The organism is Roseateles asaccharophilus (genome assembly GCF_031458115.1).
Classification (GTDB): Bacteria; Pseudomonadota; Gammaproteobacteria; order Burkholderiales; family Burkholderiaceae_C; genus Pelomonas; species Pelomonas asaccharophilus_A.
On record NZ_JAVDXV010000001.1, the window covers coordinates 734,071 to 789,568 of the forward strand.

The window sequence follows — 55,498 nt, forward strand, 5'->3', positions numbered from 1 at the left end:
ACCTGGCCGTTGCGCAGGTCCACCTGCGGCTGGTAGTGCAGCAGCAGTTCATCGCTGTCCAGCGCGCGCTGCAGCCGCGCCACGGCGATGAGGCCCACCTCGTCGCGCTGGTCCACGGTCGGATCGTGGAAGTGCACGGAGCCGCGCCCGGAGCGTTTGGCGCGGAACAGCGCGTGGCCCGCATGGCGCAGCAGCGTCTCGGGCGCGGCGTCGTCCTTGGGGTAGAGCGTGGCGCCCACGCTGGCGCCGATCTCCAGCGCCAGGCCGTCGCCGATACGGCTTTCGCGGATGGCCACCGGTGTGGACAGCACGGCCAGCAGGCGGTCGATGGCGCGCTGGGCCTCCTCGGGGGTCTGCACGCGCAGCAGCACGGCGAACTCGTCGCCATGCAGGCGGGCCAGGTGGTCGGACGTGTCGGGCCACGCACCGCGCGCGCCGCGCAGCGTGGCCTGCAGGCGTTCGCTGAGCTGGCGGATGATGGCGTCGGCCACCAGCTGGCCGTGCTCGGCGTTCACGCGGGCGAAGTCGTCCAGGTCGATGACGGCGACCACGAGCTTGAAATCGTCGCGGTTGGCGGCGGACATGGCCTGGGGCAGCAGGCGCATGAACTCGTCGCGGTTGGGCAGGCCGGTGGCCATGTCGTAGCGCTGGCTGCGGCGCAGCATCTCCTGCTGGCGCAGGCTCTCGCCCAGGTCGGTCAGGCTCAGCAAACGCCAGCGCGGTGCGATGCCGTCGGGCTCGGGTACAGCGCTGAGCCGCACCTGGAACACATGCCGGCCGCCGTCGTCCAGCTCCACCTGCAGGCGCCCGTTCCACGGCTCGCCACCGTTCAGATGGGTCTGCAGTTCGCCAGCCTCCAGGCCGCTGCGCTTCAGGTTGGCGCTGGCCAGCGGTGCGGCGATGCGGCCCACCAGCGTCTCGCGCGACGCGTGCATGATCTCGCAGTAGGCCGGGTTCACCTCCAGGATGCGCCAGTGGGCGTCAATGACGGCCAGGCCCTCGCCGGACTGCTGGAACAGCGTCGCCGACATGCGCTCGCGCTCCTCGGCCGTGTGGCGCCAGCTGACATCCGCCAGCGTCAGGATCAGGTTGCGCGCGTGGCCGCGCCGGTCGCGCTGCGGCACATGAGCCTGCAGTTCATGCCAGCGCCAGTCGCCGCCGTCGGCGGCGAGTCGCAGCGACAGGCTCAGCTGGTCGCGCGCCCTGCTGCCCAGCAGGTCTCGCAACGCGGCGCGCGCTGCTTCGCGATCGCGCGGGTGCGCGATGCGCACCCAGTCCAGCGGGCCGCTGCCTGCGGCCGCCGTCGGCTCCAGCGGCGTCGTCAGCGACAGCCAGCGTGCGGAGGCCTGGCGCCGGCCCTCAGGCAAACGCCATTCGGCCAGTGCCAATCCCTGCGCGTCCAGCGCGGCCCGCCAGGCGTCGCGTTCGCGCAGGTGGTGACGGCTGACGCCGATGATGGCCAGCGGCAGCATGGCCAGCAGCGCGCCGCAGCCGAAGTCCAGCGGCGTGCCTGCGGCCATCAGGGCCCACAGCACGAGCAGGCCCACGCCCAGCCGGGCGTTGTCACGCGGAGAGGCCTGCAGCGCGTGCAGGCACAGCAGCAGGTGTGGCAGCAGCAGCAAACCGCTGGCGGCGGGCCAGATCAGTGCCAGCTGCGCAAGAACGGCCGCGGTGGCCAGGCCGGGCGCTGTCCAGCGACTGCTGCGCCTGGGCCGCTGGGAACTGGCCTGCAAGGCCGTACCCACACTCACCAGGCCCAGCGCCCACGCGACGGCCAACGGCAGCGCGCCGCGCCAGCCCAGCCCCAGGCTCTGCAGCAGCACCGCCGCCGGCAGCGCGGTCAACAGCGGCGCGGCGACTCCGGCCAGCAGCCCGAAGCTGACGATCTCGCGGCGGCGTGCCAACTGGCCGCTCAGCCCCAGCCGCCGCAGCAGCCCGCGGCGCAACAGCAAGGCCAGCACCGGGAGCGCCAGCACGCTGAGCAGCGGCATGGCGGCCAGCAGCGCCGCCGGCCGGCCGGCCCATTGCGGCAGCAACGGCAGGCCGCAGCCCAGCAGTAGCCCGGCCATCGTCAAGGGCAGCACCCAGGCGCTGAGGCGCCACAGCGCGGCCAGGCCCAGGCCGCTGATCAGCAGCGGCAGCAGCAATTGGGCGGCCGGCAGCGCCTGGGCGGGTTGAGGCAGACGCAGCCAGATGGGCAGGGCAGGGCCGGCAAGGACCCAGGCAATCACCAGACCGCCGGCCAGCCCGGCCAGGCCGGCCAGGCCGACCCGACGCAGGCGCCGCCAGCCGCGTCGGTCATGGATGCGGGGCGGGCCGCCGGGTAGCGTGGAGGGGGGCGGGGTGTGGGTGGTCAGGCCGTGGGCGGCGGCGCGGGCATCCGGGCCGTCGCCGGCCCCCGAAAGCAAGTCCATGGCTCAACCGCGCCCGGCATTCTTTGTCAGGCGCGCGTGAGCCCACCCGCTGGTCGCGGAAGGGTGGCTGCTGGGCGTGACGAATGACATGCGCCCGAGTTTAGGCATGGAGATGCCACAAAAGAAAAGGGCCATCCCTCGGATGGCCCTGATTCGCGGGGCTGTGCGGCGAAGCCTCGCCAGCCGGTGCAAGGTATCAGACGGCGAAATCGGTCAGCTTGGCGCCGCCGCTGATGGCGGCCTTCAACCATTTGGGTTGCAGGCCGCGGCCGCTCCAGGTTTCGCCGGTGGCCTGGTTGCGATACTTGGCTGCTACCTTGGACACCTTGACTGGTTTGGGGGCGCGCACGCTGAGGTCGGCCACCGAAAGGCCATATTCGCTCATCAAGGTCTTGACCTTGGAAATGGCCTCGCTGCGCTCCCGCTCCTTGGTTTGATTGATCTGTTCATCCAGCGCGGCTCGCTGGGCCAGGAGTTCCTTCAGATTGGACATGCTGCTATTCCTCTTGCGATATGAGCGGGGAGACCTGGCGGCCTCGGAGTCGCTGCGAGGCCGGTTGGCCAAGAGTATCTCCGTGGTGCGAATTAAATCCTGGCGCCTGGAGTAATGCAAGAGTTTTCGTTGGCCGGCCGCTACGGGTTTCCATTCGGTTTGCCGGCAATTGGAATTGCCGAAGGATCCGGGTCCAGCGGCGCAGGTTGCCGCGCCGCCGTTGCCATGGGCGCGCAGGGTATTCGTGGTGAATTGCGCGCTGGCCCTATTTAATTGCTGGGCGGCACGTAGCCGGCCACCTGCTCGGCGCCGCCACCGAAGAAGAATTGGTCTGCCTGGCGCATCAGGTATTGGCGGGCGCGCAGGTCGGCGAGGTTCAGGCGGTTTTCATTGACCAGCATGGTCTGGTGCTTCATCCAGGCCGCCCAGGCCTCCTTGCTGACGCTTTCCCAAACCTTCTTGCCGAGTTCGGTGTGAACGGGATAGGGCGGGAAGTCCAGCCCTTCGGCTTCCTTCTTCAGATAGGCACATTGGACGGTGCGGGGCATGGCGGACTCCTGAAACACGAGAAAGGGAAAACGGCCGGCACTTTAGCTTGCCGGCCTTTGTGCAAGCCTGATGGGGGCTTAGTTGAACCTTTTGACCAGCACCTGCGAACGGCGGTCCCAGTTGTATTTGCGCTTGCGTTCCTCGGGCAGCCATTCGGGGTCGACCTGGCTGAAACCGCGCTTGATGAACCAGTGCATGGTGCGGGTGGTCAGCACGAAGATGCTGTCCAGCCCCATGGCCTTGGCGCGCTGCTCGATGCGCTTCAGCAGCCGGTCGCCGTCGCCCTGGCCCTGCACCTCGGCGGAGACCGTCAGCGCGGCCATCTCGGCGGTGCGGGCCTCCACATAGGGGTAGAGCGCCGCGCAGCCGAAGATGACGCCATCGTGTTCGATGACCGTGTACAGCTCGGCATCGCGCTCGATCTCCGTGCGGCTGCGCTTGACCAGCGTGCCGTCGGTCTCGAAGGGTTCGATGAGCTTGATGATGCCGGCCACATCGTCGGAGCTGGCCTCGCGCAGGCTTTCCAGCTTCTCGTCGACGACCATGGTGCCGATGCCGTCGTGGGTGTAGACCTCCTGCAGCAACGCGCCATCCACGGCAAACGGGATGATGTGCGAGCGCTCCACGCCGGCGCGGCAGGCCTCGGCGCAGCGGCGCAGGTAGAAGGCCACGTCGGTGGGTTCCGGCGCCGGGCCGGCCTGCGCGACCATGCGCTCGGCATCGGCCAGCGCCAGTTCGGTGTCGATGGCGCTGTCGGGGTCCTTGGGGTCCTCGGGCACGCCCGGCACCTCGCAGACGAACAGCAGCTTGTCGGCTTGCAGCGCGATGGCGGTGGATGTGGCGACGTCCTCCATCGACAGGTTGAAGGCTTCGCCGGTGGGCGAGAACCCGAACGGCGACAGGAGCACGATGGCACCGATGTCGATGGCGCGCTGGATGGCGGCGCCGTCGACCTTGCGCACCAGGCCGGAATGCTGGAAGTCCACGCCGTCGACGATGCCGACCGGCCGGGCGGTCAGGAAATTGCCGGACACCACGCGCACGGTGGCATTGGCCATGGGCGTGTTGGGCAGGCCCTGGCTGAACGCGGCCTCGATCTCGAAGCGCAGCTGACCGGCGGCTTCCTGGGCGCAGTCCAGCGCGATGGCGTCGGTGACGCGCATGCCGTGGCTGAAGCGCGGCGTCTGGCCCTTGGCGGCCAGCTGTTCATTGACCTGGGGCCGGAAACCGTGCACCAGCACGATCTTGATGCCCATCGCGTGCAGGATGGCCAGGTCCTGCACGAAGGCGTTCAGCTTGCCGGCCGCAATCAGCTCACCCGGCATGCCCACGACAAAGGTCTCGCCGCGGTAGGCGTGGATGTAGGGCGCCACGGAGCGGAACCACGGCACGAAGGTGTGAGGGAAGACAAGACCGGTCATGGGTCGGAATTGTGCGGCCTGACGAGAGTCACTTGACGTTGCCGGATGCGCTGCCGACGATCCCTGCTCCTCAACCGGAGACCGCGATGAAGGAATACCAAGACGTCTACATGACCCCCGGCGCCTTCAGCTGGAACGAACTGTCCAGCCCCGACCCCAAGAAGTCGTGTGAGTTCTACGGCACGCTGTTCGGCTGGAGCTTCGACACGATGAACTTGGGTCAGGGCGATTACCACGTCGTCAAGGTCGGCGAGGTGGCGGTGGGCGGCGTCATGAGCCAGCAGCAGCCCGGGCCGGCGACGTGGGGCGCCTATGTGACTGTCGAGAACTGCGACGCCACCGTCGACAAGGCCAAGGGCTTGGGCGCGGTCGTCTGCGCCGGGCCGTTCGACATTCCGAGCATTGGCCGCATGGCCGTGCTGCAGGACCCGCAAGGGGCCGTGATCCAGGTCATCAGCTACTTCCCCAGAACCGAATAGGCGCTTGCGGGACAATCCCGCCCCAATGAGTTCCGAACGTACAGAGAGCCGGTTGCCTCAACCGGCTCTTTCCATTTCCTTCCCTGAAAGCCTGCCGGTCTCGTCGCGCCGCGACGAAATCATGCAGGCGCTGGCCGCGCACCAGGTCGTCATCGTCTGCGGCGAGACCGGCTCGGGCAAGACGACGCAGCTGCCCAAGATCGCGCTCGCGATGGGCCGTGGGCGGCTGAACGGCGGCGGCCTGATCGGCCACACGCAGCCGCGCCGCATCGCCGCCAGCAGCGTGGCCAAGCGCATCGCCGAGGAGCTGAAGACGCCGCTGGGCGAGGTGGTGGGCTACAAGGTGCGCTTCCAGGACCGGCTGTCCAAGGGGGCGTCGGTCAAGCTGATGACGGACGGCATCCTGCTGGCCGAAACTCAGAGCGACCCGCTGCTGAAGGCCTACGACACGCTGATCATCGACGAGGCCCACGAGCGCAGCCTCAACATCGACTTCCTGCTGGGCTATCTGCGCGAGCTGCTGCCGCGTCGGCCGGACCTGAAGATCATCGTCACGTCGGCCACCATCGACGCGGACCGCTTCGCCAAGCACTTTGAATCGGCCAAGGGTCCGGCGCCGGTGCTGATGGTGTCGGGGCGTCTGTTCCCGGTCGAGCAGCGCTACCGCCCGTTCGAGGAAAGCCGCGAGTACGACCTCAACAACGCGATCTGCGACGCCGTGGACGAGCTGTGGCGCGAGGGCGGCGGCGATGTGCTCGTCTTCCTGCCCGGCGAGCGCGAGATCCGCGAGGCGGCCGAGGCGCTGCGCAAGCACCACCCGCCGGGCGTGGACATCCTGCCGCTGTTCTCGCGCCTGTCCGAGGCGGAGCAGAACAAGGTGTTCGAGCCGCACGGCGCGCGGCGCATCGTGCTTGCCACCAACGTGGCCGAGACGTCGCTGACGGTGCCGGGCATCCGCTACGTCATCGACCCGGGCCTGGCGCGCGTGAAGCGCTACAGCTACCGCAACAAGGTCGAGCAGCTGCTGATCGAGAACATCAGCCAGGCCGCGGCCAACCAGCGCGCCGGGCGCTGTGGCCGGGTGTCCAACGGCATCTGCGTGCGGCTGTACTCCGAGAAGGAATTCAACGAGCGGCCGAAGTTCACTGACCCGGAAATCCTGCGGTCCAGCCTGGCCGGCGTCATCCTGCGCATGAAGTCGCTGCACCTGGGCGACGTGGAGCGCTTCCCCTTCCTGGAGGCGCCGCGGCCCAAGGCGATTGCCGACGGCTACCAGCTGCTCAACGAACTGGGCGCGACCGATGACGCCAACGAGCTGACGCCGCTGGGCAAGGAGCTGTCGCGCCTGCCGCTGGACCCGCGCGTGGGCCGCATGATCCTGGAGGCCCGCACGCGCGACGCGCTGACGGAGGTGCTGGTCATCGCGTCGGCGCTGTCGGGCCAGGACGTGCGCGACCGTCCGCAGGAAGCCGCCCAGGCCGCCGACGAAAAGCACAAGAAGTTCGACGACGAGAAGTCGGAGTTCATGGGCTACCTGAAGCTGTGGAAATGGCTGGGCGAGTCCAAAGGCGGCGAAGGCCAGCACAAGCTGTCGCACCGCAAGCAGGAGCAGCTGCTGCGCGAGAACTTCGTCAGCCCGCGCCGCGTGCGGGAATGGCGCGACGTGCATTCGCAGCTGCAGACGGTCGTCACCGAGCACGGCTGGCGGCTGAACCAGAGTGACGCGACCTACGAGCAGATCCACCTGTCCATGCTCGCCGGCCTGCTGGGCAACATCGGCCAGAAGAGCGACGACGAGGACTGGTACCTCGGCGCGCGCGGCATCAAGTTCTACCGCCATCCGGGCGCGCACCTCAGCAAGAAGCCGGGCCGCTGGATCGTCGCGGCCGAGCTGGTGGACACCTCGCGGCTGTACGGCCGGGGCCTGGCCAACATCGAGCCGCAGTGGCTGCCGCCCATCGCTGGCCATTTGATCAAGACGCAGCTGCTGGAGCCGCACTGGGAGAAGAAGGCGGCGGAAGTCGTCGCGCTGGAGCGGGCGACGCTGTACGGCATCGTGCTCTACAGCAACAAGCGCGTGAACTTCGGCCGCGTGGACGCCAAGGCCGCGCGCGAGATCTTCATCCGCGAGGGGCTGGTCAACGACGAGCTGCCGGAGGACCTCGTCCGCCAGCTGCCGTTCATCGGCCACAACCGCCGGCAGATCAGCAAGGTGGAGGCGCTGGAGCACAAGTCGCGCCGCCAGGACGTGCTGGTGGACGACGAGCTGATTTACGCCTTCTACGACGACAAGCTGCCGCCCCACGTGTTCAGCGGCGCGACGCTGCTGAAGTGGTGGCGCGAGGCCAGCAAGGGCAACGACAAGCTGCTGCAGCTGAGCCAGGACGAGCTGATGCGTCACGAGGCATCGGGCGTCACCAGCGAGGCGTTTCCGAAGGTCATCCGCCTGGGCGGCGTGGACTGCGCGGCGACCTATCTGCACCAGCCCGGCGACCCGCGTGACGGGCTGACGGTGACCGTGCCCATCTTTGCGCTGAACCAGGTCAGCGAGGAACGTGCCGAATGGCTGGTGCCCGGCATGCTGGCCGCCAAGGTCACGGCGCTGCTGAAGAGCCTGCACCAGAAGCCACGCGCGCGGCTGACGCCGCTGCCCGACTTCGTCGCCGAGTTCATCGAGCTGCAGCCGTTCTGCCAGGGTGGCCTGGTGGACACGCTGCTGCGCGCCGTGAAGGACCGCAGCCAGATCGCCGTGCAGCGCAACGACTTCAAGCTGGAGCAACTGGCGCCGCACCTGTTCATGAACTTCCGCGTCGTGGACGAGCATGGTCGCCAGTTGGGCCAGGGCCGCCAGCTCGCCGCGCTGAAGGCGGAGCTGGGGGGGCAGGCGCGTTCGGCCTTCCAGGCGCTGGCGGCGTTGAAGCTGCCGACGCAGGAAGAAGCGCCCAAGCCCGCGCCGGCCCCGGTGGCGGGGAAGGGCATCCGCGCCGAAGTCGTCGCGAAGAAGCCGGAGCCTGCGCGCGACGCCAGCCAGGCCTACACGGACTGGACCTTCGGCGAGCTGCCCGAGCTGCTGGAAGTGCGCAAGGGCGGCCAGATGCTGATCGGCTTCCCGGCGCTGATCGACAAGGGCAACCACGTCGAGATCGAAGTCTTCGACGAGCCCGAGGTGGCCGCCGCGAAACATCGTGCCGGTCTGCGCCGGCTGATCGCGCTGCAGCTGAAGGAGCCTTTGAAGTTCCTCGAAAAGAACATTCCCGACCTGCAGCGCATGTCGGTGCTGTTCATGGGCCTGGGCACGGCCGAGGAGCTGCGTGACCAGATCATCGGTGTCGCGCTGGACCGCGCCTTCCTGGGCGACCCGCTGCCCACCGACGCCACGGCCTTCAAGAAGCGCATCGAGGAAGGCCGCAGCCGCCTCAACCTGATCGCGCAGGAAGTGGCGCGCGCCGTGCACGCCGTGCTGCAGGAGCTGGCCAACGCCACCCGCAAGCTGAAGGACTCGCGCCCGGCCAAGGACGTGGGCGACGACATCACTGCGCAGTTGCAGCGGCTGGTGCCCAAGCGCTTCGCCATCGACACGCCGTGGGCGCAGCTGCAGCACCTGCCGCGCTACCTGAAGGCCATCACGGCACGGTTGGACAAGCTCCGTGCAGATGCCGCCCGGGATGCCAAGCTGATGGGCGAGGTCAAGCCGCTGGAGCAGCGCTACACGCGCCGCCTGGCCGAGCTGAAGGGCGTGAAGGACCCGCGGCTGGACGACTTCCGCTGGCAGCTTGAGGAGTTGCGCGTCAGCCTGTTTGCGCAGGAGCTGCGCACGCCCCAGCCGGTCAGCGTGAAGCGGCTGGACAAAGTTTGGAGTCAGCTGACAAGCTGAGCCAAGCTTTGCGGTGCACACTCATTCGCCGCAGGCAAGTGACGTCGTAGCCACAAAGTTTGGAGCCCGCTGAGCGGGGCCGCAGCAGATCGCGGCTGCGGCTGACACAACGCCGCTGCGCCGGGGCGTAAAAGCTGCCCAGGCCCCATGTGCGAAGCGTGAGCTGATGCACACAAGGCTTGGTTTGTGGCTGGATGAGAGGAAATCCGCCGCATTTCGACGCTTGGCTGCAAGCTCGGCGCATCTAGCCTGGAGTCCAATGCCGGAACACCGTCTGTTACAGCTTGCCCGCGTCCACTGTGCCCGATACCCCAGCCGCCGCCCAACCGACACCGCTGCGTAGCTTCGGCCGCTTCGAGCTGCGAGCTCTGCTGTCCAAGAGCGCCCGCAGCCTGGTCTGGCGCGTGTTAGACAGCCGCCACGGCCAGGAGCTGATGCTGTGCATGCCGCGCGAAAAGCCCAACAGCGCCGCGGCGCTGGAGCACTGGCTGCGCATGGCGCAGGCCGGCGAGCGCGTGCAGCATCCCAACCTGGCGCCGGTGTTCGAGATCGGCCAGGTCGAGAACTGGCCCTACGTGGCCTACGACCGCGCGTTGGGCGAGACGCTGGACGAGCGCCTGGCCCGCCAGGCCGCGCCGCTGCCGCTGGACGCTGCCGGCTGGGTGGCGCAGTTGCTGGAAGGCCTGGCCTTCGCGCACGAGGCCGGCCATGCCCACCGCGACATCCAGACGACCAGCCTCATCATCGACGCCAACGACAAGGTGCGCCTCATCGGCCTGGAAGTGGCCCAGGAGGTGTTCCCGGCAAACGTCGACTTCAACGCCGTCACGCGCCGCGCCGTGCGCGAGTCAGCGGAGGAAGACGTGCTGTGCGTGGGCCTGCTGCTGAACCGCATCCTCAGCGGCAAGCCCGTGCTGGAGGAGAACGACCTGCAGCATGTGGTTCAGCAGATGCAGCCCATAGGCCGCGAGATGGTGCGGCTGGGCTGGGAGACGCCACACCCCATTCCCGACCCGCTGCGCGCCATTGCCAACCGCGCGACCGACCGCCAGGCCCGCCAGCGCTACCACCTGGCGCGCAGCTTCTGGCGCGCGCTGGATGGCTGGCGCCAGGCCGCCGCGCAGGACAACGGCGGCCCCATCGTGCTGCTGCTGGACAAGCTGCAGCGCGCCGGCCACCTGCCCACCACCACCACCGGCATGCACCGCTTCACGGGCGGCTCGGGCCTGGAGTCCCAGCACGCCAGTGCCTTGTCGGAGCTGGTGCTGAAGGACATGGCGCTCAGCCTGGAGCTGGTGCGCCGCGTCAACAACGCACTCAAGCTCAGCGGCCACGTCGGCGAGACGGTGCTGAACATCCAGCGCGCGATCCAGATGATCGGCCTGGACGGCCTGCAGCTGGCCGCCAATGCGCTCAAGCCCTGGCCCGGTCCGCTGCAGCCGGTGGCCGCCGAGATGCTGCGCCAGCTGATGGCGCGCGTGACCAAGGCCTGCCAGGTCGCGCAGTCGCTGCGTCCGGCCGGCTACGACGGCGAGGTGGTGCACCTCATCACGCTGATGCAGAACCTGGGCCGGCTGCTGCTGCAGTACCACTTCCCGGACGACGCGCAGCAGATCCGCCAGCTGATGGTGCCGCCCGAGCCTACCGAGGAAATGCCCAACCCGCCGGCCATGAGCGAGCAGGCCGCCGCCTATGCGGTGCTGGGCTGCGACCTGGATGCGCTGGGCGCCGCCGTGGCCCGCCATTGGGGGCTGGGCGACGAATTGATGCAGATGATCCGCCGCCAGCCGCTGGACGGTGCCGTGCATCCGCCGCGCAGCGATGCCGACACGCTGCGCCTGACCAGCAGCCTGGCCAACGAACTGATGGACGCGTTGGCGCTGCCCGAAGCCAAGCGCCGCCCCGGCGTGGAGGCCGCCACGCGCCGCTACGCCAAGGCCTTGGGCCTGGGCCTGCGTGAAGTGATGGAGGCGCTCAACCCGGGCGCGCACAAGCCCGGCCAGGCCGCCCCGGCGCCTGCATCGCCCGCCGCCGCCGCGCCGGGCAGCTCGCTGCGCGAACGCCTGGCTGCCCGTGGCAACTCCTGATGCGGCAGGCCATGGCTGACATCCCGCCCCAACTCGGCCGCTTCAAGCTGCTTCAGCAGCTGGGCGAGGGCGCCCAGGCCACGGTCTGGCTGGCCCACGACCCGCTGCTGGACCGCGAGGTGGCCGTCAAACTGCTGAAGCCGCAGGCCATAGACGCCAGCGAGCCCGGCACCGTCGACGAATGGCTGCATGAGGCGCGCGCCGTGTCGCGGCTGACGCATCCCAACATCGTGCCGGTGTTCGAGGCCGACACGCAGGGCGGGCGTTCCTACCTGGTGTTCGAGTACGTCGGCGGCGGCACGCTGAGCCAGCGCCTGCGCGCCGGCCCCAAGCTGAGCGCCGCCGAGACCGTCACGCTGCTGCTGGGCGTGCTGGACGGCCTGACCGCCGCGCATGCCGCCGGCCTGGTGCACCGTGACCTCAAGCCCAGCAACATCCTGCTGGACGCCACCGGCCGCGCGCGCGTGATGGACTTCGGCATCGCGGCCCGCGTGTCGCCGGCCGCCAACGCGCCGGCACGCATCGTCGGCACGCCCGGCTACATCTCGCCCGAGGCCGCGCGAGGCGCGCCGGCGCATCCGCAGATGGACGTGTTCGCCGCCGCGGTGATGCTGGCCGAGATGCTGAGCGGCCAGCGCCTGAACCACGACCCCGACCCCTGGCGCGCCATCCAGCGCGTGCAGAGCACCGACCTGGTCTTGCCCTCGGGCCTGGACGGCGGCGTGGACGACGCGCTGCGCGCCATCGTGCAGCGTGGCCTGGCGCGCGAGCCGTCGGCCCGCTGGCCCAGCGCGCAGGCCATGCGCGACGCGCTGGCCGGTTGGCTGCGGCCCGTCAGTGAGCCCGACGCCGAAGCGCAGGACGCGCCGGTGCTGGACTTCCTGCTGCGGCGCATGCGCCACAAGAGCGACTTCCCGGCGCTGTCCGATTCCATCGGTCGCATTCAGCGGCTGACGCAGTCCGAGAACGAGAGCCTGGCCAGCCTGTCCAACGAGATCCTGACCGACGTGGCGCTGACGCAGAAGCTGCTGCGTTTGGTCAACACGGCGGCCTACCGGCACACGGGCGGCGGAGGCATCAGCACCGTGTCGCGCGCGGTCGCGCTGATCGGCTTTGCCGGCATCCGCAACCTGGCGCTCAGCCTCGTGCTGCTGGAGCGCATGGAGAACAAGGGCCATGCGCAGCGGCTGCGCGAGGACTTCCTGCGTTCGCTGATGGCAGCCTCGCTGGCCCGCGAGCTGTGCAGCAACCAGCGCGAGGCCGAAGAGGCTTTCCTCGGCGCGATGCTGCACTACCTCGGCCGTACGCTGACCGAGTTCTACTTCCCCGAAGAGGCCGACGCGGTGCGCCGCCTTGTCAGCCCCGCGGGCGACGGCGCCGCGCCGATCAGCGAGGCCACCGCTTCGGCACAGGTGCTGGGCATGAGCTACGAGGCGCTGGGCCTGGGCGTGGCCCGCCAATGGGGCCTGCCCGACACCCTCCAGCGCGCCATGCGCCGGCCCATCGGCGAGCCGCCCACCAAGCTGATTGATGACGGCGGCGAACGCCAGCGCTGGCTGGCCCGTGCGGCCAACGACATGGCCGACGTCATCCTGCACACGCCGCCCGAGCAGGCGCATGCCAAGCTGAAGGCGCTGGCCCAGCGTCATGCGCGCTCGCTGGGCATCAACGCCGACACCTTCGAGCAGGCCGCCGACACCGCGCGCCAGCACCTCGCGCAGATGACGCAGGCGCTGGAGCTGCACTTGCCGCAGAACTCGCGCGCACAGCGCCTGCTGGCACCGCTGACGCCGTCCGTGCACGACTCGCTGACCGCACATGAACTGGCGCGCACGCAGGTGCTGGAGCGCCCCGCCGCTGCTGGCGCACAGCCCGAAGCGGTGCAGGCCAGCCAGCTGCTGGCGGCCGGCATCCAGGAGATCACCGACGCGATGGTCAACGGCGCGCAGCTCAATGGCGTGCTGCGCATGATCCTGGAGACCATCTACCGGGCCCTGGGCCTGCGCCGTGTCGTGTTCTGCCTGCGCGATGCGCGTGGCCAGGTGCTGACGGGGCGTCTCGGCGTGGGCACGGACGTCGAGCGGCTTCAGACGCAGGTGCGCGTCGACCTGACCTGCCAGCCACCCGACCTGATGGCGGCGGTCTGCCTGAAGGGCATGGACACGCTGATCCAGGATGCGCGCGCCGCCAACATCGCCGCGCGTCTGCCAGGCTGGTTCAAGGGCGAGCTGCAGGCGCAGAGTTTTCTGCTGCTGCCGCTGATGCTGAAGGGCGCGCCGCTGGGTCTCATCTATGCAGACCATGCCGACGCCGGCGCCGTTCAGCTGGGCGAGAAGGAACTCTCGCTGCTGCGCACGCTGCGCAACCAGGCCGTGATGGCCTTCCGCCAGGCGAGTGGCTGAAGCCCCTCGCCCGGCCGCGCCCCGCTGAACGCGGTGCGTCCGGTCGGTCTTGCAGACCGCGCAGCGGGCCAGCCCGCTGCTCTTCAGCAGGCACAGCCCCCGAGGCGACGGCGATGCAAGCGGCATCGAGCCGCTTGCACATCGCCAGACGGGCCGGCTTGGGGCGGCCCGGCGCTCGGCCCGCAAACACACCTACGGGACACGTAGGGCCAATCCCACACCGCCTGCCGCTGCAGGCTGACCGGTTCCGAGGCCGCAGGCTGACTGGGGCTGCGGAGCCGTTCGCGAATACTGGTTTGGCGTTCCTGAAAGAACCCGAACCCGGCGCGGTGGTCATCGCCACCACCGGGTCATCCAACCACCAGGAGTTCGTATGAATCCGCATTCGATGAAGAAGAGTGGCCGGTTGGCGCTCGTGGCCTGTGCTGCCCTCGCTTTGGCAGCCTGTGCTTCGGCCCCCGAGCCCAAGGAGCAGATCGCCGTCGCCAATTCGGCCGTCGACCAGGCCACCGGCAACGCTGCCGAGGCGCCCGCCGAGCTGTCCACGGCCCGCGACAAGCTGGCCCGCGCCAACGCCGCCATGGCCCGCAAGGACTATGTGGAAGCCCGCCGCCTCGCCGACGAGGCCGCTGCCGATGCGGCGCTGGCCCAGGCCCAGGCGCGCAACGCCCGCTCCAGCCGCGCGCTGGCCGAGGTGCGCGAAAGCATCCAGCAGCTGCAGGCGCAGCTGAACCGCTCCTGAGCACCCCCCATCATTCGAAAGGACCCGCCATGAACTCCACCACCCGTTTCGCTTCGTCCCTGACCGCCCTCGCAGCCGCCTGCGCGCTGTTCGCCGGCTGCGCCAGCGCCCCCACCGTGACGCCCGCGCTGCAGGATGCCCGCAGCAATGTGCGCGCCGCCGAGGCCGACCCCGCCGTGCTGAAGTACGCGTCGCTGGACGTGAAGAAGGCCGGCGATTCGCTGAAGCGCGCCGAGCAACTGAGCGCTGAACGCGAGGCGCCGGCCGACATCGACTCGGCGGCCTACATCGCGTCCACGCAGGCCCGCACCGCGATGGCCATCGCCAAGGCCGCCAGCGAGGAAGAAGCCATCAAGGCCGCCGAGGCCGACCGCGAGCGCGCCCGCGCCGACGCCAATGCGCGCCGCGCCAACGTCGCCCAGGCCCAGGCCGCCAATGCGCAGATCGCCGCGGCCAATGCCAGTGCCGACGCCAGCGCCGCACGCCAGCAGGCCGCCGTCGCCCAGGCCGACGCCGCCGTGGCGCAGGCGCAGGCTGCCGAACTGCAGCGCGCACTCGCCGAATTGCAGGCCAAGCAGACCGACCGCGGCATGCTGGTGACGCTGGGCGACGTGCTGTTCGAGTTCGGCCGCGCCGAAATCAAGCCCGCCGCTGGCGAGGCCATGAACAAGCTGGCGCAGTACCTGAACCAGCACGCCGACCGCCGCATCCTCATCGAGGGCTTCACCGACAGCGTCGGCAGCGACACGGCCAACCTGACGCTGTCGCAACGCCGCTCGCAGGCCGTGGCCGACGCGCTGCGCGCGCGCGGCGTGGACCCCACCCGCATCGCAACGCGTGGCTACGGCGAGGCCTATCCCGTCGCCAGCAACTCGAGCACGTCGGACCGTGCGCTGAATCGCCGCGTCGAGGTCTACATCTCGAACGACAACCAGCCGGTCCGTGCCCGCGGCTGAGGCCGCAGCCCCTGAAGGAGATCGTCATGAACCGATGCCACACCACCGCCTGGCTGGCCGCCGCGCTGCTCGCGCTGAGCGGCGCCGCCCAGGCCGGCAAGACCACCGATCCGCTGCGCCTGCAGTACGAGCGCGAGAAGGCCGACTGCATGACCGGCAAGAACCAGCAGCCGCGCAACACCTGCCTGAAGGAGGCCGCCGCGGCCTATGCGCAGGCCCGCCAGGGCAAGCTGATCTCGCCGTCGGACCGCCCCGACCAATGGGCCGCCAACGCCCTGCGGCGCTGCCAGGCCCAGCCGCCCGAAGACCGCGAGATGTGCGAACGCCGCGTGCGTGAAGGCACGGTGGTAGGTAGTGTGGAGGGGGGCGGTCAGTTGAAGACGCTGACCGTACGCACAACCGACATCCCGAAGTCGCCGGGCGGCTGAACGTGAAAGAGGGGGAGGGTGACGAGCCTTACCCCCGGCACTGGTTGCAACGCTTAGGGCTGCTTGGTTCCCCACCTGACCCGGTTGGGCGCGCTTCCATGCGGGGAGGCCCGTCAGGCGCCATTCTAGGCGATCCCGAAGAAGCTCCGGCTGAACGAGAGATCCATCGCGAGCGCCAGCAGCGCGAGTGCGGTGAGATAGCCCAGCAGGTGCAGGCGATCCTTGCTCATGGCCCAGTGGCCGCAAGCCATGTAGGCCACCAGCGCCAGTAGCTTGATGGCCAGCCACATGTCGCGCATCGGGTTGTAGCCGATGAGGTTCCACAGGCTCAACCCGGTGACGACCAGGCAGGCGTTGACCCCAAACACCAGCACCATCAGCCGCACATCCTTGGCGATAGCCTGCAACTGCGGCGTGCCGAACTGGAACAGCAGGCCGCGCACGAAGAAGAGGGCCACGCTGCACCAGGCCAGCAGCACATGCCACTGGACCATTTCGGAATAGAACCAGGTCATGGCTGGCTCTGCGCCGCGGTCAGCGAAGCGCCAGGTCGTCTTCGCTGAAGCGGATGTTCAGCGGCTCGATCAGCAGCTGCTTCTCGCCGGCCTCGACGGTGCCGGCCACCCAGGCTTGGATGCCGGCTTCACGCGCGACCTGTGCGGTGCGCTCGGCGTCTTCGGCCTTCACGAAGATCGCGAAGCCGGCGCCCATGTTCAGCGTCGAATAGGCCTCGCGGTCGTCCTGGCCGGCCTGCTTCTGGATGAATTCCAGCACGGCGGTCTTGGGCGGCACGGTGTGGATGCGGTAGGTCAGCGCGCTGGGGTGGCGCAGCAGCTTTCGCCAGCCGTGGCCGGTGATGTTGGCGCAGTAGTGCGGCGCGATGCCGGCCTTCCACAGAGCCTCGGTCACGGGCGAGTAAAGCGCCGTCGGCGCCAGCAGCGCCTCGCCGTACGTCACGCCGGGCTCAATTTCCGTCAGGTAGCCGTTGGGCAGGCGTTCGGCCAGCTTGCGTGCCAGGCTCAGGCCATTGGCGTGGATGCCGCTGGAGGCCAGCAGCACGATGGCGTCGCCGGCACCCAGCTTGTCACCGACGGACAGCCGTTCCTTGGGATTGATGAGGCCGGTGCAGGACGCGGCCAGGTCGATGCGGCCGTCCTCGACGATGCCGGCCAGCGCCGGCGTCTCGCCGCCGCCCCAGGCGACCTGGCAGGTGTCGCAGGCGGCCTTCCAGCCGGCCACCAGCGCCTGCGCGCGCTGCGCGTCGCCGAACCAGTCGCTGCCGCCGGCGGCCCAATAGGCCTGCACGACCAGCGGCGTGGCGCCGACGGTGATCAGGTCGTTGACGGCCATCGCGATGGTGTCCTGGGCGATGCCGGCAAAGAAGCTCTTGCCCGTCAGCTTGGCCATCTCGTCGGCCACCAGTGTCTTGGTGCCCAGGCATTCGACGATGGACGCGATGTAGAACGGGCCCACGTCAACGACGTAGGCGGACTCGCCGCGCGACGCTTTCACCTCGCTGAAGCCGTGCCCGGCCAGGTGGGAGGCCGTGGCCGCTGCGGCGCGCTGGGCGGTGATCTTGAGCGGATCGATCAGGTCGTAGTTGACGCCGGCCTGGTCGTAGGTGAGGGGAGCTTGCGAGGTCATGGGCCGGGATTATCCCCGCTGGCCCCGCCCATAGAATTCGCCTCCATGAGCTATCAGGTCCTGGCCCGCAAATACCGTCCGCAGAGTTTCGAGCAGCTCGTCGGCCAGGAGCATGTCGTGCAGGCGCTGGCCAATGCGCTGACGCAGGGCCGGTTGCACCATGCCTACCTGTTCACCGGCACCCGTGGCGTCGGCAAGACGACGGTCTCGCGCATCCTCGCCAAGAGCCTGAACTGCACGGGGCCGGACGGCAGCGGCGGCATCACGGCCCAGCCCTGCGGCGTGTGCCCGGCCTGCCGCGACATCGACTCCGGCCGCTTCGTCGACTACGTGGAACTGGACGCGGCGTCCAACCGCGGCGTCGAGGAGATCTCGCAGCTGCTGGACCAGGCGGTCTACAAGCCGGTCGTCGGGCGCTTCAAGGTCTACATGATCGACGAAGTGCACATGCTGTCGAACACCGCGTTCAACGCGATGCTGAAGACGCTGGAGGAGCCGCCCGAGTACCTGAAGTTCGTGCTGGCCACCACCGACCCGCAGAAGGTGCCCGTCACCGTGCTGTCGCGCTGCCTGCAGTTCAACCTGCGCCCGATGGCCGCGGCCGATGTGCAGATGCACCTGGGCAATGTGCTGGGCGCCGAGAGCGTGCCGGCCGAACCGGGCGCGCTGCGGCTGCTGTCGCGCGCGGCGCGCGGCTCCATGCGCGATGCGCTGTCGCTGACCGACCAGGCCATCGCGTTCGGGGCCGGCTCGCTGACCGAAGCCGGTGTGCGCCAGATGCTGGGCAGCGTGGACCGCGGGCACGTCGTCGCCATCGTCGATGCGCTGGCCGCGGCCAGCGGCGAGGCCGTCGTCGCGCAGGCCGATGCGCTGCGCGGCGCGGGCCTGTCGGCCGCCGGCACGCTGGAAGACCTGGCCTCGCTGTTCCAGCAGATGGCGCTGGCCCAGGCCGCGCCCGCGGCGCTGGACGATGCCGACAACGAGACCGCCGAGATCCGCCGCCTGGCCGCGTTGCTGCCGGCCGACGAGATCCAGCTGATGTACAGCATGGCCCTGCACGGCCGCGCCGAACTGCACCTCGCCCCCGACGAGTACGCGGGCCTGCTGATGGTGCTGCTGCGCATGCTGGCCTTTCGCCCCGCGGGCACGGTGCCCAAGGCCGTGAAGGCCGCCGCGCTGGTGCGCCCGCCGGCGGTGGCCAAGGCCGTCGTGGCGGTGCCGCTGCCCAAGGCCGCGCCGCCTGCAGTGGCCGCACCCGTGGCCACGCCGGTGCCCGCGCCCGTGGCCGTTGCACTCACCCCGGCGGCGCCGCTCAAGGTGGCCGAGCCGGCGGCACCGAGCTTCGGCGCCCGCCTGCGTCCGCGCCCGGTCGAAGCTGCGCCGGTTGCCGAGGACGACGTGGACCTCGGCGACGGCCCGCCGCCCGACGAGGCGCCGCCGCCGTGGATGGAGGCCGATGACGCGCCGGTCGGCTCGCCGTTCCGCGTCGAGCCCGAGGCGCCGCGCCGCGTTGAGCTGCGCGAAACGCCCGAAGGCGCGCAATGGGCCGAGCGCATCGCCGCGGCCAACATCCTCGGCATGACGGGCGAACTGGCCCGCCAGGCCCAGGCGCTGAGCTGCGAAACGGTGGACGGCCGCGAGGTCTGGAAGCTGCGCGTGGAGCGCGAGTCGCTGCGTGCGCCGGCGCTGGTGGCCAAGCTCGAGGCGGCGCTGAACGCCAGGCTCGACATCGAGGCCGGCGTGGCTGAAGACACCATCTCGCTGCGCAACATTGCGCGCGTCGAAGCCCAGCAGCGCTCGGCCGAGGATCTGGCCGCATCGCATCCGATGACGCGCACGCTGCTTTCCCAATTCCCCTCGGCGCGCATCCTGCCTGGATCGGTCGCGCCGATCATCCCCTGACAAGGACACGACCATGATGAAGAACCAACTCGCCGGCCTGATGAAGCAGGCCCAGGCGATGCAGGACAACCTGAAGAAGGCGCAGGAAGAACTCGCCAACATCGAGGTCGAGGGCCAGAGCGGCGCCGGCCTCGTGAAGGTCGTCATGACCTGCAAGAACGAGGTGCGCCGCGTGACCATCGACCCCAGCCTGCTGGCGGACGACAAGGACATGCTGGAAGACCTGGTGGCCGCGGCCTTCAACGACGCGGTGCGCCGCGCCGAAGCGACGTCGTCCGAGAAGATGGGCAAGCTGACCGCCGGCATGCCCATGCCCCCTGGCATGAAATTCCCGTTCTGATTTCGACGCTCGCCACTTGAACGCACTCGATTCCCTCATCGAGGCGCTCAAGCGCCTGCCCGGCGTGGGCCAGAAGTCGGCCCAGCGCATGGCCTACCACCTGCTGCAGCATGACCGCACGGCCATGCCGCGGCTGGCCGGCGCGCTGACGGCGGCCGTCGAGCGCATCAAGCACTGCGAGCGCTGCCACACGTTCAGCGAGACGCCGCTGTGCATCGTCTGCGCGGACGCCAAGCGCGACCGGCGGCTGCTGTGCGTCGTCGAGACGCCGGCCGACCAGGCGGCGCTGGAGCGCACCGGGTCTTACCTCGGCTACTACTTCGTGCTGCTGGGGCGGCTGTCGCCGCTGGACGGCGTGGGCACGCGCCAGATCGGCGCGGCCGAGCTGCTGGCGCGGGCGGCCGAGGACGGCGTGGAGGAGGTCATCCTCGCCACCAGCTTCACGGCCGAGGGCGAGGCCACGGCCCATGTGCTGGCCGAAGCGCTGCGTGCGCGAGGCATCAAGTCGACCAGGCTCGCGCGCGGCGTGCCCATCGGCAGCGAGTTGGAGTATGTGGACCTGGGCACCATCGCCCACGCATTGAGTGATCGGCGCTGAATGGAGATCCGAACATGACCATCGCCCAGTTCTGCCTGCTCGTCGTCTGCGTGCTGCCTGTCGCCTGTGCGGCGCTGGCCAAGTCCAAGGGCATGGGCAAGCGCCGACGCGACGGAGGCTTTGACAACCACAACCCGCGCGAGTGGCTGGCGAAGCAGCAGGGCTGGCAGGCGCGCGCGCATGCGGCGCAGGCCAACGGCTGGGAGGCGCTGCCCATCTTCCTTGCGGCGTTGTTCGTCGCGCACCAGCATCAGGTGGCGCAGGCCACCGTGGATGCGCTGGCGATGGGCTTCCTGGCGGCGCGGCTGGTCTACATCGGCCTGTATCTGGCCGACCAGCCCTGGCTGCGCTCGCTGGCGTGGTTTGCAGGCCTCGCGGCCTGCGTCGCGCTGTTCGTCGTCCGCTGAGCCGCCCTCAGGGCGCGGCCGACGCGACGTTGCCGCGGCCCTTGCCACCGCGGTCCTTGGCGACCTTGCGGGTCGACGCTGCCGGCTTGGACGCGCGCGCCGTCGTCTTGCTCTTGCTGGCCGTCGAGCGCGTGGCGGATGCCACCACCGGCTTGGCCGCCGTGTAGACCACGATGGCCTGGCCGCTCTTGAAGCGCGCCGCCTTGCCCACCTTGTTCCATTGCGCGACCTGCGCGGCGCTGACCTTGTAGCGCGCGGCGATGCTGGCCACCGTGTCCGCCTTGCCGGCCTTCACGGTCATGCGGCGCAGCGGCGGCGCATCGGGCGACAGGCTCAAGCTGGCGGTGTCGGCCAGCCGCTCGGACACGTCGGCCGTCACGTGCGGCGCGCGCGGCACCAGCAGCGTGGAGCCGCCCTTGACCAGCATCTTGGGCGGGATGCGGTTGATCTCGCGCAGCGCCGACTCGGCCATGCCGGTGCGCTTCGCGGCCTCTGATGGGCTCATGGTCTTGGGCACGACCCAGGCCGTCCACGTGGCCAGCGGGCCGGCGTGGCGGGCCAGGTTCTCGGCGAACGCGCTGGCCTGGTCATAGGGCAGCAGTACCTGCTCGGTGGCCGCGGCCAGGATGACCGGCTTGTTCATCTGCGGGTTGAACTGCTGGAAGGTCTCCAGGTTCAGGCCGGCCAGCTCGGCGGCCAGCGACACGTCGATGTCGCGCTCGATCTTCACGCTCAGGAAGTAGGGGTGGTTGGCCACCGGCGGCAGCGCGAGCGCGAAGCGGTCGGGCGCCAGCACGATGTTCTTCACCGCCTGCAGCTTGGGCACGTAGTAGCGCGTCTCGTCCGGCATCTTCAGGCTGGCGTAGTCGGTCGGCAGGCCCAGCCGCGTGTTGCGCGCGATGGCCTTGCTGACGTTGCCCTGGCCCCAGTTGTAGGCGGCCAGCGCCAGGTGCCAGTCGCCGAACATCTTGTGCAGCCGGCCGAGGTAGTCGAGCGCGGCGCGCGTGGAGGCCAGTACGTCGCGGCGGTCGTCACGGAAGATGTTCTGCTTCAGGTCGAAGTCGCGGCCCGTGGCGGGCATGAACTGCCACATGCCGGTGGCCTTGGCGCTGGACACGGCATGCGTGACGAAGGCGCTCTCGATGAAGGGCAGAAGCGCCAGCTCGGTGGGCATGCCGCGCTTCTCGACCTCCTCGACGATGTGGAACAGGTAGCGGCTGCCGCGCGTGGTCATGCGCTCGACGTAGTCGGGCCGCGCGCTGTACCAGGCCTCGGCCTTGCGCACCCAGTCGTCGTCCAGGTCCTGCATCTGGAAGCCCTGGCGCACGCGCATCCACAGATCGACCTGCGCGGTGGGCGCGTCCAGGTCGATCTTCTCGCCGGGGCGCAGGCTGTCTTCCAGCAGGTCGGCGGCCAACTGGCGCACCGGGGCCGTGGCGACCGCGGGTTCGGCCGCGGGCTGGGCTTTGGCGACAACGGGGAGGGGAGCGGGGGGGGCCGCGGGAGCGGGGGCTTCGGCGGGCGGGGTGGTGGTGGCGCAGGCGGCGAGGAGTGCCGCCAGGGCCAGGATAGAGAGTTTGGAGATCGTCATCGGAATCCGTTCTTCCATTCGCGCAGCGTGGCGAACACGTCGACCGGGCTGGGCGCGGCCGGCAGTTTCAGGGGCGCGTGGCGTCGCGCGGCGTCGCGCAGCGCAGGTTGGTCGCAGCGCAGAAAGGGGTTGATGCGGACCTCGGTGGCCATGCGGCCGGGCAGCGTGGGCTGCCCCGCGGCGCGCTGGGCCTCGCACCAGGCGGTGTAGGCGGCCAGCTCGGCATTGCCGGGGTCCACTTCGCGCGCGAAGCGCAGGTTGGACAAGGTGTATTCATGGGCGCAGCAGACCCGCGTGTCGCCGGGCAACGCACCCAGCGACTGCAGCGACGCGTGCATCTGCGCCGGGCTGCCTTCGAACAGCCGGCCGCAGCCGGCGCTGAACAGCGTGTCGCCGCAGAACAGCAGCGGGCCGACGCTGCCGGCCTCGGCGGCAAAGTAAGCGATGTGGCCGGCCGTGTGGCCGGGCACGTCCAGCACGGTGAATCGGACGCCCAGCAGTTCGACGGTGTCGCCGCCATGCACCCGTTGCACGGGCTCCGGCATCTTCTCGTTCACCGGCGCGTAGACGGGGCCTTGCAGCCGCGCGCGCAGCGCATCGACGCCGCCCACGTGATCGCCGTGGTGGTGGGTCAATAGAATGCCGGCGAGCTTCAGGCCCCGGGCATCGAGGGCCGCGGCCACCGGACCGGCATCGCCGGGATCGACGACGAGCGCCTCATGGCCGTTGTCCAGCAGCCAGAGATAGTTGTCGTCGAATGCGGGAAGCGGCGTGAGCGTCAAACTGAGCGTCAATGTGGCGCCAACCCATGACTGAGAAAGCGCCAAGTATAGATTTGGCGGCCTGGCTGCAATCGCCGCCGGGCCGCTATCTGCTGGCCTGGGAACAGGCGCAGGTGGATGCGGCCGTGGTGGACCTGTTCGGCTTCCACGCGCTGCAGCTGGGCCTGCCCGAGCTGGACGGTCTGCAGGCCAACCGCATGCCGCACCGCTGGCTGGTGGGGCGCGACCTGCAGTGCGAGTTCGATGCGCTGCCCTTCGAGAGCGCCAGCCTGGACCTGGTGCTGCTGCCCCACGCGTTGGAGCGGGCCTGCGACGCCCACGCGCTGCTCAGGGAGGTGGAGCGGGTGCTGCGGCCCGAGGGCCGGCTCATCGTGTTCGGGCTGAACCCGGCCAGCCTGTGGGGCCTGCGCCAGAACCTGGGCCGGCTGCGCCGCCGCGGCGAGCCCTATCTGCCCAAGGAAGGCGAGTTCATCGGCTACTGGCGGCTGCGCGACTGGCTGAAGCTGCTGAGCTTCGAGGTCGAGGCAGCGCGCTTCGGCATCTACAAGCCGCCGCTGCGCAGCGAGGCCTGGCTGCACCGCTGGCAATGGGTCGAAGGCGTGGGCTCGCGCTGGTGGCCGGTGCTGGGTGCCGTCTATTTCATCCAGGCGATCAAGCGGGTGCATGGCACGCGCATGATCGGCCTGGCCAGGAACGGGCGCATGGCGGCCAAGAAAGCGCCCGCCGTCGCGCTCAACAACCACAACAAACGATGACTGAATCCGACAAGCCTGCCGTGGCCATCAAGCGCCCGCAGGTCACCATCTATACCGACGGCGCCTGCAAGGGCAACCCCGGCCCTGGCGGCTGGGGTGCCTGGCTGTCCAGCGGTGGCCACGACAAGGAGTTGTTCGGCGGCGAGCGCGAGACCACCAACAACCGCATGGAACTGACCGCGCCCATCGAGGCGCTGGCCTCGCTGAAGCGCAGCTGCGACGTGGTGGTCTATCTGGACAGCGAGTACGTGCGCAAGGGCATCACCGAATGGATCACCAACTGGCAGCGCCGCGGCTGGAAGACCGCCGACGGCAAGCCGGTGAAGAACGATGACCTGTGGAAGCGGCTGGACGCGCTGCGCAAGCTGCATCACGTCGAATGGCGTTGGGTGAAGGGCCACGCCGGCGACCCCGGCAACGAGCGCGCCGACATGCTGGCCAACAAGGGCGTGGCGTCCATCAGTCGGTAGAGTGCGCGCCAGCTGAAACCCGGAGATCGCTGCATGAAGCCCTTGCTGCTCGCGTTGCTGTTCGCAGGCGCCGCCCAGGCGCAGACCTACACCGTGCTGTGCGTGAAGACGCCGTGCGGGCATCTGAAGCAGAGCGAGTCGGCCGGGCGGCTGGAGGTGGACTACAGCTACCGCAACAACGGCCGCGGCCCCGATCAGAAGGAGGTGCTGCAGTTCGCGCCCGACGGGGCGTGGATGAGCTATCGCACCGAAGGCGTGGCGACCTATGGCGCGCGCATTGACGAGAGCTTCGAGCGCGGTGCCGACGGCCGGTCGCAATGGCGCTCGCCGGTGGACCGCGGCGAGCAGACCGGTATGGCGCGCGAGACCGTCTATCTGCCGGTGCAGGGCAGCCCGGCCTGGCTGGCGCGCGTGGCGCGCAGCGCGTTGGCCAAGGCTCCCGCGCGCACGCCGGCGTTGCCGGTGGGGCAGGTCGCAGTGGAGCGCGTGCAGAAGCTGACGCTGCCCGGGCAATCCTTCGAGATCGGCCTGTACGCCATCACCGGCCTGGAACTGGAGCCCAGCTATGTGTGGCTGCGCGAGGACGACCGCAGCCTGTTCGCGCAGGTCTGGCCGGGCTGGGGCGGCACGTTGCGGCAGGGCTTCGAGGGCGAGGTGGAGCGGCTGTCCGACGCGCAGAAGGCCGCCGAGATCGCGCGGCTGCAGCGCATCGCCAAGGAGCTGCCGCAGCCGCTGCCGGGGCTGACGGTCATCGAGGGCGTGCGCTGGTTCGACGCTCCCTCGGCGAAGCTGCAAGGCCCGTCCGACGTCTATCTGCAGGACGGCCGCATCGCCTTCATCGCCAAGCCCGGTGGCCTGAAGAGCGTGCAGCCGGCCCAGCGCATTTCCGGCAAGGGCCGCACGCTGTTGCCAGGTCTGGTGGACATGCACGCCCACCTGGGCCCCGGCGACCTGTTGCTGAACCTGGCCTCCGGCGTGACGGCCGTGCGCGACGTGGGCAACAGCAATGCCGACCTGGCCGAGCTGCGCGGCCGCATCGAGAGCGGCGAGCTGCTGGGGCCGCGCGTGTCGGCCAACGGCTTCATCGAGGGCAAGAGCCCGTTCTCGTCGCAGGCCGACTTCGTGCCCGACAACCTGGAGGGTGCGCTGGCCGCCATCGACTGGTACGCCGCGCACGGCTACCGCCAGTTGAAGCTCTACAACTCCATCAAGCCCGAGTGGGTGAAGCCCATGGTGGCGCACGCTCGCAGCCTGGGCCTGCGCACCGGCGGCCATGTGCCGGCCTTCATGACGGCGCGCCAGGCCGTGGAGGCGGGGTATGACGAGCTGCACCACATCAACCAGGTCACGCTGAACTTCCTCGTCAGCAAGACCGACGACACGCGCACGTTGCTGCGCTTCAACTTGGTGGGCGACAAGGCTGCCGACCTGAAGCTCAACGACCAGCGCACCCGCGACTTCATTGCGCTGCTGAAGAAGAAGGGCACCGTCGTCGACGCGACGATGACCGCGTTCGAGGCGCAGTACACGCAGCGCCAGGGCCAGCCCAACCCCAGCTACGCGATGGTGTCGTCGCACTGGCCGGCCGTCATGCAGCGCAGCTACCTGTCCGCCGAGGTGGACATGGACGACGTGAAGGCCAGGCGCTGGGCTGCCAGCTGGAAGGTCATGATGGACCTGCTGCGCCGCATGCACGCGGCCGGCATCCCGTTGGTGGCTGGCACCGACGCGACGCCCGGCTTCGCGCTGCAGCGCGAGCTGGAGCTGTACGTGCAGGCCGGCATCCCGGCCGCGCAGGCGTTGAAGATAGGCACCTACAACGGCGCCAAGTACAGCGACCGGCTGGACGAGATCGGCAGCATCGCCCGCGGCAAACGCGCCGACCTGCTGCTGGTGGACGGCGACCCGGTGGCCGACATCCGCGCGCTGCGCCGCGTGGCCTTGGTGATCCAGGGTGACAAGGCGCTGTCGCCGGCTGCGATGTACCAGTCCATGGGCATCCTGCCCTTCGTGCCCGCCGCGGAAATCCTGAAATGAAGCCCCTCGTCCAAGGAGTACCTTGGCCGGTCCCCCGAGGGGACGGCGATGCTTGCGGCGTTGAGCCGCAAGCACATCGCCGGGACGGGCCGGCTTGGGAGCGGCCCGGCGCTCGGCCCGTGGGGCGCCTGGCTGCGTTGCTGCTTGCCGTCCCGCTGCTGGCCGGCGCCGACACCACGCTGCGCTTCTGCGCCGCCGGCAGCCCCAAGACCTTCGACACGACGGCCACCGACAGCGGCATCGACCACATCTCCCACCTGCCCATCTTCGGCACGCTGGTTGAAACCAAGCGGGGCACCGACCAGTTGATCCCGGCCCTGGCCACCAGCTGGAACCTCAGCCCCGACGGCCTGGCCTACACCTTTGAGTTGCGCCGTGGCGTGGCCTGGCACACGGTCGAAGGCTTCAAGCCCACGCGTGCGTTCAACGCCGACGACGTGATGTTCACGTTCGGCAGGCTGCTGAGTCGCGACAGCGCCTTCGCCAAGGCCATGCCGAACGTGTCACCGTATGTGGTGTCGTTCGGCTGGGAGAAGCTGGTCCGCAAGGTCGAGAAGCTGGGCGAGCATCAGGTGCGCATCACGCTGGCCGAGCGCGATGCGAGTTTCCTGTCCACGCTGACGCAGACCTTTTCGTCCATGCAGTCCGCCGAGCTGGGCGCGCAGCTGCTGAAGGCCGGCACGCCACAGCGCATCGCGCAGCTGCCGGTGGGCACGGGGCCGTTCCAGCTGAAGAGCTTCCGCAAGGACGCCGTCATCCGCTACAGCGCCCACCCGGGCTGGTGGCGAAAGGCCGAGGTGGTGCGCGCCGACCAGCTGGTGTTCGCGATCACGCCCGACGCCACCGTGCGCGCGCAGCGGCTGAAGCGCAACGAGTGCGACATCGCCGCGCCGGTGGGCCCCATCGAGCTGGCCCAATTGCAGAAGGACCCCGCCATCAAGCTCGCCACCGCGCCGGGCCTGAACGTGGGCATCCTGGCCTACAACACCAGGAAGGCGGCGCTGGCGAAGCCGGAGGTGCGCCGGGCGCTGGACATGGCCATCGACAAGGCCGCCATCCTGCGCACCGTCTATGGCCACGCCGGCACGGCGGCCAGCACCATTATTCCGGCCGCCAGCTGGGCCCATGACGCGACGCTGAAGGCCACGCCGCATGACCCGGCCGAGGCGCGTGAGCGGCTGCACAAGGCCGGCGTGCTGCCACTCAACCTCACGCTGTGGGCCATGCCGGTCGTGCGCTTCTACAACCCCAACGGCCAGCTGATGGCGCAGATGATCCAGGCCGACTGGGCCAAGGTCGGCGTCACCGTGCGCATCGTCACCTTTGAGTGGGGCGAGTACCTGCGCCGCATCGATGCCGGCGAGCACGACGTGGCCATGTCCGGCTGGAACGGCGACCCCGAACCCACCGGCACCTTCGCGCAACTGGCCTGCGGGTCGGCCAGCGGCACCTTCTGGTGCAATCCGGCCTACGACCAGCTGCTGGCCCAGGCGCGCCAGGCCGGCACGCGGGACGAGCGCAAGGCGCTGTACGCGAAGGCGCAGAAGATCGTGCTGGAGCAGCTGCCCTGGACACCTATGGCCTACGGCCGCGTGGCCGTGCCCACGCGCGCGACGGTCAAGGGCTTCGTGCTGGACATGGACGGCAGTACATACTTTGATGGGGCCTTGCCCCGCTGACAGGACAACAAGATGAGCATCAAGAGCGACAAGTGGATACGCCGCATGGCCAAGGAGCACGGCATGATCGAGCCGTTCGAGCCCGGCCAGGTGCGCGAGCAGGACGGCCGCAAGATCGTCAGCTACGGCACCAGCAGCTATGGCTACGACATCCGTTGCGCGCCCGAGTTCAAGGTCTTCACCAACATCCACAGCACGGTGGTGGACCCGAAGAACTTCGACGAGAACAGCTTCGTCGACGTCAACAAGGACGTCTGCATCATCCCGCCCAACAGCTTCGCGCTGGCGCGCACGGTGGAGTACTTCCGCATCCCGCGCAACGTGCTGACCGTGTGCCTGGGCAAGAGCACCTATGCCCGCTGCGGCATCATCGTCAACGTGACGCCGTTCGAGCCCGAGTGGGAAGGCTACGTCACGCTGGAGTTCAGCAACACGACGCCGCTGCCCGCCAAGATCTACGCGGGCGAGGGCTGTGCGCAGGTGCTGTTCTTCGAGAGCGACGAGGTCTGCGAGACCAGCTACAAGGACCGTGGTGGCAAGTACCAGGGTCAGGTGGGCGTCACGCTGCCCAAGACTTGAGCCCGATCAGCCGGAGATAGCCCGGCCTTTTCGCCCTTTATCCGGCCTTTGATCGGCCGACGCCCCGGCACGATGGCGGCATACGCCAGAAGTCCGTCCGAGGCCGCCATGCTCATCCCGTTGCACCTGATCCCCATCCCCGCCGACGAGCCCCGCGGCGCGGAGGAGCCGGGCCATGCGTGGAGCGGCCTGAAGATCGCGCCGGGCGTGAACCTGGGCGACATCCGTGCGCTGGGTCTGACGGTGGCCAATGCCACGACGGGCCCGGTGTCCACCCGCGAACTGCTGCGCTTTGGCCAGCTGATGAACGACGCCGGCCTGCCCATCAACCCGACGCGCATGCTGTACGACCGCAGCTACGCCTTCGAGTGCCTGGCCGCCGGCCATGGCAGCGAGCACCCGCGGCTGCGGGAGGTTTCATTGGACTTGTACGAGGCCTACCAGTCCGCTGGCGAATGGATAGGCCTCGCGCACTGACGCATCCGGGCTTTCCCCTGGGCTGATCCCTGCCTTTTCTCACTCCGAAGCCTGGGGGCTTGCGGGGTACGCTCGCGGTTTCGTTTTTTCAGCGAACCGCTCCATGACCCGTCACTCCCTCACGCTGCTGGCCGCCGCCGCCGCGCTGGTCGCCGCCACCGCCCATGCCGATGAAGGCATGTGGATGCCCAAGCAGCTGCCGCAGATCGCCAAGCCCCTGAAGGCCGGCGGCCTGGCGCTGGACCCGGCCAAGCTCAACGACCTGACCGCCTTCCCGATGGGCGCCGTCGTCTCGCTGGGCGGTTGCACGGCCAGCTTCGTGTCGCCGCAGGGCCTGACGGTCACCAACCACCACTGCGCCTACGGCAGCATCCAGTACAACTCCAAGCCCGAGCGCGACCTGCTGAAGAACGGCTTCTACGCGCAGACGCTGGCCGATGAGCTACCCGCCGCGCCCGGCAGCCGCATCCTGGTCACCGTGGACATGAAGGACGTGTCCGCCGACATCCTGAACGCCGACACGCTGAAGCTGACCGGCAAGGCCCGCACCGACGCCATCGAGGCGACGCAAAAGAAGCTGATCGCCGCCTGCGAGGCCGACGCCGGCCACCGCTGCAGCGTGCCCGCCTTCTTCGGCGGCCTGCAGTACCAGCTCATCAAGCAGCTGGAGATCCGCGACGTTCGCCTGGTGCACGCGCCCGCCACCGGCGTGGGCCTGTTCGGCGGCGATGCTGACAACTGGATCTGGCCGCGCCACACGGGCGACTACAGCTTCTACCGCGCCTACGTGGGCCCGGACGGCAAGCCGGCCGACTTCCACAAGGACAACAAGCCTTACCAGCCCAAGCACCACCTGAAGGTGGCGTCGCCCACGGCCAGCCCGCTGAACGAAGGTGACTTCGTCATGGTGGCCGGCTACCCGGGCCACACCGACCGCCACCGCCTGCCGCGCGAAGTGGACTTCGCGTTCGGCTGGCAGCACCCCATGCAGATCAAGACCATGGGCGAGGCCATCGACATCATCAAGGCCGAGACGGCGAACCGCCGCGACGCCGAGATCAAGATGGCCAACCGCATGCAAGGCCTGCAGAACTACTTCAAGAACCTGCAGGGTCAGCAGCAAAGCTATGACGGCGGCGACGTGCTGGCCCGCAAGACGGCCGGCTTCGACGCGCTGAAGAAGTGGGTGGCGGCCGACGCCAAGCGCCAGGCCCGCTACGGCGCCGACATTGCCGCCACCGAGGCGCTGCTGGCCGAACGCGAGACCCACACGCGCAACGAACTGCTGCTGGGCTTCGCGACGCCCGCGCTGCTGCAGTCTGCCCGCCAGCTGTACGAGAACGCGCAACAGCGCACCAAGCCCGACGCCGAGCGCAAGACCGGCTACCAGGATCGAGACGCGTCGCGCATCAAGGCCAACCAGGAGCGCCTGGACCGCCGCTACGACGAGCAGACCGACAAGAAGAGCGCCGCGCGCTTCCTGTCGCAATACCTGGCGCAGCCCGCGAACACGCTGAACCAGCCGCTGCTGGCCGCGCTGGGCCTGAAGGCCGGCATGGACGAGGCCGCGGTGGCAGCCAAGCTGGACGCGTTCTACGCCGGCTCCAAGCTGTCCGACCAGGCCACGCGCCTGGCCTGGCTGTCCAAGGACGTGGCGGCCTTCCAGGCCAGCGACGATGCCTTCATCAAGGCTGCCGTGGCGCTGTACGCCGACGACCAGACTCGCGAGTCGCGCGACAAGGAACTGGCCGGCAAGCTGCAGCAGGCATATGCCGGCACCATGCAGGCGCTGATCGACTTCAATGCCGCCCAGGGCCGCGCCGTCTACCCGGACGCCAACAGCACGCTGCGCATCAGCTACGGCAAGGTGCAGGGCCGCACGCCCGGCAACGACGGCAACGTGTGGAGCGCGTTCACGACGCTGCGCGGCATCCAGGCCAAGCACAAGGGGCCGGTCGAAGCGGGCGGCGAGTTCAATGCGCCGGCGGAGCAGCTGGCCGCCATCAAGGCGCGCAACTTCGGCCCCTACTACGTGAAGGGTCTGGACTCCGTGCCGGTGAACTTCCTGGCCACGCTGGACACCACCGGCGGCAACTCCGGCTCGCCGGTGCTGAACAAGAAGGCCGAGCTGGTGGGCCTGCTGTTCGACGGCACGCTGGACGCCGTCATCTCCGACTGGGACTTCAACCCCAAGATGGTCCGCAGCATCTGCGTGGACTCGCGCTACATGCTGTGGCAGATGAGCACGGTGGACAAGACAACCCGCCTCCTTGAGGAAATGGGCGTGAAGTAACCCACCCCCTACCGGCTTCGCCGGCCCCCTCAAGGGGGCACTGCCAGTGGCCCGGCAAAGCCGGTTCCACGGCAGTCGCTGGATGAATAGAACGGCAGCGTTTCGCTGCCGTTCTTCTTTTTGGGGTTACTCCTTCGCCACCGCTTCGACCTGGATGCGCAGGTTCACATCCATCTTGAAGCCCCATTCCTTGCCGATGCCCAGGCCCCAGTCCTCGCGGTTGAAGCTGCCCGACGCGTCCGCACCGCAGAAGTCGCGCTTGTGCAGCGGATGCGGGATGCACTTGATGTGATGGATGGTCAGCGTCAGCGGGCGGGTCTTGCCGTTCAGCGTCATCTCGCCCACCAGCTTGCCCGGCAGCGGGCCTTCGAAGCGGCCCTTGAACGTGGCGCTGGGGTTCTTCTCGACGTTGAAGAACTTCTCGCCGCGCGCCCAGGCGTTCATCGCCTCCAGGCCGAAGTCGATGCTGGCCAGATCCATCTGCACGTCCACGCTGCCGGTGCCGGCGGCCTTGTCGTAGACCACAGTGCCGGCGTTCTTGTTCAGCTTGCCGCGCCAGAAGGACAGGCCCATGTGGTCGGCCTCGAAGCTGGGGTAGGTGTGCGTGGGGTCGATCTCATAGGTTACCGGCGCGGCCTGGGCGGTGGTGGCAGCGAGCAGGGCGGTGGCGAGCAGGGTCAGGTGTTTCATTGCAGGGTCCTGGGTGTTGATGGGGTCGCAACCTGATGACGAATGGCCAGCGCGGTTTTCGACATGAAGGCGGCCGTTAGCATCGCTGCATGCTGCGTCTATTCTTGACAGGATGCCTGCTGGCGCTGGTGACAGCCTGTGCCACCGTGGCGCCGCCTCCGCCCGCCGGCTGGCAGGCACTGGCCCCCGGCCTGGCCCACCGCGCGTGGAGCCCTTGGCCCGACAGCGATGTGCAGGCGCTGCGTGTGGATTTGCAGCACGTGCGTGTCACGCAGTCGCCACCGGCGGAGGCGGGCCAGTCCGTGGACCAGATGGCCAGCGGCCGTGGCGCGCTGGCCAGCATCAACGCCTCCTTCTTCGACCGCGAGTTCCGCCCGCGCGGCGTCACGGTGACCGAGGGCCAGCCCTGGCCCGCGTTGCTGAAGGCGCCGGCCAGCGCGAAAGACCCGCTGCTGGCCTGCGACACCCAGTGCGTCATCCGCTTCGATGCGCCGCCCACGCCCGAGCCCGCATGGCGCATGGCCGTCAGCGGCACGCCCTGGCTGGTGCGCGACGGCCACGCGCGCACGGCCGAGGACGACGCGAGCTGCGCCAACCTGTGCGCCTACACGCATCCGCGCACGGCCATCGGCCTGGACGCCTCGGGCCGCCACCTCATCGTGCTGCTGGCCGCCGGCCGCCGCGGCGACGTGAAGGGCCTGACGTTGGCGCAGACCGCGCAGTTGTTGCGCGAGCTGGGCGCCGTGCAGGCCTTCAACCTCGACGGCGGCGGCTCATCCACACTGCTGATCCAAGGCGAGTCGCGCCTGCCGCGCCCCTTCAACGAGCCCGCGCTGCGCCGCGTGGCCAATGCTGTTCACTTTGTGGCGCCATGAATCTTCGTTCCCTGACCACATTGGCTGCCGCGTTGCTGCTGGCGGCCTGCGCGACCCAACCGCCACCCAGCGCCGAGAAGCGCTACAGCGCCGCCGAGCTGCTGGCGTTGAAGCCGGCGGACTTCAGCTGGCCCGCCACGTCCACCGACGGTGAACGCGCGTTGCGCGAAACCGCGCTGGCCGACATCCGCGCCCGCATCGCGTTGCCACCCGGCCCGGCGCGCGACGCCGCGCTGCCCCGGCTGTTCGACCTGGTCGCCCAGTACAACGCCGAGATCGCCACTGCACGCCCGCTGCTGCTGCAGGCCTTACCCACGCTGGGCCAGCGCGACGCCGAGACGCAGCGCGCGCTGCTGACGGCCGCGCACACGCTGTACGCCGCCGACGCCGCGCCGCTGGTCTGGCCGCTGCTGCCGCAGCTGACGACCAGCAAGCCGTTTGCCATTGCCGCCTACACGCTGCTGCAGGCCGATGGCGCCGCTGCGGATCGCCTGCGACTGCTGGTGCCGCAGCAGTTCCCGAACTGGGCCGACGACGCGCGGCTGACCGCGCTGATGCTGCGCCTGCGGCCCTCCGCCGCGGCCCAGCCGCCGCTGGCCGAGTTGCTGGCCGCGCCATTGCGGCCGGGCTTCCCGGTCATCGTCAGCCTGCAGCGCCCCGGCCGCCAGCAGATGGGCCTGGCACTGGTGCGCGACGCGGGCGGCCGCTTCGTGCGCGACGGCGCCGGCCAGCTGTTCACGTCGCCGCAACTGGCGCTGGCTCGCACGGGCCTGCCGGGCACGATCACCAACGGCAACACGCCGCAAGGGCTGTTCACCATCGTCGGCGCCGGCACGGCCACCAATCCCAACATCGGCCCCACGCCGTATCTGCACAGCAAGCTGCCCGTGGAGGCGACCGTGGCCGAGTTCGAGCATGTGCCCGCGCCGGGCGCCGCCGACTGGAACGAGGCGCTGTACGACACCTATCTGCCGCCCGGCTGGCGCGCCTGGGCGCCCATCAAGGAAGCCTTCCTCGCCGGCCGCGCGGGCCGCGACGAGTTGCTGGTGCACGGCACGACGATCAACCCGGCCTATTACGCCGGCACCAGCCACTTCCCCGGCACGCCGCAGCAGGGCTGCATGATTTCCAACGAGGACTGGGACCCGGCCACCGGCGGCCTCGTCGCCAGCCGGCAGCTGACGCTGGCGCAGACCTATGCGGCCGCCGGCGCGCGGCCTGACCTGGCGGGTTATCTGATCGTCGTCGAAGTGCCGGGCGAGGGCGCCGTGACGCCGGCCGAGGCGCTGGCTCTGGTGACGGCAGCGGGGCGCTGATCGTGATGCAACTGCTGCCACCCACGCTCGATGTGGCCGATGAGTTGCTGCGCTTCGAGACCGACAACCGCGCCTTCTTCGAGGCCCGCATCAACTCAAGGCCTGAGGGCTACTACTCGCCTGACGGCGTGCGTGCCGCCATCGCGCTGGCCCAGCGCGAGGCCGCCGAGGACAAGGCCTACCAGTTCCTGATCCGCGACGCCGCCGGCGCACTGGTCGGCCGCATCAACCTGACCGGCGTGCGCCGCAAGCATTTTCACTGCGCCGACCTTGGCTATCGCATCGCCGAAGCGGCCGGCGGCCGCGGCCATGCCAGCGAGGCGGTGCGCCGGGTGCTGGCCATCGCCTTTGGTGAACTGGGCCTGCTGCGCGTGACGGCCAACGCACGCGTCAACAACGAAGGTTCCATCAAGGTGCTGCAGCGCAGCGGCTTCCGGCAGTACGGCCGCTCCGAGCGTAGCTTCGAGCTGGGCGGCGTCTGGCACGACTGCCTGCATTTCGAGCGACACGCGACCTGACCCCACCATGGACCTGCTCAAGACCTTCGGGCTTTTCGTCATCACCGCGCTGGCCGAGATCGTCGGCTGCTACCTGCCCTGGCTGTGGCTGAAGCAGGGCGCCCCGGCCTGGCTGCTGCTGCCGGCCGCGGCCAGCCTGGCGCTGTTCGCGTGGCTGCTGACGCTGCATCCCACAGCCGCCGGCCGGGCCTACGCGGCCTATGGCGGCGTCTATATCGGCGTGGCCATCGTGTGGCTGATGGTGGTGGACAAGGTGCAGCCGACAACGACGGACTGGATCGGCGTGGGCCTGTGCTTCGCGGGCATGGCGGTCATCATGTTCGGGCCGCGCGCCAGCGCCTGATCACTTCACGAAGTCCTTCGCGCCGTACTCCCAACGCCACGGCGTGCCCGTCTCGCCGAGGATGAACTCCACCAGCCGCGGGAACGCGCGCTCGGCGCGCACGTCGTTGGCGAGGATGACGACGCAGCGCTGGCCCGCCTTCACGCAGACCCAGGTGTTGCCGGTGCTGTCGTTGTGCCCGCCCTTGAAGAAGGCAGGCCCCTGCGGCCCCGTGAACGTGACGACGCCCAGCCCCGCGGCCAGGTCGGCGCGACGCTGCGCGGGCGGCAGTTCGGGTTGCAGCGTCGGGAACTGCGAGGCTGTCGTGATGGGCAGGTGGGCCTTCGTCAGCTCGGCGGCACCGGCGGGTGACAGGCCCATGCCGCTGATGTAGCCGGCCGCGAAGCGCGCCATGTCGGCGATGGTGGTGTCCATGGACCCCGCCACGCGCACGCGGCTGCGCTCGTCGTGCGGCTCGGTCTTGCCTTCCTCCGTCCAGCCGTCGGCGAGGTTGGGGCGGAAGTCGGCCCGCCACATCAGGCTGGTGCGCGTCATGCCCAGCGGCGTGAAGACGCGGCGCTGCGCCTCGTCGCCGATGTCCAGCCCCAGGCCCTTCTCCAGCACGAACTGCAGCAGGATCAGCCCCTCGCCGGAGTACGCATAGCGCGTGCCGGGGTCGAAGTGCATGCGCAGCCGGCCATCGGGCTCCAGGAAGGCGAAGTTGGCAAAACCACCGCTGTGCGTCAGCAGCATGCGAGCCGTCAGCTGGCGCCAGCGCGGCTCCTTGGCGAGGTGGTGCCAGGGGCCGTATTTGCTGTCGCGTGGGTAGTCGGGCAGCGGCTTGTCGAGGTAGCTGACCAGCGGCTTGTCCAGGTCCAGCCGCCCGGCCTCGACGAGCTGCATGACGACCTGGCCGAACACGGCCTTGGTCAGCGACGCGCCGTACATCACCGTGTCGGTCTGCAGCGGTTCGCCCGCCGCGTTGCGCTTGCCGTAGGCGGCCACGTGCACGACGCGCCCTTCGTGGATGACGGCCAGCGCCAGGCCTTGCGCCTGTGAGGCGGCCATCAGCCGGGCGACTTCGGCGTCGATGGCGGTGCGGTCGGGAAGCGTGGGCGCCGCGACGGCGAGCAGCGGCAGGGCGGCCAAGAGGCCGGCGATGCAGGCAAGGTAGGAGCGCATCACGTCAGCCTAACGAACCCACCACCGCTACGGCAAGCGCCGCAGCGTCTTTTGCAACGGCGCCTGCCACGCGTCGCGCTGGGCGGTGTCGGGCACGTCCAGCACGCCGGCCAGCAGCGGCCACAGGAAGCCGCGCAGGTTGTGCAGATCGGTCATCGCGGTTTCGTCCCACGCGGTGGCCTGCTTCAGCGGCGCCAGCAGACCGTCCAGCCAGGCCTGCCAGGCGGTGGCGTCGGGCTTCAGCCACAGCTGCAACTGCAGCGCCGCGCGCGCCAGCCGCTGGCCCTCGCCGAAGCGGTAGGCGTGGCGGTGGTTGGCCAGCACCTGCGACGTGACTGCGTCCAGCAGCGCCTGGCGCTGGGCAGGCGTCAGCGCCGCATTCATGCCCAGCTGCAGGGCCAGGTCGGCGCCATGCGCCACGCCGTGGCGCCAGCCCTCGCCGGCGACGAGCCCGCGGTAGTCGCGCATACCCACCAGATAGCGCGCCGCGCGCGCCACCAGTTCGGCGCGCTGCTCGGCCGTCATGAAGGGTTGAAGCCGGTCCGCGCGCGCCACCTCGGCCAGCGTCAGCACCGCGAACGGCTGGTGCACGCCGGCGGCGTCGGGCGGCGCATCCAGCACGGCGACGAGGTCGGCGCGCAGGCGCTGCAGCGTGGCCGCCTGCAGCTTGGCCGCGCGCGACCAGGCGGACAGCTGCTCGAACGCGATGTCGTCGCGCAGCCGTGGGTCGGGGTGGGCCAGGCAGGGCAGCAGCGCAACGGCCAGGTGCTGGATGCGGGTGGCGTCGGTCTCGGTCTTCAGGTCGGCGGGCGGTGCGCAGGTCTGCGCGATGGCGGGCAGGTGCAGGGCGAGGGCGAGCAGGGCGATGCGCATGGCCGCAGTAGCGCATGCCTTGCGCGCCACGGCAAAAGTCACTCGGCCGCGGCTTCGAGATTGGTGCGCAGCCGCGCCAGCATGGCCAGCAGCTGGGCCAGTTCGGCATCGCTGAAGCCTTGCACCGCGGCCTGTGCCAGTTGCTCGCTGTGGCGGCGCAGCCGGCGGTGCAAGGCTTGGCCGGCCTCGGTCAGCGCCAGCCGCTGCGTGCGGCGGTCGGCCGCGTCGGCGCTGGAGACGATGAGGCCGCGCTCCTTCAGCAACGCGATCAGCCGCGCGATCTGCGCCTTGTCGCGGCCGCTGCGCTGCACCAGGTCGGTCTGCGTCGAGCCGGGATTGCGGCCGAAGAAGCCCAGCGCCTTGGCCTCCATGTGCGTCAGCGCGACCGCGTCCTCTGCCGCCACTTCGCGCGGCTGCCGGCCGCGGTGCAGGTGAAGCACCGTGTGCAGCTGGTCGAAGATCTCCCCCGCCGGCGTCAGGGATTTTGAGTTGACTTTATCAACTGTCTTGTTCATGATGGATGACATTATCAACCAGTGCAAGATTCATGTTGTCCGATCAAACGCCAGTCCGCCGCGTGCAGCGCGTGCGGCATGAGATCCAGCGCCGCGAGCTGATCGTCACCGATGTGCAGCGCCGCGACGGCCGATTCGTCGTCGTCACGTTGCGGGGCGAGTCGCTGCGCAGCTTCGTGTCCAGCTCCTTCGACGACCATGTGAAGCTGATGCTGCCCGACCCCGATGCAGGCGAGGGCGCCCTGCTGATGCGCGACTACACGCCGCGCGCTTTCGACACCGCACGCGGCGAGCTGGTGCTGGAATTCGCGGTGCATGGCAGCGGCCCGTTCAGCGGCTGGGCCGAGCAGGCCGCGCCGGGCCAGACGCTGACGGTGGCCGGCCCGCGTGGCTCCATGGTCATCCCCGTGGACTACGACTGGCATTGGCTGGTGGGCGACGACACCGCCTGGCCGGCAATCGCGCGGCGGCTGGAGGAGCTGCCGGCGGATGCCCGCGTGTCGCTGTGGCTGCTGATGGACGACCTGCCCACGCTGCCCGCACGCCGGCCCGCGGCGCTGGATCTGCACCTGGCGGCCACGCCCGAGGCGCTGCTGCAAGGGCTGCGCGGCGCGGCGCTGCCGGCGGGCGAGGGCTTTGTCTGGTGCGCCGGCGAGGCGCACACGATGGCGCAGGCGCGCGAGCTGCTGCTGCGCGACAAGGGCCACCCCAAGGAGGCGCTGAAGGTGGCCGCCTACTGGAAGGCCGGTGCGGTGGCCTACCACGCCCGGCTGGACGAAGAAGCGGCCGCCTGAGGCCCGTTCAAGGCTTCGGGTAGGTGCCGGCGACGAGGATGTCGCGCGTCACGTTCGTCAGCTCGCGGTGGCCGCAGAAGGCCATGCTGACGTCCAGTTCCTTGTGCAGCATCTGCAGCATCTTGGTGACGCCGGCCTCACCCATCGCGCCCAGGCCGTAGACCATCGCGCGGCCCACCATCGTGCCCTTGGCGCCCAGCGCCCAGGCCTTCAGCACGTCCTGGCCGGAGCGGATGCCGCCATCCATCCAGACCTCGATCTGGTGGCCCACCTCGGCCACGATGGCCGGCAGCGCGTGGATGCTGCTGGGCGCGCCGTCCAGCTGGCGGCCGCCGTGGTTGCTGACGACAATGGCGTCGGCGCCGGCCTGCACGGCCAGCTTGGCGTCTTCCACCTCCATGATGCCCTTCAGGATGAGCTTGCCGCCCCATTGCTGCTTGACCCAGGCGATGTCCGCCCAGCTCAGGCGCGGGTCGAACTGCTCGTTGGTCCAGGCCGAGAGGGACCGCATGTCGCTGACGCCCTTCACATGGCCCACCAGGTTGCGGAAGGTGTGGCGCTTCGTGCCCGCCATGCCCAGCACCCAGCGCGGCTTGGTGGCCAGGTTCAGGATGTTCTTCAGCGTGGGCCGCGGCGGCGCGGTCAGGCCGTTCTTCAGGTCCTTGTGGCGCTGGCCGATGACCTGCAGGTCCAGCGTCAGCACCAGCGCCGAGCACTTGGCGGCCTTGCAGCGGTCGATCATGCGCGCCATCGCGTCGCGGTCGCGCATCATGTAGAGCTGGAACCAGAACGGCGACGAGGTGTTCTCGGCGATGTCCTCGATGGAGCAGATGCTCATCGTCGACAGCGTGAACGGGATGCCGAACTTCTCGGCCGCACGCGCGGCGTGGATCTCGCCGTCGGCGTGCTGCATGCCGGTCAGCCCGACGGGCGCGATGGCCACGGGCATCTTGGCGTCCTGGCCGATCATCTTCACGGCCGTGCTGCGGCCTTCCATGTTCACCGCCACGCGCTGGCGCAGCTTGATGGCCTGGAAGTCGGCCTCGTTGGCGCGGTAGGTGGTCTCGGTCCAGGAGCCGGAGTCGGCGTAGTCGTAGAACATGCGCGGCACGCGCTTCTCGGCGAGTTGGCGCAGGTCTTCGACGCAGGTGATGACGGGCATGGCAGGGCAGGGTTGGGCGTGCAGCGGTGGATTCTCGGCTGCATCGGCGACCCCGTGGACGCGGGCCGCGAGTTCTCAGCCCCTTGAGTGTTTGCGCCCCGGGCGGCGCGGCGGCTCAGAAGTCCAGCGTCGTCGGCCCGGCGTCGCGCGATGGCGGGCGCAGGTACTGGCCCAGCGTGCCGGCCACGGCCACGACGACGCCGGCCGCCAGCTGGCCGGCCTGGCGCCAGCGCCGCGGCGGCGGCTCGCGGCGCGGTCGGGCCTGCGTGGCCGCGTGCACCAGCGCCAGCTCCTGCTGGCGTTCATTGAGCAGGTAGACCAGCCGGTGCGGGTCGGCAAAGCGCACGGACAGCGCGCGCACGGCCTTCAGCTCGCGCCGCTGCACGCGCACGCCCTGCGGCCGCAGCGCGCAGCCCAGCGTGCGGCTGCGCAGGTACAGCGCCTTGGCGGCCAGCCGGTCGGGCAGGCAGCCCACGCCGGCGAACAGGCAGCTGGCCAGGTTGAAGCAGGCCTCCGCATGGCCCAGCGCGGCGGCGGCCACATAGGCCTGCAGGCCGCGGTCCTCGTCGGTGGGTCCGCCGCGGCCGGTCATCAGCACGCGGCCCAGCTGGAAGTGGCCGATGGCGCTGCCGTTCGCGGCGGCGCGCTCCAGCAGCGCGCGCGCCTGCACCGGGTCGGCAGGCAGGCCCAGGCCTTCGAGTTGGCACAGGCCCAGCATCGCAACGCCGTCGTGGTCGCCGGTCTCGGCGGCAGCGCGGAACCAGCCGGCCGCGCGCCGGTAGTCCGGCGGCGTGGCGTGGAACAGCGCCAGCCCCTGCTGCAGGGGCTGGACCGCGATGGGCATGCCGGGGGGCGAGGCTCGGTGATGCATGGAGCCCGGATTGTTGTGGCGGCCCGCGCCGCGGCCCGGCCGGCGGCCGTGAGAAATCTCACGAACCATCGGCGCGCGAACGTTGTCAGCGGCGCGCCACCTGCCAGGCGCGCGCCGTCGGCACGATGCGCGGGTCGTAGCCGCCGGCGATCAGCGCGCGGCCATCGGGCAGCGCGGTCGCGGTGCTGAACGACAGCTCGTCGCCGATGGCGCCGCGCAGCGTCGTGAAGGCCGGCGTGCCGGGCGTCCAGACCTCCACATCGTTCGCGTTGCCGGCGATCAGCACGTCGCCACTGGCCAGCACGGCGGCCGCGGCGGCGATCTTGTACCGCGGGTGGGCCAGCGCCGGACCGGGCTCGAAGCGGCCGGTGGCCGGGTCCCAGATCTCGGTGCTGGCCAGGCGGCGCCCTTCCTCGCAGTTGGGAGAGCCGGCGATGACCATCACGCGGCCGTCCTGCAGTGCCAGCGCGGCCAGCTTGCAGCGCGGCTCGCGCAGCGAACCGGTGGGCGTGAAGCGGCCGCTGGCCGGGTCGTAGATCTCGGCGCTGGCCGTGGCCCGGTGGCGGCCCACCAGCCCGCCCACCAGCAGCACGCGGCCGTCGCGCAGGCGCACGGCGCCATGGTGGGCGCGCGGGCTTTGCATTGCGCCGGCCGGGGCGAGGCGGCCGGTGGCCGGGTCGAACAGTTCCGTCGCGGCCGTGGGCTGGTTGGTGCGCTGCGCGCCGCCGGCGATCAGCACGCGGCCGTCGGCCAGCGGCGTGGCGGTGCCGTCCATGCGCGGCGTGGCCATGGCGGGCGCGGGCGTGAAGCGGCGCGTGGCGGGGTCGAACACCTCCACCGAGTCGGTCACGGCGGCGCCGGTCCAGCCGCCCGCCACCAGCACGCGGCCGTCGGGCAGCGGCGCCGCGGTATGGGCCACGCGGGCCTCGCGCATCGTGCCGGCCGGCGCATGGCGGCCGGTGGCCGGGTCGAACAGCTCGGCCGAGCGCTGCACGCCGTCGCAGTTGGCCTGCGCGCAGCCGCCACTGAGCAGTACCAGGCCTTGCGCCGTGGCCGTGGCCTGGTGGGCAGCGCGGGCGCTCAGCATGGCCGTGGCGTTGCTGACGCTGAGTAGCGTGGCGGTGGGCGAGGGGGCGGCGACTAGCGTGGCGGCGGGCGCCAGCCACAGGGCGAATGCAAAGGCCTTCATGCGTAGCAGGTCGCCGCGAGGCGCCGGGTGGTGGGGCGCCCATGTTGCCCGCGAGCTGCCGCGCGTCCAAGCCCCACGGTGCTGTAATTGCGCCATGAGCTTCCAAGCCCTTGCCGACCACGCCCTCTCGCTGCCGGGAGCCACGCAGGACGTCAAGTGGGGCGCCGACTGGGTGGCCAGCGTGGGCGCCAAGATGTTCTTCGTCGCCGGGCCGCACCCGGGCCCGTTCACGGGCTGCAGCTTCAAGGTCGACGAGCACCGCTTCCTGGAGCTGACCGGGCTGCCCGGCCTCAAGCCCGCGCCCTACGCGGCGCGCTACCACTGGGTGGCCGTGGAGAACGCAAAGGCGCTGCCGCTGTCGGAGCTGAAGGCGCTGGTGACGCGCTCGCACGAGCTGGTGGCGGGCAAGCTGCCGAAGAAGAAGCGGGTGGAACTGGGGATCTAGGAACCCTCTGCCGCGCAGGCTCCTAGCGGCCGGCCGCCGACCGCTCGCGCGCCTCGTGCAGCGTGGCCAGCGTGATCTTGCGCACCTCGGCCTTGCTCTGCTCCACATGGCTGCGCAGCAGCATCTGCGCCTGGTCGACCTTGCGCTGCATGACGGCGCGCAGGATCTTGCCGTGCTCGGTGTAGGTGGCCTCGATGCGGTGGCCGCGCGTGAAGTCCAGGTGCCGGATGATGCGGATGCGCTCGGTCACGTCCCAGTGCACGCGGGCCATCTCGGCGTTGCCGGCGGCGCGCACCAGCGTCGCGTGGAAGGCCTCGTCCAGCTGGCCCACCTCGCGGCCGTCGGTCAGCCGCTCGGCGGCGGGCACCAGCCAGATGGCCTTCAGCGACTCAAGCTCCGGCGGCGGCGTGCCGGTGTGGGCGCACAGCTTTGCCACCGCGGCCAGCTCCAGGATGATGCGCAGGTCGTAGAGCTGCTCCAGCCGGCCGAAGTCGATGGGCCGCACGGACCAGCCGGCCTTGGCCTCCACGTCGAGAAAGCCCTCGTTGCGCAGCCTGAACAAGGCCTCGCGCACCGGCGTGCGGCTGACGCCCAGGCGCAGGCCCAGCTCGGCCTCGGAGAAGCGATCGCCGGGCACCAGCTGGAAGTCGTTCAGCTCGGCCTTGAGCCGGGCATAGACCTGCTCGGCCAGGTTGGGCCGGGCCGGCGTGGGGGAATCAACTGCAACCCGCATGCGATCGATCTTAGCGAGCGGGTGGTGTGAGCAGGCTCACGTGCGCGGCGACGACTTTCCAACCGTCGGGCATGCGCACCCAGGTCTGGCTTTGCCGGCCTATGGCCGGGTTGCCGTCGCGGTGGAACTCGGTCATCGCGGTGGCGAAGTCGCGGCCGTAGGTGGTGATGACGGTGCGGCTCAAGGAGCGCGCCAGCCCGGCCGGCGAACGCGCCGCGCGGAAGGCCTGGATCTCGGCATAGCCCAGCAGGTTCTCGCCGGTGCCGTAGCGCACGGTGTGCGGCGAGTTCCAGAACAGCGCGTCCAGCACGTCGACCTTGTTGTTGACGAGCGCGTCTTCGTACGCGTCGAACATCGCTTGCATCTCGGCCAGCACGTCAGGAAGGTTGATGTCGGTCATGGATTGGCAACGGGGGCGCTGAACACGCCCGCCTGCTCCAGCGCGTGGGCGACGCGCAGCGCATGGTCTTCGCGCCACGGCGCGGCAATGATCTGCACGCCGATGGGCAGGTGCGCGTGTACGCCCCACACCGGTGCTGCGCACACCGGCAGGCCGATGCAGGAAATGGGCTGGGTCAGCAGGCCCAGGCTGGGTCGGGCCGGCAGCCGCTGGCCGTTGACGTCCATCCACTCGCTGCCGATCTCGGGCGCCACCACCGGCGTGGCCGGCGCGATCAGCACGTCCACATCGCGCAGCAGTTCGGCCGCGCGCAGCGCGAACCAGCGGCGCACGCGCCGGGCCTGCTGCACCCAGGCGGCGGGCAGCAGCGCGCCGGCCAGGAAGCGGTCGCGCGACAGCGGCTCGAAGTCCTGCGCGCGGGTGCGCAGGTCGTGCAGGTGCAGCGTGGAACTCTCGGCCTGGCTGATGAGGAACGCCGCCGCGCGGGCGCGCTGCGCCTCGGGCAGCTCGACGGTGGCCAGGCCGCCCAGCGCCTGCGCGACGCGGTCCATCGCCGCGCGGGCGTCGGGGCCGGCGTGGTCGTGGAAGTAGCCGCCCAGCCGCGCGATGCGCAGCGTGCCTATGCCTTGCGGCAGCGTGGCATGCGTGGCCTCCCCGGCGCGCCGCACGCAGCCCGGGTCGGCGGCGTCGAAGCCTTGCAGCGCGTCGTAGGCCAGGGCCAGGTCTTGCGCCGAGCGCGCAAAGGGGCCCAGGTGATCCAGGCTGGTGACGAACGGATAGCTGCCGTTGCGCGGCAGCCGGCCATAGGTGGGCTTGAGTCCGAACACGCCGCACAGCGACGACGGCACGCGGATGGAGCCGTTGGTGTCGGAGCCCAGCGTCAACGGCACCTGGCCCGCCGCCACCGCTGCGCCACTGCCGCCGGACGAGCCGCCGGCCACGCGCGTGGGGTCGTGCGGGTTGCGCGTGGGGCCCTCGTGGCTGTTCTCGGTCGTGAAGCCGTAGGCGTACTCGTCCATGTTCAGCGCGCCCACCAGCACGGCGCCGGCCGCGTCCAGGCGCTGCACCAGCGGGCCGTCCTGCGCGGCCGGCGGGCGGTCGCGCTCGATCTTCGAGCCGGCCAGCGTGGTCAGGCCTCGCACGTCGAACAGGTTCTTCACCGCATAGGGCACGCCCAGCAGCGGCAGCGCGCGCACGGCGGTGTCGCCGTCGCGCAGCCGGCGGTCCAGCACCTGGGCGGCCATCAGCGCGCGGGTGGCGGTGAGGTCGGTGAACGCGTTGACCGTGCCGTCGGTGGCGGCGATGCGCGCGAGACTGGCCTGCACCAGCGCCTCGGCGCTGACCTCGCGCTGCCGCACGGCGGCGGCGATGGCATGGGCGGGCTGCTGCAGCAGCGCGTCGGCCGTCATGCGAGGTCTCCCGGTGCGATGGGAGCAAAGGCTTCGGCGGGCTCGTCGTGCGTGGCCAGCGGCAGGCCGTTCACCAGCGCCGCCATCTCCGCCGCCAGCCCGAAGTAGCGCAGCACGCCCGGCCGGTGCTCGGGCGCCAGCGGCAGCGCCAGCAGCGCCGCCGTGGCGTCCACGTAGGCCTCGGCATCGTTCACCGGCGCACCTCACGCTGGAAGATCTCCAGGCTCAGCTTCTTCGCGTTGACGAAGCTGGGCTCCGACAGCGTGGCCACCGTGCGCGGGCGTGGGTCGTCGTAGGTCAGGATCTCGGCGACCTTGGTGGGCCGCTTGGTCAGCAGCAGCACCTCGTCGGCGAGATACACGGCCTCTTCGAGGTCGTGCGACACCAGCATCATCGTCACGCCGGTCTGCATGAACACCTCCTGCAGCTTCTCGCGGATGAAGAGGGTCATCTCGAAGTCCAGCGCCGAGAAGGGTTCGTCCAGGAACAGCACCTCGGGCTCGGGCGCCAGCGCGCGCATGATGGACGCCGTCTGCTGCTGGCCGCCGGAGAGTTCATACGGGTAGCGGTTCAGGTCGAACTTGACGTCGAAGCTCTCCACCAGCTCGGCCATGCGGCGGTCCACCTCGGCCTTGCTGCGGCCTTCCATCTTCAGCGGGTAGGCGATGTTGTCGATGGTGCGCATCCACGGAAACATCGCCTCGCGGTAGTTCTGGAAGACGTAGCCGATCTTGGTGTCCTTCAGCGTCTTGCCGTCGAACAGGATCTGGCCCGAGTCGATGGGGATGAGCCCCGCGATCATGTTGATCAGCGTGCTTTTGCCGCAGCCGTTGGGGCCGAAGACCGACACGATCTTGTGCTTCGGAATGTCGAGGTTGAAGTCCTCGTACAGCGGCCAGCCGGCGAAGTATTTCGTCAGCCCGCGGATGGTGATGTGCGTGCCGGCCGGGCCGGGCTGGAAGGGGCGCTGCGGCACGTCGGCCACGACGGGGGCGTTCAGGACTGCGTTCATCTGCCACTCCAATGGACGATCTTGCGTTCCAGCACCAGGAACAGGATGTTGAGCACATAGCCCAGGATGCCCGCGGCCAGGATGGCGGCGTACATGGTCTTCACGTTCAGCACCTGCTGCGCGTCGATGATGCGGTGGCCCAGGCCGTTGTCGGAGCCGATGAACATCTCGGCCACGACGACGATGACCAGCGCCATCGACACCGCCGAGCGCAGGCCTACGAAGCTGGGCTGCAGGCTCTCCCACACCAGCACGTCCTTGAAGATCTGCCAGCGCGACGCACCCATCACCTTGGCCGCCATGACACGCTGCTTGCGCGCGTTGATGACGCCGTAGGCGCTGTTGAACACGACGATCAGCAGCGCGCCGAAGGCCGCGATGGCGACCTTGTTGATGTCGCTCACGCCGAAGATCAGCAGGAACAGCGGAATCAGCGCCGACGACGGCGTGGAGCGGAAGAAGTCGATCAGGAACTCGACGCTGCGGTAGGCGCGCTCGTTGCTGCCCAGCAGCACGCCCAGCGGCACGCCGATGACGGCCGCGATCAGGAAGGCCTGCACCGTGCGCCACACGGTGACGGCAAAGTCCGTCAGCAGCGGGCCGCCGGCGAGGCCGCCGATCAGCGTCTGCAGCGTGGCGGCGGGCGGCGGCAGCAGGATGGGCCGGATGAGGCCGAAGCGCACCACCAGGTCCCAGATGATGAACAGGATCAGCGGGCCGATGAAGGGCAGCAGCTTGCCGGCGCTGAAGCGCGGCAGGCGCACGGGCGGCTGGCCGGCGGCGGCGCTGGTCCTTTGCCACGGCGGCGTGGCGGTTGGGTTTTGTTCCATGTCAGGTGTCCATTCCGTGGTTGCGTCGCGCGTTTCGGGCCGAGCGCCGGGCCGCTCCCAAGCCGGCCCGTCTGGCGATGTGCGTGCGGCTCAACGCCGCATGCATCGCCGTCCCCTCGGGGGACCGGCTGGGTTCGCCTGCGTTCAGCAGTGAGAGACCGGACGAGGGGCTCACGCTCATGTCAGGCTTTGTAGAGCAGGGTGGTCACGTCCAGCTTCTTCTCGAACACGCCCTTCTCCGTGAAGAGGTCGAAGAACTTCTGGAAGGCCGCCACGTCGCCGGGCTTGAACTCGTTGTAGAGCATGTAGGAGGCCAGCGGCACCTCGCCGGTCAGCGGGCCTTCGATGGCGGTGTAGCCCTTCAGGAACTTGCGCGCCTCGGCGGGATCGTTGCGCACCAGCGCGATGCCTTTCGCGTAGGCGGCGATGTACTTCTTCGCCAGCTCGGGGTTCTTCTTGATGAACTCGGTGGTCAGCGTGGCCGAGCCGCCGTGCCAGGGCGCCAGCGGGTCGCCCAGGATGTACTTGGCGATGACGCCGGCCTCCAGCAGCCTTGTCGTGCCGTTGAGCCGACCCACGGTGCCGGTGGGTTCCAGCGTGTAGACGGCGTCCACCTGGCCGGCCGCCAGCGCGGCCACGTGCTGGCCGATGGGCAGCTCGGTCACGCTGGTGCCGGCGGCGCCGGCGCGCTCCAGCACCGTCATCGCCAGCACCTTGTTCTGGATGCCGGGGCCGCTGGCCACGCGCTTGCCCTTCAGGTCGGCCAGCGTCTTGACGGGGCTGTCCTTGGGCACGAGGAACTGGTCCAGCACGTACTTCGCGTTGCTGGGGTTGGTCGCGATGATCTTGAACAGCCCCGGCGACGCGATCTCGCCCACGCCCAGGTTGCCCGAGCCCGTGCCGTTGGAGCTGCCGTCGCAGCGGCCGGCCAGCATGGCCTCCATCACCTGCTGCGCGCCGGCGAACTTCAGCGCCTCCACCTCCAGCCCGGCCTCCTTGAAGTAACCCTTCTCCACGGCCGCGTAGAAGGGCAGGCCGGCCGCCACGGGCCAGTAGCCGATGCGGATCTTGGTGGGCGCTTGCGCGCGCAGCACGGCGGGCGCACCCAGCGTGGCCACGGCGGCCGTGGCGCCGAGCAGGGTGCGGCGGCGGGGGTGGAACGAATCGGTCATCGTCGGCTCCTTGGTTGATCGGGTGAGTCAGTCGCGGCGCTGGTCGGCCATATAGGCCCGCCAGCCGCCGTAGGGGGTGATGTCGGTGGCGTCGGCCAGCGCCAGGCCTTCGCAGATGAAGCCGTGCACGCTGCTGCCATCGGCCAGTTGCACGCTGCCCAGGCCCAGCGGCGCCGGGATCAGCGCCAGCAGCGAGCCCACATGCCGCAGCGGCACGTTCCAGACCTCGACGGCGATGGAGGCGCCGCCGGCGCCGACGCGCTGCAGGCCGGGCTTGGGCGGCACCGTGCCGCGCAGCGCGTGCAGGCGGTAGCAGGGCGCCGTGGTGGTCGCTTCGCGCAGCGTGGCACCGCGCTCGGTGAGCTGGCTGTTCAGCGGCATGCCCGACAGGTGGGCGCCCACGACGGCCAGCGGCAGCGTGGGCTCGCTGGCCGGCCACACCGGCGCGGGTTGCCGTTCGCGCCGCTGCTGCGTGGCGCCCAGCGGCAGCGCCGTGGCGGCCTGCCAGCCCATGCCGAAGCGGGCCAAGGCCGCATCCGCCTGCCTGGGGGCGATGAAGGTGACGCCGAACGGCAGGCCGCGCTCGTCAAAGCCCCCCGGCAACGCCAGTGCGCACCAGCCCAGCAGGTTGACGAAGTTGGTGTAGCGGCCCAGGCGGGTGTTCACGCCGACGGGGTCGGCGTCCAGCGCCGCGAAGCTGGGGTGGCGGGGTGCCGTGGGCACCATCATCACGTCCACGTCTTGCCACAGCGCGGCCGTGTCGCGCTGGGCGGCGCGCAGCGCGTACTGCGCCTTGAAGGCGTCGGTGGCCGTGCGGCCGATGGCGCCCTCGATGACGCGGCGCACCGTGGCGTCGATGGCCTGCGGGTCGCGCGCCAGCAACTCCTGCACGACGGCATGGCGCTCGGCCACCCAGGGGCCGTTGTAGAGCAGGTCGGCCACCGCGTGCAGCGGCTGGAAGTCCAGCGGCACGATCCGGTGGCCCAGCTCCTCGGCCAGTTGCAGCGCCATCGACCAGGCGGGCGTCTGGGCTATGTCGTCCACCTCGGGGGCCATGGGCACGCCGATGCGCAGCTTGGCGGGCAGCTGTGCGGGGCCGGGCTCGAAGCGGCTGTACTCGTCTCGGGCGTCCACGCCTTCGATGACGGCCAGCACCGTGGCGGCGTCTTCCACCGTCAACGCGAACACCGACACGCAGTCCAGCGTGCGGCAGGCCGGCACCACGCCGCTGGTGCCCACGCGGCCCGGCGTGGGCTTCAGGCCGACGAGGTTATTGAAGCTCGCCGGCACGCGGCCCGAGCCGGCCGTGTCGGTGCCCAGCGAGAACGCCACTTCGGCGCGCGCCACCGCCACCGCCGAGCCCGAGCTGGAGCCGCCGCTGACGCGCTGCGCGTCGAAGGCGCTGTGCGGGCGGCCGTAGGGCGAGCGTGCGCCGACGAGGCCGGTGGCGAACTGGTCCAGGTTGGTCTTGCCCAGACAGACGGCGCCGGCGGCGATGAGGCGCTGGACCGTGTGGGCGTGGGTGGCCGGCGTGTAGGCGAAGGCGGGGCAGGCGGCCGTGGTGGGCATGCCGGCCACGTCGATGTTGTCCTTGGCGGCGAAGGGGATGCCGAACAGCGGCAGGCGGGACAGCAGGGCAGCACGGTCGTTGTTGGCTGCGGCGAGTTGGGCTTCGAGGGCGGCGAGCTGGGGCTCTAGCTCAGCGGCAGTGGCCTTGTGGATCCAGGCGGCGGGGTCTTGCTGGCCCAGCGCGGCGAGCTGTCGGGTCAGCAGTTCGCGGGGTGAGGCGCCGGACAGGTAGGCCTGGCGCCAGTCGCTGATCGTCAGAAGAGGGCTTTGCTCGGGCATGGTGCACTCGCTGGTATACAAGTTGGTATCCAGCATCAAGCGTGCCAGCGGGAGCGGTTTTGTTGGGTTGGGTGGTTTGCCGGGCGTCGTGGGTGTGGGAGCTTGGCTGGCCGGTGTTGGAGACGTTTGCCGCTTCGCTGCGGCTTGCATCAGCTTGGTGTGACCGTGCACTGTTCAGGCGCGCTTCGGGCCGCTGTGTCTGAGCGCGCGAGGTCCAGCCGGGAGTTCGCCCCGGCGGGCGACCTACTTTCTGAGCGACCAGAAAGTAGGCAAAGAGTCGCCCCCGCTCCGTCGCCCCTCCGCTGCGCTGCGGGGTCCCCTGCGATGCTCGAAGCCCAGGGCCGCGCTGAACTCACTTCGCTACGCTCCGTTCAAACAGTCATCGCGAAGTCAGTGCTTGAAGCGTGCTGCGCACGCGCCCTGGGCTCCTGCGCTTCTCGGCTCCTCCAAAGGGGGTGAAGGAACAGCCGAGCAGCCGAACAGCCAATGCAGAAAGCACAAAGGCCGTCGTCCCGACGGCCTTTGTTGTGGGTAGCTGGCTTACTTGCCGGGTGGGGGTTCCCACAACTCCAGCTTGTTGCCCTCGGGGTCCATGACCCAGCCGAACTTGCCGTACTCGGACTCGTCCACCTTGTCCTGCACGTCGCAGCCCTCGGCCCGCAACGCCGCCAGCAGCGCATGCAGGTCCGCCACGCGGAAATTGATCATGAACGGCGCCGTGCTGGGCGCGAAGTAGTCCGTGCTGTCCTTGAACGGGCTCCAGATCGTCGTGCCCGTGGGGCTGTCGTCGGCCCACTGGAAGGCAACGCCACCCCATTCGCTGACGTCCAGCCCCAAGTGCTTCCGATACCACTCGCCCAAGGCCTTGGGATCCTTGGCCTTGAAGAAGATGCCGCCGAGGCCGGTGACGCGTTTCATAGTAACTCCTCCTGTTGAATAATGTTATTTATTTCTGATGCTGCTGACCAATTTTGCTATTTGCTCGACTCCATCAAGAGTTGATGGGATTGCGCCGGCTTCAGGTGTGATCGCGCTGAAGATTAAATTCTCGAACTTTTCCAATGCGCTGGCGTCATCTTTCTTGATCTTTGTTGAATATTCGGAATAACTTTGAATGAATTGACATAGTGTAATGCACAAATCAATTTGTAATAATTGATTTGTGCAATTTTTGTAGTTTATCAATACAATTCTGAAGAAATACAAAAGAATCAACTCTAGCGCAAGGGTTGGTAGTGAGTAGAGTAGAACGCTTCGGTGTAGGTCAATTGTGTTGGTGAGATTGCTGGAAATCCAAAGCTGGGCTGCTACGGGTAGGATCATGACAAATCCCAATGCTATTGTTGAAAGGAAAGCGCGCAGTTTCTCCCTACGTTTCTCTTTGGCTAACGCTTCGAAGCCTTTGACTAAACCGACAAAATTGTAGGCTGTTTGAATTTTTGAGAGTCCGGAGCGGAATGTCTCGATTTGGGCGTCCCTCTCAGCCAACTCCTGGTCCCATTTTTCTTTCAGGGTCTTGGCGGCCAGTGCTGTTTGAGTAAATGCTTTGAATTCAACTAGCGCGGGGCTATTTATTATTTTCTTGGTGATGGAAATGGGCGTGAGGTAGTTTGCATACACCAATTGTCGACGATGTTGGTGTGGAAATTCCTCAATGTTTTCGTCCACAAAGCTCTTTGCGCCTCGAAGCTCCATGCTGAGTTCTCCTTCTTGGGAGAATTCAAGTTCGCAAATGAAGCGATATGCGGCGGTAAAAATTGACAGTAATGTCTCTTTGTCGGTCTTGTTAAGATAATCTCGAATTTGTGCAAAAAAGTGGTCGCCAATCCACTCAATGTTGACCGCGCAATGCTGGTCGAAAGCAATTCCGTTGTGAGTCATGATCCTGATGATCACTCCGAGTGGAGTCGTTACATCAGGAGTTGGTCTGTCTGGAATCTTTATACTCTCGATTTCGCGGTGAAAACGACGCAGCGTCGTATGGTTGTCTTCAGAGCTGAAATAGCTTGCTGTGGCCATATTTATTTACTCCCCGAGTCGCCATTTACACCTGAATTGAGGCGCGCAAGCACGGAGTCTCGCGCTCAATGAGACGTGGCGTAATCGCAGTCAACCCTGACGTGGCGGCGAAACCAGCAGAGCATTCGGAAAACTAGCTGTTTGCTCAGGTGGTCCGATCCGTTTCGGGAGTTCATCCCCGACTCCACCGACTCGGAATCGTCCAAAACGCCAGCAACGCCAGCAGCACGCCCGCCGCCACCGCATGCGGTGCATCCAGCGGCGCCAACTGGCTGGAAGTCAGCAGCCCCGCTGCCGCCAGCGCCGCCACGCTGCTGGCCAGCCATTGCGAGCGCCGCACCCAGCGGGCCCAGTAGCGCTGCTGCCCCGAGACGCGCGGCGGCAGTGCGGCCATCACGCGCAGGTTGAAGCCGGCGTCGTCAGGTTCGTCGCCGCGGTGCAGTTGCTCACGCAGCCGGGCGTCGAAGCCTGTGTCTTGGTCGTCGAGAGGATGTTCATTCATGGGGTGTTCTCCCAGGCCTGCAGTTGGGCGCGCAGCTTGGTCTTGGCGCGCAGCAGCTGTGTCTTGACGGTGCCCAGCGGCCAGCCCAGCACCTGGGCGGCTTCGGCGTGGCTGAGGTCGGCGCCGTAGCACAGCAGCAGCGCGTGGCGCTGGGGCTCGCTGAGCTGGCTCATGGCGCGGTCGAGGTCGATGCGCCAGTCGGCGCCGGGGGCGAAGTCGCTGTCGGCGCCGAGGTCGGGCGGGGCGTCGTCAACCCGCGGCAGGGCCGGCCGTTCGGCCGACAGTGCGGAGTAGGCCAGCCTTGTGAGCCAGGTGCGAAAGCGCGCCTCGCCGCGGAACTGCGGCAGCGCGCGCCAGGCGCGCACGAAGGCTTCCTGCGCGAGGTCGTCGGCGCGGGCCTGGTCGCCGCGGCAGACGCGGCCCAGCAGCTTGCGCAGATAGCCCTGGTGCGCCTGCACCAGCGCCGCGAAGGCCGTGCGGTCGCCGGCGACGGCGCGGGCCACCAGGCGGGCTTCGTGCTCGGCCGCCGTGGCCGCCGCTGCGGGCGCGGCCGGAACGCCGGAGGTCACGGCTGCTGCTGTTGCTGAGGCTGCTTGCGCTCTACGGCCCAGTACACCGCCAGGCCGATGCCGATGAACAGCGGCAGCAGGCCGATGCTCCACAGCCAGAGGTCGGGCGTCATCACCGCGAACATGCCCATCAGGCCGAAGCCCACGCCGATGTTGATGACGGCGGGGATGAGGATGCGGTTGGGGTTGGCCTGCGCGCGGCGGGCGTGCTGCCAGTCGCTGTCCTGCACCTCGCCCAGCAGCTCGGGCGGGATGGGCTGGCCGGCGCGCGCCAGTTCGCGGATGGTCTCGTGCCGCTGGCGCTCGCTGTGCGCCTTGCCCAGGTAGTGCGCCACGATCGCCACGATGGGGATCAGCAGCGACAGGATGGGGATCATCAGCGGGCTGACGAGGTGGAAGTTGTCGAAGAACATGGCGGCTCCGGGAAGCAACAGGTGGATGGTGCTTCCTTGGAGCGGCCGGGCGGCCGGTTTGGATTCAGCCGGCGCTAAAAAAGTTCAGCGACGTGGGCGATGCGCTATCGCGCCGCACCGAAGTTCTGGGTCCAGTAGGTACGGTAGCTGGTGTTGGCGTTGCCGGACACGCAGGCCACGCCGATGTCGCGGTATTGCGCGTTCATCAGGTTGGCGCAGTGGCCGTCGCTCTTCATCCAGCCGTCCATGACCTGGGCGATGCTGCTCTGGCCGGCGGCGATGTTCTCGCCCACGGTGCGCCAGTTGTAGCCGGCGGCGGTGGCGCGGTCGCCCACGTTGCTGCCGTTGCTGCCGGTGTGGCTGAAGAAGTTGCGCGCGACCATGTCGTCGCTGTGGCCGGCGGCGGACTGCGCCAGCGCGGCATTCCAGGTCAGCGCGGCCACCGGCGGGAACTGGCCTTGCGCACCGCAGCTGGCCCCGGCGGCCCGGCGCGCGTTGACGGCCTCCAGCATGTCGGCCTGGAAGTTGGGAATGCTGCAGGTCAGGCGCGTGCCCGGTGTGGGGGGCGGCGGTGCGGGTGTCGGGCTGGGCACGGGGCTGGGTGTCGGCGTGGGCAGGCCGGCCACAGGCGGCGGCGCGGGTGAGTCACTGCCGCCGCCCCCGCAGCCGGCCAACACAAGCAGGCCCGCCAGCACGGCCGCGGGCGCGGTGAGCGGCGCCGGGCAGGGCGCGAGGGGGCGGATGGCGGCAGGGCGGGCACTCATGAAGACAGCGTGGCACGCCGCGGCGCGGTGCTGGTTACCGGTTGCTGCCGGCTGAGAGGCGCAGCAACCTCCCGTCACACCTGAGGTACAGGATCGCGCGATGTTGCGCGCCGGGTTTCAACCGGTTCAGAGCTGCCACCACGCCGGCAGCAGCGCGCGCACCTCGGGCCGGCGAAAGCGTTGGTCCAGCAGCCAGACCCAGCCCTTGTCGTCCACCGAGCGCAGCACGCGGCCGGCGGCCTGCACGACCTTCTGCAGGCCGGGCACGAGGTCGGCGTAGCCGTGATCGGCGCCAAAAATCGTGTCCAGCTGCTCGCGGATCTGGTCTTGCAGCGGTGACACGGGCGGCAGGCCCAGCGTGGCGATGAAGGCGCCGATGAGGCGGGTGCCGGGCAGGTCCACGCCTTCGGCGAACGCACCGCCCAGCACGGCGAAGCCGATGCCGCGGCCGTCCGGCACGAAGCGGTCCAGGAAGGCGCGGCGCGCGGCGTCGCCCATGCTGCGGGCCTGGCTCCATTGCGGCAGGTCCGGGTGGCGCAGCGCCAGCCGCGCGGCGGCCTTGTCCAGGTAGTCGAAGCTGCTGAAGAACGCGAGGTAGTTGCCGGGGTGCTGCCGGTACTGCGTGGCGAGCACGTCCACCAGCGCATCCAGCGATTGCTCGCGGTGCTCGTAGCGCGTGGACAGGTTGGCCACCTGCACCGTCAGGTGCTCGGGCGGGAAAGGCGCGGGCACGTCGATCCAGGCGGTGTCGTCAGGCAGGCCAAGCAGGTCGCGCGGGTAGTCGGGCGGGCCCAGCGTGGCCGAGAACAAGGTGACGCTGCTGATCCCCTCGAAGCGCTCCTTCAGGAAGTGGCCCGGCACGATGCAGCGCACGGACAGCAGCACGTCGCGCACCTCGCCGGTGTCTATGGGCTCATCGTCTTCCAGCAGCGACAGGTTCAGCGGCGCGTCCTGCACCGCCACGCGGCCGGCCGTGCGCTGCAGGTCGCACAGCGAATGCGTGTCCAGGCGGTCCAGCAAGCGCTGCAAGCCCAGCACCTCGAAGTAGAAGTCCAGCATCGCGCCCACTTCCAGCGGGTGGTTCTGCACATGCTCGCCCAGCACGACGTTGACGCGCTGCAGCGCCTCGGCCAGCGGCTCGGGCACTTGCGGCAGTGGCTGGTAGTCCTCCACCTGGTCGCGGCCCAGCCGGGCCAGTTCGCCGGCCAGGCGGCGCAGCGCCGGCTGCAAGGCCTTGGGCGCGGCGGCCACGGCCTCGCGCACGCGGGCCAGGCTGAGGCTGACGCTGTACATGTCGCGCGCGCGGTCGATGAGGTTGTGCGCCTCGTCCACCAGCAGCGCCAGCTTCCAGCCCTGCGACTGCGACAGGCCGTAGAGCTGGCCGTAGGGGTCGAAGGCATGGTGCACGTCGCCCACCACCACGTCGGCCCAGCGCAGCAGCTCCTGGCCCAGGTAGTAGGGGCAGACGCCGTGCGTCAGCGCGATGCGGCGCTGCGCCGGCGCGTCCAGCCATTGCGCCTGCACGGCCTCGGCGCGGGCGAGGGGCAGCCGGTCGTAGAAGCCGTTGGCCAGCGGGCAGGCGTCGCCGTGGCAGGCCTTGTCGGGGTGCTCGCAGGCCTGCTCCTTGGCCACCAGCGTCAGCATGCGCAGGTGCTTGCTCGGCATGGCCTCGTGCA

At 69.5% G+C, this 55,498-nt stretch carries 54 protein-coding genes and 1 other RNA gene (2 of these 55 running past the window's edge); 24 read left to right on the forward strand and 31 right to left on the reverse strand.

The features are described from left to right. From J2X21_RS03285 to argA, 4 genes are all read right to left on the reverse strand, one after another. On the reverse strand, positions 1–2,414 hold the 5' portion of the coding sequence (locus J2X21_RS03285) for a putative bifunctional diguanylate cyclase/phosphodiesterase (protein ID WP_310324806.1). 733 nt of this gene lie to the left of the window's left edge; only the first 2,414 of its 3,147 coding nucleotides appear in the window; it begins with the start codon at positions 2,412–2,414; its stop codon lies beyond the left edge, outside the window. 196 nt (positions 2,415–2,610) lie between these two features. Beyond that, complete coding sequence (locus J2X21_RS03290; protein ID WP_310324809.1) at positions 2,611–2,907, reverse strand: H-NS histone family protein; 297 nt, start codon at positions 2,905–2,907, stop codon at positions 2,611–2,613. 269 nt (positions 2,908–3,176) lie between these two features. Next, positions 3,177–3,455 (reverse strand): oxidative damage protection protein, encoded by a 279-nt coding sequence (locus tag J2X21_RS03295; RefSeq protein ID WP_310324812.1) that lies wholly within the window; start codon positions 3,453–3,455, stop codon positions 3,177–3,179. A 78-nt stretch (positions 3,456–3,533) separates the two neighbouring features. After that, the gene (argA, locus tag J2X21_RS03300) at positions 3,534–4,877 is read right to left on the reverse strand and encodes an amino-acid N-acetyltransferase (protein ID WP_310324814.1); all 1,344 of its coding nucleotides are present in this window, start codon (positions 4,875–4,877) and stop codon (positions 3,534–3,536) included. Between the two features lie 86 nt (positions 4,878–4,963). Between argA and J2X21_RS03305 the strand changes: the two genes are divergently transcribed. The 7 genes from J2X21_RS03305 to J2X21_RS03335 all read left to right on the forward strand — a co-directional run bounded on the left by J2X21_RS03305 (position 4,964) and on the right by J2X21_RS03335 (position 15,845). Continuing rightward, the gene (locus tag J2X21_RS03305; RefSeq protein ID WP_310324816.1) at positions 4,964–5,356 is read left to right on the forward strand and encodes a VOC family protein; all 393 of its coding nucleotides are present in this window, start codon (positions 4,964–4,966) and stop codon (positions 5,354–5,356) included. 25 nt (positions 5,357–5,381) lie between these two features. Then, positions 5,382–9,230: an ATP-dependent RNA helicase HrpA gene (gene hrpA / locus J2X21_RS03310; RefSeq protein WP_310324818.1), complete on the forward strand. Its 3,849-nt coding sequence runs from the start codon at positions 5,382–5,384 to the stop codon at positions 9,228–9,230. Positions 9,231–9,529: 299 nt separating this feature from the next. Next, positions 9,530–11,317 (forward strand): HDOD domain-containing protein, encoded by a 1,788-nt coding sequence (locus tag J2X21_RS03315; RefSeq protein ID WP_310324822.1) that lies wholly within the window; start codon positions 9,530–9,532, stop codon positions 11,315–11,317. Between the two features lie 11 nt (positions 11,318–11,328). Then, complete coding sequence (locus J2X21_RS03320; protein WP_310324824.1) at positions 11,329–13,719, forward strand: protein kinase domain-containing protein; 2,391 nt, start codon at positions 11,329–11,331, stop codon at positions 13,717–13,719. A 373-nt stretch (positions 13,720–14,092) separates the two neighbouring features. Next, positions 14,093–14,461, forward strand: coding sequence for a DUF4398 domain-containing protein (locus J2X21_RS03325; RefSeq protein ID WP_310324826.1), 369 nt, complete (start codon positions 14,093–14,095; stop codon positions 14,459–14,461). A gap of 29 nt (positions 14,462–14,490) precedes the next feature. After that, on the forward strand, positions 14,491–15,417 hold the full coding sequence (locus J2X21_RS03330; protein WP_310324828.1) for an OmpA family protein: 927 nt from the start codon (positions 14,491–14,493) through the stop codon (positions 15,415–15,417). A gap of 26 nt (positions 15,418–15,443) precedes the next feature. Further along, a complete protein-coding gene (locus tag J2X21_RS03335; protein WP_310324831.1) occupies positions 15,444–15,845 on the forward strand; it encodes a hypothetical protein in 402 nt (133 codons plus the stop codon). A gap of 17 nt (positions 15,846–15,862) precedes the next feature. On the opposite strand, the gene ffs is transcribed toward J2X21_RS03335, so the two are convergent. The 3 genes from ffs to J2X21_RS03350 form a co-directional block, all read right to left on the reverse strand. Next, positions 15,863–15,960, reverse strand: an RNA gene (gene ffs, locus J2X21_RS03340) — signal recognition particle sRNA small type. Between the two features lie 10 nt (positions 15,961–15,970). Beyond that, the gene (locus J2X21_RS03345) at positions 15,971–16,360 is read right to left on the reverse strand and encodes a SirB2 family protein (protein ID WP_310324833.1); all 390 of its coding nucleotides are present in this window, start codon (positions 16,358–16,360) and stop codon (positions 15,971–15,973) included. Between the two features lie 19 nt (positions 16,361–16,379). Continuing rightward, positions 16,380–17,489: an AIR synthase-related protein gene (locus tag J2X21_RS03350; protein WP_310324836.1), complete on the reverse strand. Its 1,110-nt coding sequence runs from the start codon at positions 17,487–17,489 to the stop codon at positions 16,380–16,382. 45 nt (positions 17,490–17,534) lie between these two features. On the opposite strand from J2X21_RS03350, the gene dnaX reads away from it, so the two are divergent. Genes dnaX through J2X21_RS03370 form a run of 4 tightly spaced genes read left to right on the forward strand, consistent with a single transcriptional unit; the run spans position 17,535 to position 20,736 of the window. After that, complete coding sequence (gene dnaX / locus J2X21_RS03355; RefSeq protein ID WP_310324838.1) at positions 17,535–19,391, forward strand: DNA polymerase III subunit gamma/tau; 1,857 nt, start codon at positions 17,535–17,537, stop codon at positions 19,389–19,391. A 13-nt stretch (positions 19,392–19,404) separates the two neighbouring features. Further along, the gene (locus tag J2X21_RS03360; RefSeq protein WP_310324841.1) at positions 19,405–19,731 is read left to right on the forward strand and encodes a YbaB/EbfC family nucleoid-associated protein; all 327 of its coding nucleotides are present in this window, start codon (positions 19,405–19,407) and stop codon (positions 19,729–19,731) included. 16 nt (positions 19,732–19,747) lie between these two features. Then, positions 19,748–20,329, forward strand: a complete 582-nt coding sequence (gene recR, locus J2X21_RS03365) for a recombination mediator RecR (protein WP_310324843.1) — start codon at positions 19,748–19,750, stop codon at positions 20,327–20,329. 14 nt (positions 20,330–20,343) lie between these two features. Continuing rightward, positions 20,344–20,736: an MAPEG family protein gene (locus tag J2X21_RS03370; RefSeq protein WP_310324846.1), complete on the forward strand. Its 393-nt coding sequence runs from the start codon at positions 20,344–20,346 to the stop codon at positions 20,734–20,736. A 7-nt stretch (positions 20,737–20,743) separates the two neighbouring features. On the opposite strand, the gene J2X21_RS03375 is transcribed toward J2X21_RS03370, so the two are convergent. Continuing rightward, a complete protein-coding gene (locus J2X21_RS03375; RefSeq protein ID WP_310324848.1) occupies positions 20,744–22,327 on the reverse strand; it encodes a transglycosylase SLT domain-containing protein in 1,584 nt (527 codons plus the stop codon). Further along, positions 22,324–23,109: a hydroxyacylglutathione hydrolase gene (gloB, locus tag J2X21_RS03380; protein ID WP_310324850.1), complete on the reverse strand. Its 786-nt coding sequence runs from the start codon at positions 23,107–23,109 to the stop codon at positions 22,324–22,326. The genes J2X21_RS03375 and gloB overlap by 4 nt, the downstream gene beginning before the upstream one ends. Before the next feature lie 26 nt (positions 23,110–23,135). On the opposite strand from gloB, the gene J2X21_RS03385 reads away from it, so the two are divergent. The 7 genes from J2X21_RS03385 to J2X21_RS03415 all read left to right on the forward strand — a co-directional run bounded on the left by J2X21_RS03385 (position 23,136) and on the right by J2X21_RS03415 (position 31,399). Further along, positions 23,136–23,864: a class I SAM-dependent methyltransferase gene (locus J2X21_RS03385; RefSeq protein ID WP_310324852.1), complete on the forward strand. Its 729-nt coding sequence runs from the start codon at positions 23,136–23,138 to the stop codon at positions 23,862–23,864. Then, positions 23,861–24,334: a ribonuclease HI gene (gene rnhA / locus J2X21_RS03390; RefSeq protein WP_310324855.1), complete on the forward strand. Its 474-nt coding sequence runs from the start codon at positions 23,861–23,863 to the stop codon at positions 24,332–24,334. The genes J2X21_RS03385 and rnhA overlap by 4 nt, the downstream gene beginning before the upstream one ends. A gap of 33 nt (positions 24,335–24,367) precedes the next feature. Next, positions 24,368–26,371: an amidohydrolase family protein gene (locus tag J2X21_RS03395; protein ID WP_310324857.1), complete on the forward strand. Its 2,004-nt coding sequence runs from the start codon at positions 24,368–24,370 to the stop codon at positions 26,369–26,371. 137 nt (positions 26,372–26,508) lie between these two features. Further along, the gene (locus tag J2X21_RS03400; protein WP_310324860.1) at positions 26,509–28,050 is read left to right on the forward strand and encodes an ABC transporter substrate-binding protein; all 1,542 of its coding nucleotides are present in this window, start codon (positions 26,509–26,511) and stop codon (positions 28,048–28,050) included. 12 nt (positions 28,051–28,062) lie between these two features. After that, entirely contained in the window at positions 28,063–28,629 is a 567-nt protein-coding gene (dcd, locus tag J2X21_RS03405; protein WP_310324863.1) for a dCTP deaminase, read from the forward strand. A 108-nt stretch (positions 28,630–28,737) separates the two neighbouring features. Then, positions 28,738–29,106, forward strand: coding sequence for a hypothetical protein (locus tag J2X21_RS03410; RefSeq protein WP_310324866.1), 369 nt, complete (start codon positions 28,738–28,740; stop codon positions 29,104–29,106). Between the two features lie 103 nt (positions 29,107–29,209). Next, positions 29,210–31,399 (forward strand): S46 family peptidase, encoded by a 2,190-nt coding sequence (locus J2X21_RS03415; protein WP_310324868.1) that lies wholly within the window; start codon positions 29,210–29,212, stop codon positions 31,397–31,399. A gap of 126 nt (positions 31,400–31,525) precedes the next feature. Here J2X21_RS03415 and J2X21_RS03420 read toward each other — a convergent pair whose 3' ends face one another. Continuing rightward, complete coding sequence (locus J2X21_RS03420; RefSeq protein WP_310324871.1) at positions 31,526–32,089, reverse strand: YceI family protein; 564 nt, start codon at positions 32,087–32,089, stop codon at positions 31,526–31,528. Positions 32,090–32,178: 89 nt separating this feature from the next. Here J2X21_RS03420 and J2X21_RS03425 point away from each other — a divergent pair, with 89 nt between their 5' ends. From J2X21_RS03425 to J2X21_RS03440, 4 genes are read left to right on the forward strand one after another with little or no spacing between them, the layout of a single operon-like run. After that, positions 32,179–32,964, forward strand: coding sequence for a phosphodiester glycosidase family protein (locus J2X21_RS03425; RefSeq protein WP_310324872.1), 786 nt, complete (start codon positions 32,179–32,181; stop codon positions 32,962–32,964). Further along, positions 32,961–34,280 (forward strand): hypothetical protein, encoded by a 1,320-nt coding sequence (locus tag J2X21_RS03430; RefSeq protein ID WP_310324873.1) that lies wholly within the window; start codon positions 32,961–32,963, stop codon positions 34,278–34,280. Before J2X21_RS03425 ends, J2X21_RS03430 begins: the two co-directional genes overlap by 4 nt. 5 nt (positions 34,281–34,285) lie before the next feature. Next, positions 34,286–34,798 carry a GNAT family N-acetyltransferase gene (locus tag J2X21_RS03435; protein WP_310324875.1) on the forward strand — a complete coding sequence of 171 codons (513 nt, stop codon included), beginning with the start codon at positions 34,286–34,288 and terminating at the stop codon, positions 34,796–34,798. Positions 34,799–34,805: 7 nt separating this feature from the next. Then, positions 34,806–35,141: a YnfA family protein gene (locus J2X21_RS03440; RefSeq protein WP_310324878.1), complete on the forward strand. Its 336-nt coding sequence runs from the start codon at positions 34,806–34,808 to the stop codon at positions 35,139–35,141. Here J2X21_RS03440 and J2X21_RS03445 read toward each other — a convergent pair whose 3' ends face one another. From J2X21_RS03445 to J2X21_RS03455, 3 genes are read right to left on the reverse strand one after another with little or no spacing between them, the layout of a single operon-like run. Continuing rightward, positions 35,142–36,302, reverse strand: coding sequence for a serine hydrolase domain-containing protein (locus J2X21_RS03445; protein ID WP_310324883.1), 1,161 nt, complete (start codon positions 36,300–36,302; stop codon positions 35,142–35,144). 27 nt (positions 36,303–36,329) lie between these two features. Then, positions 36,330–37,175, reverse strand: coding sequence for a DUF2785 domain-containing protein (locus tag J2X21_RS03450; protein WP_310324886.1), 846 nt, complete (start codon positions 37,173–37,175; stop codon positions 36,330–36,332). A 38-nt stretch (positions 37,176–37,213) separates the two neighbouring features. After that, positions 37,214–37,690 (reverse strand): MarR family winged helix-turn-helix transcriptional regulator, encoded by a 477-nt coding sequence (locus J2X21_RS03455; protein ID WP_310324889.1) that lies wholly within the window; start codon positions 37,688–37,690, stop codon positions 37,214–37,216. Between the two features lie 32 nt (positions 37,691–37,722). Between J2X21_RS03455 and J2X21_RS03460 the strand changes: the two genes are divergently transcribed. After that, the gene (locus J2X21_RS03460; RefSeq protein ID WP_310324890.1) at positions 37,723–38,484 is read left to right on the forward strand and encodes a siderophore-interacting protein; all 762 of its coding nucleotides are present in this window, start codon (positions 37,723–37,725) and stop codon (positions 38,482–38,484) included. A 7-nt stretch (positions 38,485–38,491) separates the two neighbouring features. Here the strand turns inward: J2X21_RS03460 and J2X21_RS03465 are convergent, their stop codons facing one another. The 3 genes from J2X21_RS03465 to J2X21_RS03475 all read right to left on the reverse strand — a co-directional run bounded on the left by J2X21_RS03465 (position 38,492) and on the right by J2X21_RS03475 (position 41,706). Then, entirely contained in the window at positions 38,492–39,646 is a 1,155-nt protein-coding gene (locus J2X21_RS03465; protein WP_310324893.1) for an alpha-hydroxy acid oxidase, read from the reverse strand. 115 nt (positions 39,647–39,761) lie between these two features. Then, positions 39,762–40,490: a tetratricopeptide repeat protein gene (locus J2X21_RS03470; protein ID WP_310324896.1), complete on the reverse strand. Its 729-nt coding sequence runs from the start codon at positions 40,488–40,490 to the stop codon at positions 39,762–39,764. Positions 40,491–40,602: 112 nt separating this feature from the next. Continuing rightward, the gene (locus tag J2X21_RS03475; protein WP_310324898.1) at positions 40,603–41,706 is read right to left on the reverse strand and encodes a Kelch repeat-containing protein; all 1,104 of its coding nucleotides are present in this window, start codon (positions 41,704–41,706) and stop codon (positions 40,603–40,605) included. A gap of 94 nt (positions 41,707–41,800) precedes the next feature. Between J2X21_RS03475 and J2X21_RS03480 the strand changes: the two genes are divergently transcribed. Next, positions 41,801–42,151, forward strand: a complete 351-nt coding sequence (locus tag J2X21_RS03480) for an MmcQ/YjbR family DNA-binding protein (protein WP_310324901.1) — start codon at positions 41,801–41,803, stop codon at positions 42,149–42,151. Between the two features lie 22 nt (positions 42,152–42,173). Here the strand turns inward: J2X21_RS03480 and J2X21_RS03485 are convergent, their stop codons facing one another. From J2X21_RS03485 to J2X21_RS03555, 15 genes are all read right to left on the reverse strand, one after another. Next, positions 42,174–42,884 (reverse strand): GntR family transcriptional regulator, encoded by a 711-nt coding sequence (locus J2X21_RS03485; RefSeq protein ID WP_310324905.1) that lies wholly within the window; start codon positions 42,882–42,884, stop codon positions 42,174–42,176. Positions 42,885–42,894: 10 nt separating this feature from the next. Beyond that, positions 42,895–43,284, reverse strand: coding sequence for an oxalurate catabolism protein HpxZ (hpxZ, locus tag J2X21_RS03490; RefSeq protein ID WP_310324908.1), 390 nt, complete (start codon positions 43,282–43,284; stop codon positions 42,895–42,897). Beyond that, positions 43,281–44,693, reverse strand: a complete 1,413-nt coding sequence (locus tag J2X21_RS03495) for an AtzE family amidohydrolase (protein WP_310324912.1) — start codon at positions 44,691–44,693, stop codon at positions 43,281–43,283. Before J2X21_RS03495 ends, hpxZ begins: the two co-directional genes overlap by 4 nt. Continuing rightward, positions 44,690–44,887 carry a DUF4089 domain-containing protein gene (locus tag J2X21_RS03500; RefSeq protein WP_310324915.1) on the reverse strand — a complete coding sequence of 66 codons (198 nt, stop codon included), beginning with the start codon at positions 44,885–44,887 and terminating at the stop codon, positions 44,690–44,692. The genes J2X21_RS03495 and J2X21_RS03500 overlap by 4 nt, the downstream gene beginning before the upstream one ends. Then, positions 44,884–45,705 carry an ABC transporter ATP-binding protein gene (locus J2X21_RS03505; RefSeq protein ID WP_310324918.1) on the reverse strand — a complete coding sequence of 274 codons (822 nt, stop codon included), beginning with the start codon at positions 45,703–45,705 and terminating at the stop codon, positions 44,884–44,886. The genes J2X21_RS03500 and J2X21_RS03505 overlap by 4 nt, the downstream gene beginning before the upstream one ends. After that, positions 45,702–46,535 (reverse strand): ABC transporter permease, encoded by an 834-nt coding sequence (locus tag J2X21_RS03510; protein ID WP_310324921.1) that lies wholly within the window; start codon positions 46,533–46,535, stop codon positions 45,702–45,704. Before J2X21_RS03510 ends, J2X21_RS03505 begins: the two co-directional genes overlap by 4 nt. Before the next feature lie 182 nt (positions 46,536–46,717). Then, positions 46,718–47,707 carry an ABC transporter substrate-binding protein gene (locus J2X21_RS03515; RefSeq protein ID WP_310324923.1) on the reverse strand — a complete coding sequence of 330 codons (990 nt, stop codon included), beginning with the start codon at positions 47,705–47,707 and terminating at the stop codon, positions 46,718–46,720. 27 nt (positions 47,708–47,734) lie between these two features. Continuing rightward, positions 47,735–49,591, reverse strand: coding sequence for an allophanate hydrolase (atzF, locus tag J2X21_RS03520; RefSeq protein WP_310324924.1), 1,857 nt, complete (start codon positions 49,589–49,591; stop codon positions 47,735–47,737). Between the two features lie 504 nt (positions 49,592–50,095). Next, entirely contained in the window at positions 50,096–50,473 is a 378-nt protein-coding gene (locus tag J2X21_RS03525) for a VOC family protein (RefSeq protein WP_310324927.1), read from the reverse strand. 24 nt (positions 50,474–50,497) lie between these two features. Then, positions 50,498–51,574: a hypothetical protein gene (locus J2X21_RS03530; protein ID WP_310324929.1), complete on the reverse strand. Its 1,077-nt coding sequence runs from the start codon at positions 51,572–51,574 to the stop codon at positions 50,498–50,500. Positions 51,575–51,746: 172 nt separating this feature from the next. Next, complete coding sequence (locus J2X21_RS03535; RefSeq protein ID WP_310324931.1) at positions 51,747–52,076, reverse strand: hypothetical protein; 330 nt, start codon at positions 52,074–52,076, stop codon at positions 51,747–51,749. Then, entirely contained in the window at positions 52,073–52,645 is a 573-nt protein-coding gene (locus J2X21_RS03540) for an RNA polymerase sigma factor (protein ID WP_310324933.1), read from the reverse strand. Before J2X21_RS03540 ends, J2X21_RS03535 begins: the two co-directional genes overlap by 4 nt. Continuing rightward, the gene (locus tag J2X21_RS03545) at positions 52,642–53,058 is read right to left on the reverse strand and encodes a DUF6249 domain-containing protein (protein WP_310324935.1); all 417 of its coding nucleotides are present in this window, start codon (positions 53,056–53,058) and stop codon (positions 52,642–52,644) included. Before J2X21_RS03545 ends, J2X21_RS03540 begins: the two co-directional genes overlap by 4 nt. Before the next feature lie 104 nt (positions 53,059–53,162). Then, positions 53,163–53,822 (reverse strand): CAP domain-containing protein, encoded by a 660-nt coding sequence (locus tag J2X21_RS03550; protein ID WP_310324938.1) that lies wholly within the window; start codon positions 53,820–53,822, stop codon positions 53,163–53,165. Between the two features lie 126 nt (positions 53,823–53,948). Beyond that, a protein-coding gene (locus J2X21_RS03555) for an ATP-dependent DNA helicase (RefSeq protein WP_310324941.1) crosses the window boundary here: on the reverse strand, positions 53,949–55,498 show its 3' portion. It continues 769 nt past the right edge of the window; the window shows 1,550 of its 2,319 coding nt (coding positions 770–2,319); the start codon falls outside the window, past its right edge — the gene reads right to left on this strand; its stop codon occupies positions 53,949–53,951.

Bases quoted from the DNA above. Each gene is read 5' to 3' on its own strand.
- J2X21_RS03435 (WP_310324875.1), top strand. From the start codon at position 34,286: ATGCAACTGCTGCCACCCACGCTCGATGTGGCCGATGAGTTGCTGCGC.
- J2X21_RS03440 (WP_310324878.1), top strand. From the start codon at position 34,806: ATGGACCTGCTCAAGACCTTCGGGCTTTTCGTCATCACCGCGCTGGCC.
- J2X21_RS03470 (WP_310324896.1), bottom strand. From the start codon at position 40,490: ATGCCCATCGCGGTCCAGCCCCTGCAGCAGGGGCTGGCGCTGTTCCAC.
- argA (WP_310324814.1), bottom strand. From the start codon at position 4,877: ATGACCGGTCTTGTCTTCCCTCACACCTTCGTGCCGTGGTTCCGCTCC.
- J2X21_RS03510 (WP_310324921.1), bottom strand. From the start codon at position 46,535: ATGGAACAAAACCCAACCGCCACGCCGCCGTGGCAAAGGACCAGCGCC.
- J2X21_RS03460 (WP_310324890.1), top strand. From the start codon at position 37,723: ATGTTGTCCGATCAAACGCCAGTCCGCCGCGTGCAGCGCGTGCGGCAT.
- J2X21_RS03385 (WP_310324852.1), top strand. From the start codon at position 23,136: ATGACTGAGAAAGCGCCAAGTATAGATTTGGCGGCCTGGCTGCAATCG.
- atzF (WP_310324924.1), bottom strand. From the start codon at position 49,591: ATGCTGGATACCAACTTGTATACCAGCGAGTGCACCATGCCCGAGCAA.
- J2X21_RS03465 (WP_310324893.1), bottom strand. From the start codon at position 39,646: ATGCCCGTCATCACCTGCGTCGAAGACCTGCGCCAACTCGCCGAGAAG.
- J2X21_RS03395 (WP_310324857.1), top strand. From the start codon at position 24,368: ATGAAGCCCTTGCTGCTCGCGTTGCTGTTCGCAGGCGCCGCCCAGGCG.
- J2X21_RS03535 (WP_310324931.1), bottom strand. From the start codon at position 52,076: ATGAATGAACATCCTCTCGACGACCAAGACACAGGCTTCGACGCCCGG.
- dcd (WP_310324863.1), top strand. From the start codon at position 28,063: ATGAGCATCAAGAGCGACAAGTGGATACGCCGCATGGCCAAGGAGCAC.
- J2X21_RS03325 (WP_310324826.1), top strand. From the start codon at position 14,093: ATGAATCCGCATTCGATGAAGAAGAGTGGCCGGTTGGCGCTCGTGGCC.
- hrpA (WP_310324818.1), top strand. From the start codon at position 5,382: ATGAGTTCCGAACGTACAGAGAGCCGGTTGCCTCAACCGGCTCTTTCC.
- J2X21_RS03320 (WP_310324824.1), top strand. From the start codon at position 11,329: ATGGCTGACATCCCGCCCCAACTCGGCCGCTTCAAGCTGCTTCAGCAG.
- J2X21_RS03445 (WP_310324883.1), bottom strand. From the start codon at position 36,302: ATGCGCTCCTACCTTGCCTGCATCGCCGGCCTCTTGGCCGCCCTGCCG.
- J2X21_RS03480 (WP_310324901.1), top strand. From the start codon at position 41,801: ATGAGCTTCCAAGCCCTTGCCGACCACGCCCTCTCGCTGCCGGGAGCC.
- J2X21_RS03530 (WP_310324929.1), bottom strand. From the start codon at position 51,574: ATGGCCACAGCAAGCTATTTCAGCTCTGAAGACAACCATACGACGCTG.
- J2X21_RS03290 (WP_310324809.1), bottom strand. From the start codon at position 2,907: ATGTCCAATCTGAAGGAACTCCTGGCCCAGCGAGCCGCGCTGGATGAA.
- rnhA (WP_310324855.1), top strand. From the start codon at position 23,861: ATGACTGAATCCGACAAGCCTGCCGTGGCCATCAAGCGCCCGCAGGTC.
- J2X21_RS03375 (WP_310324848.1), bottom strand. From the start codon at position 22,327: ATGACGATCTCCAAACTCTCTATCCTGGCCCTGGCGGCACTCCTCGCC.
- J2X21_RS03345 (WP_310324833.1), bottom strand. From the start codon at position 16,360: ATGACCTGGTTCTATTCCGAAATGGTCCAGTGGCATGTGCTGCTGGCC.
- dnaX (WP_310324838.1), top strand. From the start codon at position 17,535: ATGAGCTATCAGGTCCTGGCCCGCAAATACCGTCCGCAGAGTTTCGAG.
- J2X21_RS03420 (WP_310324871.1), bottom strand. From the start codon at position 32,089: ATGAAACACCTGACCCTGCTCGCCACCGCCCTGCTCGCTGCCACCACC.
- J2X21_RS03430 (WP_310324873.1), top strand. From the start codon at position 32,961: ATGAATCTTCGTTCCCTGACCACATTGGCTGCCGCGTTGCTGCTGGCG.
- J2X21_RS03370 (WP_310324846.1), top strand. From the start codon at position 20,344: ATGACCATCGCCCAGTTCTGCCTGCTCGTCGTCTGCGTGCTGCCTGTC.
- J2X21_RS03410 (WP_310324866.1), top strand. From the start codon at position 28,738: ATGCTCATCCCGTTGCACCTGATCCCCATCCCCGCCGACGAGCCCCGC.
- hpxZ (WP_310324908.1), bottom strand. From the start codon at position 43,284: ATGACCGACATCAACCTTCCTGACGTGCTGGCCGAGATGCAAGCGATG.
- J2X21_RS03545 (WP_310324935.1), bottom strand. From the start codon at position 53,058: ATGTTCTTCGACAACTTCCACCTCGTCAGCCCGCTGATGATCCCCATC.
- J2X21_RS03485 (WP_310324905.1), bottom strand. From the start codon at position 42,884: ATGCGGGTTGCAGTTGATTCCCCCACGCCGGCCCGGCCCAACCTGGCC.
- J2X21_RS03450 (WP_310324886.1), bottom strand. From the start codon at position 37,175: ATGCGCATCGCCCTGCTCGCCCTCGCCCTGCACCTGCCCGCCATCGCG.
- J2X21_RS03335 (WP_310324831.1), top strand. From the start codon at position 15,444: ATGAACCGATGCCACACCACCGCCTGGCTGGCCGCCGCGCTGCTCGCG.
- J2X21_RS03525 (WP_310324927.1), bottom strand. From the start codon at position 50,473: ATGAAACGCGTCACCGGCCTCGGCGGCATCTTCTTCAAGGCCAAGGAT.
- J2X21_RS03305 (WP_310324816.1), top strand. From the start codon at position 4,964: ATGAAGGAATACCAAGACGTCTACATGACCCCCGGCGCCTTCAGCTGG.
- J2X21_RS03455 (WP_310324889.1), bottom strand. From the start codon at position 37,690: ATGAACAAGACAGTTGATAAAGTCAACTCAAAATCCCTGACGCCGGCG.
- J2X21_RS03360 (WP_310324841.1), top strand. From the start codon at position 19,405: ATGATGAAGAACCAACTCGCCGGCCTGATGAAGCAGGCCCAGGCGATG.
- J2X21_RS03550 (WP_310324938.1), bottom strand. From the start codon at position 53,822: ATGAGTGCCCGCCCTGCCGCCATCCGCCCCCTCGCGCCCTGCCCGGCG.
- J2X21_RS03330 (WP_310324828.1), top strand. From the start codon at position 14,491: ATGAACTCCACCACCCGTTTCGCTTCGTCCCTGACCGCCCTCGCAGCC.
- J2X21_RS03350 (WP_310324836.1), bottom strand. From the start codon at position 17,489: ATGACCTCGCAAGCTCCCCTCACCTACGACCAGGCCGGCGTCAACTAC.
- J2X21_RS03425 (WP_310324872.1), top strand. From the start codon at position 32,179: ATGCTGCGTCTATTCTTGACAGGATGCCTGCTGGCGCTGGTGACAGCC.
- J2X21_RS03415 (WP_310324868.1), top strand. From the start codon at position 29,210: ATGACCCGTCACTCCCTCACGCTGCTGGCCGCCGCCGCCGCGCTGGTC.
- J2X21_RS03475 (WP_310324898.1), bottom strand. From the start codon at position 41,706: ATGAAGGCCTTTGCATTCGCCCTGTGGCTGGCGCCCGCCGCCACGCTA.
- J2X21_RS03495 (WP_310324912.1), bottom strand. From the start codon at position 44,693: ATGACGGCCGACGCGCTGCTGCAGCAGCCCGCCCATGCCATCGCCGCC.
- J2X21_RS03295 (WP_310324812.1), bottom strand. From the start codon at position 3,455: ATGCCCCGCACCGTCCAATGTGCCTATCTGAAGAAGGAAGCCGAAGGG.
- J2X21_RS03515 (WP_310324923.1), bottom strand. From the start codon at position 47,707: ATGACCGATTCGTTCCACCCCCGCCGCCGCACCCTGCTCGGCGCCACG.
- J2X21_RS03505 (WP_310324918.1), bottom strand. From the start codon at position 45,705: ATGAACGCAGTCCTGAACGCCCCCGTCGTGGCCGACGTGCCGCAGCGC.